The following is a 56248-nucleotide window of genomic DNA, read 5'->3' on the forward strand; positions in this document are numbered from 1 at the left end:
ACAATTGCTCTATTAAATAAGCCACGCTTAACCTCTCGTCCTGTCGACAGGGTGTCGCACATGCAGACTGCACAAAAAGTCATTACGGCCTATCGCCGCAAACGCATTATAGTCTGCCTGCTGGTCGCCCTGGTGACCCTGGGCGCCACCTTAGCCATTCGATTTATTTCGCAGCGTAGCGAAAATGAAGACTATATCCGCACGGCCGCCAGCCAGCGGGTGGCGGCGCTAAATAATATCCTGCGCCCGCTGAGCGCGGAGCGCACCACCCTGCTTCCTCTGGTGGGCAAACGCTGCCCGGATATCCATCTGACCCTGCGCAAAATGGCAGCCTCGTTGCAGACCGTTCGTTCCGTCGTCCTCGTGAAGGACGGTATCGTTTACTGTTCGAGTATTTTCGGGCAACGGCAGGCGGATTTACACCAGCTGCAGCCCTCGCTGCCAGCCCCCCATCCTTTATTGCTCTTCTCAACCGAGAAATCGCTGCTTAAAGGGACGCCGGTATTGATCCAGTGGTACCCCACCCCGGAAAGCGGCCAGGACGGCGTGATGTTGATTGTCAATATCGAGCTGCTGGGGACCTTAATTCTCAACGAAAAATCATCCCTGATAAGCGACGTCAGCCTGCAGGTTGGCGATCGTTATTTTAGCAGCCGCGATGGGCTTCTCGATAAAACGCATACCCCGCAGGGAACGGTGATTTATCGCCTACGCTCTGGCGAGTTTCCGTTTACCATCAACATCAACGGCCCTGGCGCATCGACAATCGCCCTCGAAGAACTGCCCGGCGAGCTGCCGCTGGCGCTGATCTTCAGCCTGCTAATGACCGGCATCGCCTGGCTGGCCACCGCCGGAAGAATGAGCTTCTCGCGGGAGATAAGCCTCGGTATTTCCGCCCGGGAGTTTGCCCTCTGGTGCCAGCCGCTGCAGGATGCGCGCAGCGGCCGCTGCTGCGGGGTGGAGATCCTGCTGCGCTGGAACAACCCTCGCCGCGGAGCGATTTCGCCGGAGGTGTTTATTCCCATCGCCGAAGGGGACAATCTGATCATCCCCCTCACCCGCTACGTCATTGCCGAAACCGCCCGCCGTCTGGATGTTTTTCCCAGCGACCGCCAATTTCATATCGCCATTAACGTCGCTGCCCGCCACTTCGCCAACGGCTTACTGCTGCATGACCTGCATAACTACTGGTTCAGCATGAACCCGGTACAGCAGTTGGTGGTCGAGCTGACCGAACGCGATGTCCTGCAGGATGGCGACCAGCATATGGCCGAAGATCTGCACCTGAAAGGCGTACAGCTGGCGATCGATGACTTTGGCACCGGCAACAGTTCGCTCTCATGGCTGGAAAAACTGCGCCCGGACGTGCTGAAGATTGACCGCTCGTTTACCAGCTCGGTGGGGATAGACAGCGTCAATGCCACGGTGACCGATATCATTATCTCCCTCGCCAACCGGCTGAATATTATTACCGTTGCCGAAGGGGTGGAGACGCTGGAGCAGGAAAATTACCTCAGAAACCACGGCGTCGATGTGCTGCAGGGGTTTTATTATGCGCGGCCGATGCCGGTGGAGGCGTTCCCGGCGTGGCTGGCCAGTCAAGAGGCAACAGAATAACTCGCCGGCCCCCACGGGGACCGGCGCGCAGGACGATTACTCTTCTTCGTCGCTCGGCGGACGGGTGACCACCGCGCGAACCAGATCGACCCGGTAGTCATTCGCTTCCACCACGGTGAAATGCAGCGGCGGCAGCGACACCACGTCGCCAATGCGCGGGATATGGCCATTGGCGGAGATCACCAGACCGGCAACGGTGGCAATATCCTCATCGTCATTGATCAGCGGATCCAGCCCCAGCGCCTGCTGCAGCGCATGCAGGTCGGTCGACCCCTTAATAAGCCAGCCGTCGCCATCGATAACGATCTCCGGCGTCTCATCGGCGTCCGGGAATTCACCGGCGATCGCTTCCAGGACGTCCAGCGGCGTCACCAGCCCCTGCACCACGCCAAATTCATTGGTCACGATGACGAAACTGCCGCGCGCGCGACGCAGGACGCCGAGCAGATTGATCGGGTCCAGCGTTTCAGGCACCACAATCGCCGGAGAGGCGGAGGCCAGCGCCGCGACGTTTTCGCCCGACTCCAGGGCCACCAGCATCTCTTTCGCCCGCACGATGCCAATGATTTCGTCCAGTTCTCCGCGGCAGACCGGGAACAGGCTGTGCGGCGACGAAAGCAGCTGACGGCGAATTTCATCTTCACTCTGCTCAGCGTCCACCCAGCTGATTTCCCCGCGCGGGGTCATGATGCTGCGCAGAGAGCGCTGAGCCAGCGTCAGCACGCCGTTAATCATGTAGCGCTCTTCTTCCGCAAAGGCGCCCTCCGGTACCGGCACCGACGCCGGGCTGTCGGCGTCATGGTTGACGGAGGCCTGTTTACGGCCGCCCATCAGGCGCAGGATCGCATCCGCGGTACGGGCGCGCAGCGGCAGCGTCGACTGGTGACGAACAAAGTTGCGGCGCGCCACCTGGTTAAAGAACTCAATGATGATCGAGAAACCGATCGCCGCGTACAGGTACCCTTTCGGAATATGGAAGCCAAACCCTTCCGCCACCAGGCTCAGGCCGATCATCAACAGGAAGCTCAGACAGAGCACCACCACCGTCGGGTGCTGGTTGACAAAGCGCGTCAACGGCTTCGACGCCAGCAGCATCATAATCATCGCGATCACGACCGCCGCCATCATCACCGGCAGATGGTTCACCATCCCGACCGCGGTGATCACCGCATCCAGAGAGAAGACAGCATCCAGCACCACGATCTGCAGTACCACTACCCAGAAACTGGCATAGCCTTTCCCGTGACCGGCGTCATGCTGGCGGTTTTCCAGCCGTTCATGCAGCTCGGTTGTCGCCTTGAACAGCAAGAAGATCCCGCCGAGCAGCATGATGAGGTCACGCCCTGAAAAGGAGAAATCGGCGATAGTAATCAGCGGCTTAGTCAGCGTCACCATCCAGGAGATCACCGACAGCAGCCCCAGGCGCATCACCAGCGCCAGCGACAGGCCGATCAGTCGCGCTTTATCACGCTGCTTCGGCGGCAGCTTGTCCGCCAGGATGGCAATAAACACCAGGTTATCGATACCGAGCACAATTTCCAGAACGATAAGCGTCAACAGGCCGGCCCAGATTGAGGGATCCATTAACAATTCCATGTGCGACTCCGGTTAGCGGCAACGTCAGTCATCGCCATGTCATGCACGGACGCGACAATAGATGCTGAGAGATAAGCGTGATGCGTGGAGGTGGCAACCAGGTGCCAGAAAGTGAAAAGACGTCGATGACGGTCCATACTGCGGGCTATGCCCTATACTCCTGAGTAATTAAACGGAAGTTAAACATAGCAAAATATAGATCGAAATTGGAAAAGATTTACCTGAATTTGCAATAACTAAGGCTATTTTTTGCGCTGCAAAATTATTACCAGGCGATGCCTGATTAACGGATCTTCATCACATTAATTATTTTTTCACTGTCTAAAATAATTCGCGGTAGTAACTATTTTCTATCTTACACCCTAACTGAATCGATTTTGTCCTCAAGAGTGATTCAGGATGTATCAAAGCAGATGATGCATTCACGATAATAAAGGAGGTAGCAAGTGACGATTGCTATTGTAATAGGCACACATGGTTGGGCTGCAGAACAGCTGCTGAAAACAGCAGAGATGCTGTTGGGCGAGCAGGAAAACGTTGGCTGGATCGATTTCGTTCCGGGTGAAAACGCCGAAACGCTGATCGAGAAATACAATGCCCAGTTGGCAAAACTGGATACCAGTAAAGGCGTGCTGTTTCTCGTCGATACATGGGGAGGCAGCCCGTTCAACGCTGCGAGCCGCATTGTCGTCGATAAAGAGCATTACGAAGTCATCGCCGGCGTCAACATCCCGATGCTGGTGGAAACCTTCATGGCCCGCGATGACGATCCTTCCTTTGATGAGCTGGTGGCCTTAGCGGTAGAGACCGGCAGCGAAGGCGTGAAAGCGCTGAAGGCCAAACCGGTGGAAAAAGCGGCCCCTGCGCCCGCTCCTGCCGCGGCGCCAAAAGCCGCCGCCCCGGCCAAACCGATGGGCCCGAATGACTACATGGTCATTGGCCTTGCGCGTATCGACGACCGCCTGATCCATGGTCAGGTCGCCACCCGCTGGACCAAAGAGACCAACGTCACCCGCATCATCGTCGTCAGCGATGAAGTCGCCGCGGATACCGTGCGCAAAACCCTGTTGACCCAGGTTGCGCCGCCGGGCGTCACCGCCCACGTGGTGGACGTCGCCAAAATGATCCGCGTCTACAACAACCCGATGTACGCCGGACAGCGCGTGATGCTGCTGTTTACTAACCCGACCGACGTTGAGCGCGTCGTCGAGGGCGGCGTGAAAATCACCAGCGTCAACATCGGCGGTATGGCGTTCCGCCAGGGCAAAACCCAGGTTAACAACGCGATTTCGGTCGATGCCAAAGATATTGAGGCGTTTAACAAGCTGAACGCACGCGGTATCGAGCTGGAGGCACGTAAAGTGTCCACCGACCCGAAACTGAAAATGATGGATCTGATCGCCAAGGTTGATAAATAACCCGGACGATCGCGCCCCAGTTTTCACTTTAAGACTTAATCAACAGGAGAAGTACAATGGAGATTACCCTTCTTCAGATTGTGCTGGTGTTCATCGTCGCGTGTATTGCGGGTATGGAGTCGGTGCTTGATGAATTTCAGTTCCACCGTCCACTGGTCGCCTGTACGCTGATCGGCGCCGTTCTCGGCGATATGAAAACCGGTATTATCATCGGCGGTACGCTGGAAATGATCGCCCTGGGCTGGATGAACATCGGTGCGGCGGTTGCCCCTGATGCCGCGCTGGCGTCCATTATTTCCACCGTTCTGGTTATTGCCGGCCATCAGAGCATCGGCGCCGGCATCGCGCTGGCTATCCCGCTGGCGGCTGCAGGCCAGGTGCTGACCATCATCGTGCGTACCATCACCGTAGCCTTCCAGCACGCAGCGGATAAAGCGGCGGAGAATGGCAACCTGACCGCCCTGTCGTGGCTGCACGTCTCATCCCTGTTCCTGCAGGCGATGCGTATCGCTATCCCGGCCGTCATCGTGGCCATTTCCGTCGGTACCAGCGAAGTCCAGGGCCTGCTGAATGCGATTCCTGAAGTGGTTACCAGCGGCCTGAACATCGCCGGCGGCATGATCGTGGTTGTGGGTTACGCGATGGTCATCAATATGATGCGCGCTGGCTACCTGATGCCGTTCTTCTACCTCGGCTTCGTCACCGCCGCCTTCACCAACTTCAACCTGGTGGCCCTGGGCGTGATTGGCGCGGTCATGGCAATCCTCTACATCCAGCTAAGCCCGAAATATAACCGCGTCGCCGGTGCCCCGGCTCAGGCGGCTGGTAACAACGATCTCGATAACGAACTGGACTAACAGGTGAGCGAAATGGTTGATATGACTAAAAATACCACCGAGAAAAAACTCACTCAGAGTGATATTCGTGGCGTGTTCATTCGTTCTAACCTGTTCCAGGGTTCATGGAACTTCGAACGTATGCAGGCGCTGGGCTTCTGCTTCTCTATGGTTCCGGCGATTCGTCGTCTCTACCCGGAGAACAACGATGCGCGTAAGCAGGCGATTAAGCGTCACCTTGAGTTCTTCAATACCCATCCTTACGTTGCCGCGCCGGTACTGGGCGTAACGCTGGCGATGGAAGAGCAGCGCGCCAATGGCGCAGAGATTGACGATGGCGCCATCAACGGCATCAAAGTCGGTCTGATGGGGCCGCTGGCCGGCGTCGGCGACCCGATCTTCTGGGGTACGGTGCGTCCGGTGTTCGCGGCCTTAGGCGCCGGGATCGCGATGAGCGGAAGCCTGCTCGGACCACTGCTGTTCTTTATCCTGTTCAACGCGGTGCGACTACTGACCCGCTACTATGGCGTCGCTTACGGTTACCGCAAAGGCGTGGACATCGTGAAAGATATGGGCGGCGGCTTCCTGCAGAAACTGACTGAGGGGGCGTCAATCCTCGGCCTGTTTGTCATGGGGGCGCTGGTTAACAAGTGGACGCACGTGAACATTCCGATGGTGGTGTCAAAAATCACCGGCTCTGACGGACAGGTTCACGTCACCACGGTGCAGACGATCCTCGACCAGCTGATGCCGGGCCTGGTACCGCTGCTGTTGACCTTCGCCTGTATGTGGCTGCTGCGTAAGAAAGTTAACCCGCTGTGGATCATCGTTGGCTTCTTTGTCATCGGTATCGCGGGCTACGCTGTCGGTCTGCTGGGTCTGTAATTTCCAGGTTGTACGCCGGGGGCTTGCCCCCGGCTTTTTTTTATCAGGAGGAACGCAAAGCAATGACATTCACGGACCTGGTGATCATCCTGTTTATCCTTGCGCTACTGGCCTTCGCGGTGTATGACCAGTTTATTATGCCGAGGCGCAACGGCCCGGTGCTGCTGGCCATCCCCCTGCTTCGCCGCAGCCGCGTTGACGGCATGATCTTTGTCGGCCTCATCGCCATTCTGATCTATAACAACATCACCCAGCACGGCACCGCGATCACCACCTGGCTATTATCTGCGCTGGCGCTGATGGGACTCTATTTATTCTGGATCCGTACGCCGAAAATCATTTTTAAACCGCGCGGCTTTTTCTTCGCCAACGTGTGGATAGAATATCAGCGAATTAAAGAGATGAATTTATCCGAAGACGGCGTACTGGTGATGCAATTAGAGCAACGGCGGCTGCTGATTCGCGTACGAAATATCGACGATCTGGAGAAAATATACAAACTTCTCGTTTCAAATCAATGAGTTAAAAATATAGCCAACGCTATGTTTTTTCAGATTTCGTCTGGGGAATTATATAGCCATGGCTATATTTCCCCCTCTGCCCTTCTGTTTTTCATTAACTATTTATTTACTTATAAATTCAAATGAAAATCGTTATCATTTGGTTATTAAAATAGCCCTCTTCTGTTATTGTTTTATATTCTAAAAATATGTTAAGGTTGCGCCCGTCGTTGGGGAGTAGCCGATTTCCTGCCCGTCAGGAAATGTACGTGTCAACATACTCGTTGCAAAACGTGGCACGTACGGGTTGAAGTGATTCAATCAGGCGAGACCATAGATACATCACTGCTGTACGTATTGCTCAGCCATTGAGCGGCTCCGCGTATATTTACTGGGGGCAGCGATGTGTCATATGGATTATCCCCGGTCAGGACAGGCACATGAATTTATCCGCAACCCTTCTTCTCGCTTTCGGCATGTCTATGGACGCCTTCGCGGCCTCTATCGGCAAAGGCGCCACCCTGCATAAACCCAAATTCTCAGAAGCTGTACGCACCGGGCTGATTTTTGGCGCCATTGAAACCCTAACGCCGCTGGTCGGCTGGGGACTGGGCATGCTAGCCAGCCAGTTTGTGCTCGAGTGGAATCACTGGATTGCTTTTATTCTGCTGGTGTTTCTCGGCGGGCGGATGATTGTCGAAGGGCTTCGCGGCGATAGCGACGAGGCGTGCGAGGCGCCCCGCCGGCATGGCTTCTGGCTGCTGGTCACCACCGCCTTCGCCACCAGCCTTGACGCGATGGCCGTCGGCGTCGGTCTGGCCTTCCTGCAGGTCAGCATTGTGACCACCGCGCTGGCGATCGGCTGCGCCACCTTTATCATGTCGACGCTGGGGATCATGGTGGGTCGCTTTATCGGCCCGCTGCTGGGCAAACGGGCCGAAATTCTCGGCGGTATCGTACTGATTGGCATCGGCAGCGAAATTCTCTGGAGCCATTTCGCCGGTTAAGCTTTACTCCTCACGCTGCCAGCAATGGATCATAAAATCGGTCTGGCAGCCAAAGGTCGCCTGCTGACGCAGCGCGTCATGCACTTCGGCTTTGGCCCGCCACGCGAACGGCGTCATCTGCAGCAGGGCCTGCGCTTCACTTCCCGTCAGGGTCATCGGATAAGCCAGCTGCTGCTGAGCATCCAGGCGGAACCCCGGCATCGCTTCCGTCTTCAGCTCATGCAGGCGGATCTCATCGTAAATCAGCCCTTTCAGCTCCAGCAGATGGCGGGGTCCCGGCGTGGCAGTGATCACCCATCCGCCGGGCCGCACCACCCGCGCCAGCTCACCGGCGTTGCAGGGGGCGTAAATGCGCACCACCGCATCGAAGCTGTTATCGGAGAATGGCAGCCGCTGGCTGGAGGCGACGCAAAAATTCACCTGCGGATAGCGTTTCGCCGCCGCGCGGATTGCCGGCTTCGACACGTCCAGCCCCCAGCTGCGGCTGGCGATGGCGGCAAATGCGTGGGTGTAATAGCCTTCGCCGCAGCCGATATCCAGTAATGCCTGAGGGGCAGCGTGCCGCAGTCGCTCAGCGATAGCGTCCCGCAGCGGCTGATAATGCCCGGCGTCGAGGAACGCCCGGCGGGCCTGCATCATCTCAGCGCTGTCGCCGGGATCGCGCGACCGTTTGAACTGCACCGGTAGCAGATTGACGTACCCCTCTTTCGCCAGATCGAACTGGTGCCGCTGCGGGCAGGAATAGTGATTGTCGCTACGGCTGAGCGGCGCGTGGCAAAGGGGGCAACTGTATGACATGACGGCTCCGGTGTCGCTGAAAGGGCGAAAGTGTAGCGCTATTCGCCCCTGCAGACCACTGTTACAGCGCCGGCGCCAGCGGGTGGCTGTCGTGCATAACGATCAGATTCTCCGCCCCTTGCGGCATGCCGTCCGGCATGACGTTCTCCAGCCGCAGGACATCGCCCATAATCTGGCTGAATACCGGGGCGGAAACGGCCCCGCCGTAATAGGAGCCATTGCTCGGGTCGTTCATCACTACAACCAGCGCGAACTGCGGACGGCTGGCGGGCGCCACGCCGGCGGTATAGGCCACATATTTGTCGATATATTTGCCGTCCGGACCGATTTTCTTCGCCGTCCCCGTTTTTACCGCCACCCGGTAGTCGCGCACCGCTGCTTTGGTACCGCCCCCGCCCGGGAGCGCGACGCTCTCCATCATATGCTCCACGCTGTGAACAATATTCTCCGGCATTACGCGCGTGCCAATCACCGGCGGATCAATGCGGGTGATCGACAACGGTCGTTGTATGCCGAAGCCGCCGATGGTGGCGTAAACGTGCGCCAGCTGGAGCGGGGTAACCATCAAACCATAGCCGAAAGCGAAGGTGGCGCGATCCAGTTGCCCCCAGTAACGACGATGCGGCATTAGCCCGGCGCTTTCGCCGGTCAACCCCAACCCCGTCGGCTCGCCGAAGCCGAAAGCCGTATAGGTGTCAATCAGATGCTGCACCGGCATGGCAAGCGAGAGATGCGATACGCCGGTATCGCTGGATTTCTGCAGGATGCCGGTCAGGCTCAGCTCCGGATAATAGCCGACATCGCGGATACGGTGGCCGTCGAGGACAAACGGATGAGTGTCCACGACGCTGTCCGGCTGGACAATCCCCTGCTGCAGCGCGGTCATGATCACCAGCGGTTTGACGGTCGACCCCGGCTCGAAGGTATCGCTGATGGCCCGGTTGCGAAAATCATCCAGCGTTGCGGCATCGCGATTGTTGGGATTGAAGTCCGGATAGCTGGCCATCGCCAGGATCTCGCCGGTATCGATTTTAATCAGCACCGCCGCCCCGGACTCGGCTTTATTCCAGCGAACAGCGTTGTCGAGGGCATCTTCCGTCACCGTCTGCAGGCGCTCATCGATACTCAGCTGCAGATTATGCGCCGGCACAGGCGGTACTTCGGTAATGTTCTCAATCACATTGCCATGTTTATCTTTCCGCACCAGACGTCGCCCGGGTTTACCGGTCAGCTGGGCGTTGAAGCTTTTCTCCACCCCTTCGATGCCCTGATTATCGACATTGGTAAAGCCCAGCAGATTGGCAGCCACATGGCCTGCCGGATAGAAACGCCGCGATTCATCGCGCAGGTAGACGCCTGGCAGATGCAGTTTATCAATCCACGCCGCCTGCTCGGGATTGATCTGCCGCGCCAGATAGAGAAAGCGGGCGTGGGGATGGCTCTGTACCCGCTGGGCCAGTTCCCCGAGGTTGAGATGCAGCGCTTCGGCCATCGCCTGCCAGCGGGGTCCGTAGCCGACGCCGCCCTTCTCCATGGTGGTCTGCGGGTCGATCCAGATTGCGCTGACCGGAACGCTCACCGCCAGCGGTCGTCCTTCCCGGTCGGTGATCATCCCCCGCTCAACCGCAACGGGCTCTTCGCGCAGAGAACGCATATCCTCTTGTTTTACCAGATTATCGGGGGAAATAATCTGCAGCCAGCCCACGCGGGCCAATAGCAGTCCCAGACAACCGAGTATGGCCACGCAGAGTAACCCGAAGCGAATCGGGGTAAAGCTGGCGGCGGACTTCATTTTTTTATTTAGCACCATAGCTCCGGCATTGTTTTGCAACCAACTGATTTAACAGAAAATTAGCAAAACAGACTGCTACACAATGCTAATAAAGTTGAGTATTTGCAACAAGACGCGACGAGAGGGGGAAAAATGACATGCTTTGCAATAAAAACGCAAAAGCCCCGCGCAGGCGAGGCTTTTATACAAGAAGAGTGGTCTTGTATCAGATAGCAGTTACGTTAACTGCAGCCGGACCTTTCTGGCCGTCCTGAATTTCGAACTCAACGTTCTGGCCTTCAGCCAGAGTTTTGAAGCCGTTACCCTGGATAGCGGAGAAGTGTACGAACACGTCTTTGCTGCCATCAGCCGGAGTAATGAAACCAAAACCTTTAGACTCGTTGAACCACTTAACTTGACCTTTAATCTTTGCCATTTGCAAAATTCCTTAGACTGTTTTCTTCGCCTGCTGGCGTTTACATAGATAAAACTGACACATAACTGCATGAGGCACTAATTTAAGGTTCGGCAGAGAAGCGGTATTCAACGACAACGTGTTTACTCAGGACTTCTTTACTGAAAATGCCACACATAAACAGAACTGTACCTCGTTTAACCCGAAAGGTGTTATCACACACTACGTAAATAATGGCAAGCCATTTTTAAACGTGTCTCGATCGTTCGCACAAATTATAAGGTAATCCTTTGATCGCCTGCACATTTATGCGTGTTTGTCGCCCCTGGCAAGGCGCTATGGCGTTTATCAATAACGCAAGAGCGCAGCCCGGTAACGGCAACTTTTTTACCATAGCTCAACAACTTCGCTTCGTCCAGGTATGTCCGTATACGAACTGCCAGTATACAGGCGACTGGCGGGCCGTGATGAATATTGATGCGCAAAATTCGTTATAACCCCAGACGAAAAATCGCTAAAGCCACGCCAGTGTAGTGATAATAAAACCTGTTAGTCGTCACGCTAAAAATAGTGCTAATTCTGCACCTTAATAATGAAAAAAAGATGACAGCGTCACGTTATCCAACAATAAACGCGGCGGGGATCACTTTATTTATAGCGTGTAAAAAAGGGGATAGTACATTGAGAAAGGAATAATGGAATAAGAATAAGATATTACCGCCCGCTATCATGCAGGTGCGCATCTTATGATGCACACCTGTCGAGGTACTTAGCGCTCTGCCACCAGGCGGATAAACTCGTCCTCCCCTTTCGCCTTACCGGCGACGGTCGGCTCAGCCACGTCCTCTTTTTCCGGCGCACTGGCTTCGCACAGGCGACGTAGCAGCGCATTCTGCCGCTTTTGCTGATCCAACAGCGCCTGCAGCAGTTCTATCTGCTCATTCGCCCGCGAGCTGGCGCGGTTGATGAAGAACCATAACAACAGACCGACAAGCAGCAGCGCCACAGACACGGCCAGCGATGCCAGATTTAAGATCCCAGGATTTAGTAACTCACTCATTTCACCACCTCAAAGAGAAGGCGTCCATTCTACCACCCGCGGCGCAGAAGGAAATCGGTCGTCAGAAAAATGTCTTACCACGGGATAAATTTGTTGATAGTGCAAATGCCGCTGAAAAACTGAACATCCTGGTCGCACATTACGTTAAGCATCTGAGTCCACAGCAACAGGCAGCCTGCTATGATGACTATCAGTAAAACCCACCGTAATTTTTTCACTCCACTCTCCGCATCAGTACTTTATGTCGCCAGGATAACACGGCCTTCTTAAACCGCGGCTAACTGTAATACGAAAGGCAAGTTTAGGAATCATCGACTTGTTTCAAAACGTGTTCGTGTCAAAATCACGGCAAGGATCTTACAAATAATGAGGCATCAATGCGATTAATCATTCGTACTATTGTCGTAGTGGCTATCTTATGGATTGGCGTATTATTAAGCGGCTACGGGGTATTATTCCACAGTGAAGAAAACGTCGGCGGTCTCGGCCTGAAGTGTCAATACCTCACCGCCCGTGGGGTCAGTACCGCACTTTATGTGCATTCCAATAGCGGCGTGATCGGCGTCAGCAGCTGCCCGCTGCTGCGTAAAAGCGCAACCGTCGTCGATAACGGCTAAGATCGAACCGGCGACCGCGACGATAGCGCCGCGGTCGCCGAATGCTTCAGCGCCGTGTCAGAAGGGGTAGTCGTTATATCCCATCTGCTCAGAAATCTTGCGCGCCGCCTGGTGCAGCATCGCCACATATTCATGCAAACGTTCTTCAGAGAAACGTAAGGTCGGGAAAGAGATACTCAGCCCGGCGATGACCACGCCGAAACGGTCGAATACCGGTACCCCGATGCAGCGTAGCCCCTCTTCCTGCTCTTCGTTATCTTCGCCATACCCCTGCTCGCGAACGCCATCCAGCACCTTCAGCAACTCAGCGGTACTGGTGATGGTCCGCTCGGTGCTACGTTTATACTCCACGCCGTCAAGGATCTGCTCCACTTCGCTGCGATCGCGCCACGCCAGCAGAACCTTGCCAATCGCGGTGCTGTACAGCGGGTTGCGACGGCCGATACGCGAGTACATCCGCAGGTTATACATTGAATCAATCTTGTGAATGTAAACAATACTGTCTTCATCCAGCGCGCCGAGATGGATAGTCTCTTTCGTCAGGCGGGAGAGTTCCCGCATCTGAATATCGGCGCTGCGCACCAGATCGACGTTCTGCAGCGCGCGCGCGCCCAGCTCGAACAGTTTGAGCGTGAGGGAGTATTTCTCAGACTCTCCCTCCTGCGCCACATAGCCCAGTGATTTCATGGTCTGTAAAAAGCGATAAACGGTGCTTTTCGACATCATGACGCGCTGGGACAGTTCGGTAATGCCAATTTCACGCTCTTCACCCAGCGCCTGCAGGATGCCGAAAACCTTCAATACCGAAGAGACAGAATCTGGCTGTTTATCCAAATCTGCACCTGCCATTTATCACCTCGTCGTAACTGTTTTATAAAATTTAGAACCGGTTTTTATTATAAATTCGCCGCCTCTGCGCCGCAATCATTCTTCTGCCACTTCGTTACAAATCTGCGACATACTGCGGAATAATCAATGCTAAACTCATCATTCAAAAAACCGTTTCATTTAAGACTTATATTCACCATGGATAAAAATTCATCCGATGGCGTGCCGCTGCCGCAACGCTATGGCGCCATTCTGACCATTGTGCTTGGGCTGACCATGGCCGTGCTCGACGGGGCTATCGCTAACGTCGCGCTGCCAACCATCGCCAGCGATCTTAACGCCTCGCCGGCGGCTTCAATCTGGATCGTTAACGCATACCAAATCGCCATTGTTATCGCCCTGCTGCCGCTCTCTTTCCTCGGCGACATGGTCGGTTATCGCCGTATCTATAAGATAGGCCTGGTGGTGTTTATCTTTACCTCGCTGGCCTGCGCCCTGTCGCGCAGCCTCGAAATGCTGACCTTCGCCCGCGTCGCCCAGGGACTGGGCGGCGCCGCGCTGATGAGCGTAAACACGGCGTTGATCCGCCTGATTTATCCTCAGCGCTTTCTCGGTCGCGGCATGGGTATCAACTCCTTTGTCGTCGCCGTCTCTTCGGCGGCAGGCCCGACGATCGCCGCCGCCATCCTCTCCCTCGCCTCATGGCAATGGCTGTTTTTAATTAACGTGCCTCTCGGCATCGTCGCCTTTGTCCTGGCCATGCGCTTTCTGCCGCCCAACAGCGCGCGCAGCAAAATCGTCCGCTTCGATTTGCCGAGCGCCATCATGAACGCGCTGACCTTCGGGCTGTTGATCACCGCCCTGAGCGGTTTCGCCCAGGGCCAGTCCACGCAGCTGGTGCTGGCGGAGGTCGCCGCTATGCTGGTGGTAGGCTTTTTCTTCGTTCGCCGTCAGCTCACGATGCCCGTCCCGCTGCTGCCGGTCGATCTGCTGCGCATCCCGCTCTTCTCCCTCTCAATCTGCACCTCCATCTGCTCCTTCTGCGCACAGATGCTGGCGATGGTCTCTCTGCCTTTCTTCCTGCAGACGATGATGGGGCGCAGCGAAGTGGAAACCGGCCTGCTGCTGACGCCGTGGCCGCTGGCGACGATGGTGATGGCGCCGCTGGCCGGCTATTTAATCGAGAAATGCCATGCGGGGCTGCTGGGGGCCATTGGGCTGCTGGTTATGGCCTGCGGCCTGTTCGGTCTGGCGCTGCTTCCGGCGTCGCCCACCGATCTGGATATTATCTGGCGTATGGCGCTGTGCGGCGCCGGCTTCGGGCTGTTCCAGTCGCCCAACAACCACACCATTGTCGCCTCGGCCCCGAGCCATCGCAGCGGCGGCGCCAGCGGCATGCTGGGCACCGCTCGCCTGCTCGGCCAGAGCACCGGCGCCGCGCTGGTGGCCCTGCTGTTCAACCTGCTCGGCAACAGCGGCACCCACACCGCCCTGCTGCTGGCCGGCATCCTGGCGACCGTCGCGGCGCTGATTAGCGGTCTGCGCGTCACCCAGCCGCGCGCAGCCTGACGATGAAGGACAAAAAAAATCCGCAGCCTTCGGGCTGCGGATTTTTATTTTCAGCGTCAGATGACGGACTATTTCAGATATTCACCGCTACGCAGGGCTTCAATACGCTTGTCCAGCGGCGGGTGGGTCATAAACAGCTCGCTCATGGATTTCGCTTTACCATTAATGCAGAACGCCATCATGCTGCTGGCTTCCTGCGGCTCATAGCTGGTTTTCAGACGCTGCAGGGCGGCAATCATCTTCTCGCGGCCCACCAGGCGCGCCGAGCCGGCATCAGCATGGAACTCGCGATGACGAGAGAACCACATGGTGATAATGCTGGCCAGAATACCGAACACCAGCTCCAGCACCGTGGCGACGGCGAAGTAGATCAGCGGGTTGCCATTGCTGCTCTCGCCTTCATCTTCCCGGTTGCCGCCGAGGAAGCCGGCCGCAATCTGCGCGATAACGCGGGAGATAAAGATAACGAAGGTGTTTACCACCCCCTGGATCAGCGTCATGGTGACCATATCGCCATTGGCGATGTGGCTGATTTCATGGGCGATGACCGCTTCCGCTTCATCACGGCTCATGTTTTGCAACAGCCCGGTACTGACGGCAACCAGCGAGGCGTCGCGACGCGCGCCGGTAGCGAAGGCGTTGATGTCAGGGGCGTGATAGATAGCCACCTGCGGCATGGCAATGCCCGCCTGCTGCGCCTGCTGCGCAACGGTGTTCATCAGCCAGCGTTCCGTTTCGTTGCGCGGCTGCTCGATCACTTCCCCACCCACAGACTTCAGCGCCATCCATTTCGACATCATCAGCGAAACGATAGAACCACCGAAGCCGAACAGCAGGGCCATAATCAACAGACCGGTCATGCTGCTGGATTGGATCCCCGTGAGGCTTAACACCAGCCCGAACACGACCATCACTGCCAGGTTCGTCAGCAGGAAAAGCGCGATTCGCATCATAATTTTCTTTTTACCTCAATTTAACAAAACGCACTATGCGATTACCCACATCGTATGGGTCAGGCTGCAATTTTCAACCATCAGCCCCCGCTAAGTCACGATAAAAACACAACTTTACATTTTGTAGCATCTTGCTGACAGCGGCAGAGCAGGTTGACATTTTGTTAGATGAGCTGAATGGCGATGACCAGGCGCATAAAAAAACGGGCACCTCTCAGGGTGCCCGTTGGCGACTTATTGGCTGGCCGGCGGTTCCACCGCCGGGCGCGCTTTTTCGAGATGCGCCAGGTCTACCGCGATATGGACCGTTTCATCAAGATACGGATCCGGCTCCTGGTAATCCTTCGGCAGATCGTCCAGTTTTTTCAGCGGCGGTTTGCCTTCGCGTTTCAGGCGATCGTTAATCCGCGCCAGACGAATCGCATCATCCTCTTCGTTCTCTTTTTCACGCTGCGCGTAGTTCAGAGAGACGATGTTACGCTTGTCCTTCATCGCGTTATAACGGGCAATATCCTTCATGATGTACTGGAACTCAGGATCCTGGGCAATACGCTCGTCGTGGCGCTTGAGCAGTTCCGGTCCAAACGGGGCGAGGTCCCCGGACTTCACGTAGGTGGCCGCGTTGATGCTATCCCACGGCAGCGCGTTGTCTTCATACTGCTCGCCGGTTTCGCGATCTTCATTTCCGGTTGGCATCATGATATCCGGCGTTACGCCTTTGCGCTGAGTACTGCCGCCGTTAATGCGGTAGAACTTCTGGATGGTGTACTGAACGGAACCTAACGCCGGCCAGTCCGGACGCAGCATCTGATCGTAGATACGATTCAACGAGCGATACTGCTGTACGGTACCTTTACCGAAGGTCGGCTCGCCAACGATCAGCGCGCGGCCATAATCCTGCATTGCGGCGGCAAAGATCTCAGACGCTGAGGCGCTAAAGCGGTCAACCAGCACCACCAGCGGCCCTTTGTAATAGACTACGCCATCGTTATCGCTGTCTTCGCGCACCTTGCCATTGTTATCCCGCACCTGCACCACCGGGCCGGACGGAATAAACAGCCCCGAGAGCGATACCGCTTCGGTCAGCGCCCCGCCGCCGTTGCTGCGCAGATCGATAACCACGCTGCTGACGTTCTGTTTTTCCAGCTTCTGCAGCTGCACTTTCACATCATCGGTCAGGCCGACGTAAAAGCCCGGGATATCCAGCACGCCGACTTTTTCTTTACCGACGGTTTTCACCGACATCTTCACCGCGCGGTCTTCCAGACGGATACGTTCGCGGGTCAGGGTGACGATACGCGTCTTGGCCCCTTTGCCGGCCGGCAGGATCTCAAGGCGAACCTTGCTGCCTTTCGGCCCTTTAATCAGCGCCACGACGTCATCCAGACGCCAGCCAATGACATCGACCATCGACTTCCCGGTCTGGCCGACGCCGACAATACGGTCGCCGACGCTGATCGCTTTGCTCTTCGCAGCCGGACCACCCGCCACCAGCGAATTAATGACCGTGTAGTCATCATCCATCTGCAGCACAGCGCCGATCCCTTCGAGTGAGAGACTCATCTCGGTGTTGAACTGCTCGGTATTGCGCGGCGACAGATAGTTGGTGTGCGGGTCGATTTCGCGGGCGAAGGCGGTCATCGCCAGCGAGAAGACATCTTCGCTGTTGGTTTGCGCCAGACGACGGATAGCGAACTTATAGCGACGGGTTAAGGTGTCGCGGATCTCTTTATCGTCTTTCCCCGCCAGCTTCAGGCTTAACTGGTCAAATTTCACCTTGGCGTCCCACAGTTTGTTCAGCTCGGCCTCGTCTTTCGGCCACGGCGCTTTGGAGCGGTCAAGGTTGAAATTATCGTTGCCGGTAAAGTCCATCGGACGTTCCAGCACCTTCAGCGCATACTGATAGCGCTCGAAGCGGCGCTGCTGCGCCAGGTTGTAGAGGTCATAGAAGACGTCCAGTTTCCCGGTGCGCAGTTCGTCGCCGATTTGGTCTTTTTTCGCCGCGAACTTCGCCACATCGCTGGCCAGCAGCACATTATGGCTGTAATCCAGCAGGTTCAGATAACGGTCAAAAATCTTTGCCGAGAAGGCGTTGTCGAGATCGAACTGACGGTAGTGAGAGCGGGTAAAGCGCGATGTCACGCGCTCGCTCACCGTCGCGTGCTGCGGCTCTTCTTTCAGCACGGGGATTTGATCTGCCCGGGTTATTTCATCAACAGCGAACGCATGGCCTGCTATTGCCAGCAGGCCCGCAAGCGCGGTGATTTTAAAAAATGTGTTCATGCCTGGCCCGGCCTCCGTTTCAGAACACCAGGTGTTCTGCGCGTACAATCATTGACATACCAGAAGTCAGCTGTACACGAACGCCATCTTTGGTGATTTCCACAACGGTGGCGTCCATTGCGTTATTGCCTGCTTTTACCTTCAGCGCCTGGCCGACGGTCAGAACGGAAACATCCGATACCGGAGTAAGACGCTCTTCACGCGGAGCTTTGGCTGCAACAGGACGCGGTTTACGCTGTTCAGCACCCTCTTTACGACGCGGCTGCTGAGGACGCGGTTTACGCTCGCGGCGAACGCCTTCATCCGGCTGGCCTGCAGCGGCAGCGGCTTCGCGTTTTTTCGCCTGCTGGGCAGCGCGCTGCGCCTGAACGCGAGCTTTCGCTTCTTCCAGCTGCTGACGCGCATGGGCAATGTGCTGCTCTTCCAGTTCGCCGCACGGGTTGCCGTCCAGGTCAACGCGGATAGCGCCGGCTTTTACGCCGTAGAGATAGCGCCAGCTCGAGGTATAGAGACGTAATGCAGCGCGAAGCTGGGTTTTGCTGAGATTCATCTCACCACCCACTCGCTCAACGAGATCCTGAAAAATTCCGATTTTCAGGGGGCGCGCTTCGCCTTCAGCGCTGAAGCACTGAGGGAAACGTTCGGCCAGAAAGGCGATAACTTCTTTACTGCTATTCAACTTAGGTTGATTTTCCATGAAATTTCCTGATTACAACGGACGTAGCCAACAAGCCGCAGGCATGAACAGGCGACATTATAATGACGTCCTCGCTAAATGCTACGTTATCCGTTGATTATCCCACGACACGGGTAAAGATTTTTTGATAATCAGTGGCCGCGATGAGTTTTTCCAGATGCTCGACCAGCGTGCGCAACCCCTGCTCATCTTCAGCAGTGAAGCGGCCGTAAGCCGGACTGTCGATATCCAGCACGCCAATAATCTGGTCGTTCACGCGCAGGGGGAAGACAATTTCCGAATTACTGGCGGCATCGCAGGCGATGTGGCCGTCAAACGCGTGGACGTCCTCGACGCGCTGCACCTGGGCTTGCGCCACCGCCGCGCCGCATACGCCGCGCCCGACCGGGATCCGCACGCAGGCCAGTTTGCCCTGGAACGGCCCCAGCACCAGGGTATCGCCTTCCAGAAGATAGAAACCGGCCCAGTTGACCTCGCCCAGTCGTTCAAACAGCAGCGCGCTGGTATTGGCGATCATCGCCAGGAAACTGGTTTCACCTGCCATTAATGCCTGGAAATCGCGGTTCAAATCCGCGTAAAATTCTGTTTTGCTCATTATATCTTCACTTGGTTGTCTTACTGCCTGATACGTACAGCCTACTAAAATAAGCATTAAATGCGCTTGGGCTCAAGATGAATTCATTCATAGGTTAAGATAGTGGGATACATTCATTCCTGTACGTATTAAATGCCGATAAAAACATCCACCCTTAAGCCTGCGAATAAGATGGTCGTGCATGCCGTGAGCACACCGCTTCCCTATGCGCATTATCAGCGCTGTACGCAGTGTGACATGCTCTTTCGCTTACCAGTGCTTAAACGCAACCAAAGCGCCTGGTGTCCGCGCTGTAACGCGAAGGTGCGCGATGGCCGGGACTGGTCGTTGACCCGTCTGGGCAGCATGGCCCTGGCGATGCTGCTGTTAATGCCCTTTGCCTGGTCCGAACCCCTGCTGCGCCTTCACCTGCTGGGGGTTCGCATTGACGCCAACGTCCTGCATGGAATTTGGCAGATGACCGCGCAGGGCGATCCGCTTACCGCCGCGATGGTGCTGTTTTGCGCGGTGGTCGCCCCGGTGCTGCTGGTGGTTTCGATTAGCTATCTGTGGCTGGGCAACGTGCTGGGGATGAACCTGCGTCCGGTGCTGCTAATGCTCGGTAAGCTCAAGGAGTGGGTCATGCTGGATATCTATCTGGTGGGCATCGGCGTCGCCTCCATCAAGGTGCAGGATTACGCCTTTCTGCAGCCCGGCATCGGCCTCGTGGCATTTATCTCCCTGACGCTGCTGAGCATCCTGACGCTTATCCATATGAACGTCGAAGAGCTGTGGGAGCGATTCTATCCCGAACGGCCGGCGACCCGCGCCGATAACAATCTGCAGGTTTGCACCGGCTGCCACTACACCGGCTACCGCGACGCCCGCGGCCGCTGCCGGCGCTGCCACACGCCGCTGCACCATCGCCGACCGCAGAGCCTGCAGCGCAGCTGGGCGGCGCTGATTGCCTCGCTGATTTTGCTCTTACCGGCCAACCTGCTGCCGATCTCCATCATTTACGTTAACGGCGCGCGCCAGGAAGACACCATCCTCTCCGGGATCATCTCCCTCGCCAGCAGCAATATCGCCATCGCCGGCGTGGTGTTTATCGCCAGTATTTTGGTGCCATTCACCAAAGTTATAGTGTTATTTACCCTGCTGCTCAGCATACAATTCAAATGCGAGCAGGGGCTGCGCACCCGCATCCTGCTGCTGCGGCTGATAACCTGGATTGGCCGCTGGTCGATGCTGGATCTGTTTGTTATCTCACTCACCATGTCGCTAATCAATCGCGATCAGCTCCTCGCCTTTACGATGGGGCCGGCCGCGGTTTACTTCGGTGGCGCGGTAATTTTAACTATTCTTGCAGTTGAATGGCTGGACAGCCGCTTACTTTGGGACGCACATGAGTCAGGAAACGCCCGCTTCGCAGACTGAAGCCAGAATAAAAACCAAACGTCGTATCTCGCCATTCTGGCTGCTGCCGGTCATCGCGCTGCTGATTGCCGCCTGGCTCATCTGGACCAGCTTTGACGACCGTGGATCGACGATCACTATCGATTTCCAGTCTGCTAACGGCATCGTGCCGGGGCGGACGCCTATCCGCTATCAGGGGGTGGAAGTCGGTACCGTCCAGGACATTAGTCTCAGTAAAGACCTGAGTAAAATTGAAGTTTCCGCCAGTATCAAACGCGATATGAAAGAGGCGCTGCGCAAAGATACGCAGTTCTGGCTGGTCACGCCGAAAGCCTCTCTGGCCGGCGTGTCAGGACTGGATGCCCTGGTGGGCGGGAACTACATCGGCATGATGCCGGGCAAGGGCGAACCCGAAGATCACTTCGTCGCCCTCGACACCCAGCCAAAATACCGCATCAACAACGGCGAGCTGATGATCCACCTGCAGGCGCCCGACCTTGGCTCTCTGAGCAGCGGCTCGCTGGTCTACTTCCGTAAGATCCCGGTCGGGCGGGTGTATGACTTCACGCTGAATGACAATAACCAGGGGGTCACCATTGATGTGCTGATCGAGCGCCGGTTTACCAACCTGGTGAAAAAAGGCAGCCGTTTCTGGAACGTCTCCGGGATCAAAGCCGACGTCGGCCTGAGCGGGGCCAAAGTGCAGCTGGAGAACCTTTCCGCGCTGGTGAACGGCGCCATCGCCTTTGACTCCCCTGCCGATTCGCAGGCCGCCTCGCAAAACGATGACTATCATCTGTACGAAGACCTGGCGCACAGCCAGCGCGGGGTGGTGGTGACCCTCGACCTGCCGGACGGCGACGGCCTGAAAGCGGGCTCGACGCCGCTGATGTATCAGGGGCTGGAAGTGGGCCAGTTAAGCAAACTGAATCTTAACCCTGGCGGCAAAGTCACGGGCGAGATGACCGTCGACCCGAGCGTGGTGACCCTGCTGCGGGAGAAAACGCTGATTCAGATGAAGAAGCCGAAGATCTCCCTTGATAACCCCAGCGTCAGCGCCCTGCTCACCGGCAATACCTTTGAGCTGGTGCCCGGCGAAGGCGAACCGCGTAATCACTTCTCCGTCATGCCAGCGGATAAAGCGCTGCTGGAGGAGCCCAATGTCGCCACCGTCACCCTTTCGGCGCCGGAGAGCTACGGGATCGACGGCGGCCAGCCGCTGGTGCTGCACGGGGTGAAAGTCGGCCAGGTGCTGGAGCGCAAGCTGACGGCCAAAGGGGTGACCTTCCAGGTGGCGATTGCCCCGGAATACCGCGATCTGATCCGCGGCGACAGCAAGTTTGTGGTGAACAGTCGTCTGGACGTCAAAGTGGGGCTCGATGGCGTGCAGGTGCTGGGCGCCAGCGCCAGCGAATGGGTGAACGGCGGGATCCGGGTGATCCCGGGTGAAAAAGGCGAAATGCAGAGCAGCTATCCGCTGTATGCCAACCTCGAAAAGGCGCAGGAAAACAGCCTGAGCGAAGTGCCGACCACCACCCTGAGCCTCTCCGCTGAGACGCTGCCTGACGTTCAGGCTGGCTCGGTGGTGCTGTATCGTAAATTCGCCGTCGGCGAGATCATCGCCGTCAAACCGCGCAAAGACGCTTTCGATATCGATCTGCATATCAAGCCGGAGTACCGCTACCTGCTGACCAACAACAGCGTCTTCTGGGCGGAAGGGGGTGCGAAGGTCAAACTTGACGGCAACGGACTCACCGTTCAGGCCTCGCCGCTGGCCCGCGCCATTAAAGGAGCGATCAGTTTCGATAACCTCAACGGCAGCAGCGCCAACGCGCGGCTGAATAATAAACGCATCCTTTACGCTTCTGAAACGGCGGCGCGCGCCGTGGGCGGCCAGATCACCCTGCACGCGTTCGACGCCGGGAAGATGGCGGCCGGGATGCCGATTCGCTATCTCGGCATCGATATCGGTCAGATCCAGTCCCTGGAGCTGATCACCGCCAAAAACGAGGTGCAGGCGAAAGCCGTGCTTTACCCGGAATACGTCGGCACGTTTGCCCGCGCCGGGACTCGCTTCTCGGTGATCACCCCGCAGATCTCCGCGGCAGGCGTGGAGCATCTCGACACCCTGTTCCAGTCCTATATTAACGTTGAGCCCGGACGCGGCCCGGCGCGTCGCGACTTTGAGATCCAGGATACGACGATCAGCGACTCGCGCTATATCGACGGTCTGAATATCGTGGTGGAAGCGCCGGAGGCCGGATCGCTTGGCATCGGTACGCCGGTGCTGTTCCGCGGTCTGGAAGTCGGGACGGTGACCGGTCTGTCGCTGGGATCGATGTCTGACCGGGTCATGGTTAAGATGCGCATCAGCAAGCGCTACCAGTACCTGGTGCGCAATAACTCGGTGTTCTGGCTGGCCTCAGGTTACAGCCTCGACTTCGGCCTGGTTGGCGGCGTGGTGAAAACCGGGACCTTCAATCAGTTTATCCGCGGCGGGATCGCCTTTGCCACGCCGCCGGGTACGCCGCTGGCGCCGAAGGCCCAGGACGGCAAGCACTTCCTGCTGCTGGAGAGCGAGCCGAAAGAGTGGCGGGAGTGGGGCACCGCCCTGCCGCAGTAATCTTCACCTCCCCTTCTCCCGCCCCGGCAAACGCCGGCGGCGGGCAGACGACAAACCGCACGCCCCGGTGTCCTGCACCGGGGCGTTTGTGCTAAACTGCGCACCCTTTTTTTCTGTGGTGCGCTGCCCGTGGCCGAAAATACTGTCTATTTCCCTGAAGCGTTTCTCGCTCAAATGCGCGCGGCGATGCCGGCGCACCTCTCTTTCGACGACTTTATCGCCGCCTGTCAGCGCCCGCTACGCCGTAGTATTCGCGTCAATACGCTGAAAATTAGCGTCGATGATTTCCTCTCTCTGGTCGCGCCCTATGGCTGGCAGCTGACGCCGGTCCCCTGGTGTGAGGAGGGATTCTGGATCGAACGGGACGACGATGCGCTGCCGCTGGGCAGCACTGCCGAACACCTCAGCGGGCTGTTCTATATTCAGGAAGCAAGCTCAATGCTGCCGGTCGCCGCCCTGTTCGCCGACAACCCGCAGCCTGAACGGGTCATGGACGTTGCCGCCGCCCCGGGGTCGAAAACCACCCAGATCGCCGCCCGGATGGGCAATGCGGGCGGCATCCTGGCGAATGAGTTCTCCGCCAGCCGGGTGAAAGTGCTGCATGCCAACATCAGCCGCTGCGGCATCAGCAACGTCGGCCTGACCCATTTCGACGGCCGGGTGTTCGGCGCGGCATTGCCCGAAGCCTTCGACGCCATTCTGCTTGATGCCCCCTGCTCCGGCGAAGGGGTGGTACGCAAAGATGCCGACGCGCTGAGAAACTGGTCGCCGGAGAGCAACCTCGACATCGCCGCCACCCAGCGCGAGCTTATCGACAGCGCTTTCCATGCCCTGCGCCCTGGCGGGACGCTGGTCTATTCGACCTGCACCCTGAACCGCGAAGAAAATCAGTCAGTCATTCACTGGCTGCTGTCCCGTTACCCGCAGGCGGTAGAGATCCAGCCGCTGGGAGCGCTGTTTCCCGGCGCGGCCGATGCCTTAACCGCGGAGGGATTTCTGCATGTCTTCCCGCAGATCTACGATTGTGAAGGCTTCTTTGTCGCTCGCCTGCGCAAGACTGCGGCGATCGATCCGCTCCCGGCGCCGGGCTATAAGGTCGGCAAGTTCCCGTTTATGCCGCTGAAGGGCCGGGAAGCCGCCGCGGCGACCGCCGCCGCCCGCGCTGTCGGGCTGGAATGGGACGCGAGCCACACGCTGTGGCAACGGGATAAAGAGCTGTGGCTGTTTCCGCAGTCTATGGAGCCTCTGTTTGGTCGGGTGCGGTTTTCGCGCATTGGCGTGCGCCTGGCGGAGCTGCACAATAAGGGTTATCGCTGGCAGCATGAGGCGGTTATCGCCTTTGCCGCGCCGCAGCGCGCCTTCGAGCTGACGCTGGAGGAGGCGGAGGCGTGGTATCGCGGACGCGACGTCTATCCGCAAACCCCGCCAGCGCAGGACGAAGCCATTGTGACCTTCCAGGGCGTGCCGCTGGGCCTGGCCAAGCGCGTCGGCTCCCGTCTGAAGAACAGTTATCCGCGCGAGCTGGTACGCGATGGGAAACTTTTTGCCGGCAAGGTGTGACACCGCGCAAAAAATACGCACTTTTTGACTGGCGGTTTTCCCCCCATTGACTACGCTGAAAAATGACGGCCGCAACTGGTCGTACCACAACTCAGCTGAAAAATGGGGTGAAGCGATGAGTAAAACCAATGTCCGCATCGGCGCGTTTGAGATAGACGATGCCGAACTGCATGGTGAACATCAGGGTGAGCGAACGTTAAGCATTCCCTGCAAATCCGATCCAGATTTATGTATGCAGCTTGACGCCTGGGATGCCGATACCAGCGTTCCCGCGATTCTCAATGGTGAACATTCCGTCCTCTACCGTAAACATTACGACCGCCAGTCCGACGCCTGGGTCATGCGCCTTGCCTGACACCAATGAACCCGTCGCCTGAGACGGGTTATTTATTTCCCCGTCCCGCCGTCATCCCCTACACTAAAGAGTATGTGCCCCCGGACATGAGGCCAGGATGTTTGCCTTAGTGTTGTTTATTTGCTATCTGGATGGCGGCTGCGAGGACATTGTGGTTGACGTCTACCGCGAGGAAACGCAGTGCCTGGTGGCGATGGAAGATCAGCGGATCCGCCACGGCGGCTGCTACCCGATAGAAGATTTTATTGACGGCTTCTGGCAACCCGCCAGCGAATACAGTGACTTTTAGCCTGCCGACTGCAGCGCCACCAGGGTCAGCGTGCCGCCGAACACGGCGCCGGTGTCAATATAGTGTTGATTGTCGTAGTCACAACGCGCGCGAAGCGGCGTATGGCCAAACCAGAAATGGTCAGCCCCGGCGATAGCGCCATGACGCCCTGCCAGATGTTCACTCAGACGATGGCGGCTCCACAGGACCCGCTGGGGATCCACCGGCTGCTGCCAGCGATAGACCGGCGCCGGATAATCGGCATGGGCGATCACATGCCGCGCCTTTGCGCACTCCACTTCAATAATCAACGGCAGCCGCTGACAGCGCGCCAGCAGCCGATCGACGTCAGCCCGCTGCCGCACGTTGCTCCGGGCGTACCAGTCGCCGCCGTTCATCTGCCAGAGCGTCATATCTCCGCTCTCCAGCGCCTCCAGCGCCATCTGCTCATGATTCCCGCGCACGGCCCTGAACCAGCGGCTGCGCAACAGGCCGAGACAGTCAGCGCTTTGCGGCCCGCGATCGATCAGATCGCCAACCGAGATCAGCAGATCGGCCCAGGGATCAAAGCGCAGCCGGCGCAGGCGCTCCATCAGCAGCGCAAAGCAGCCATGCAGATCGCCCATCAGCCAGATATTACGCCAGTCGCTGCCATTAATACGCTGATACATATAATTACCTCTCTGCCGTAATTATAGGTAATTCCAGCTTACAGCCGCTGTTTTTTATTTACACCTCAATCGATTTTAAACAAACGGCAAATATAGTCGGCCAGAGCATTAATCTTATCAGTGCCTCGCTTTAAAATAGCAGGAAATAACAACGAGGTGTTTATCGTGACAGACAATAGCCTGCATTCATCCAGCGTGCTTACGCCGCGCTCGCATCTCATTGCCGATCTGGTGATGGGCAGATTAACACCCGCACCTATCTGGCGGCAGAAAAATTACCGCTTTAAGTTTCTGCTGCGCACGGCGTTATTTTATAGCCCTACCAAAGCGATGCTGGAGGCGCTGAGCGCTCGTGACGATTTTAACCAGCTGCTGACGGCGCAGGCGACGCTGCCGGGGAAAGTGCACCGTCAATATCTGACGCGCGATCTCAACGCCTGGCAGCGGGCGATGGCGGTCATAAGCCATTATCGCTATGTCGATACCCTGCGCGGGTCGCGGCTGGCGCATGCCATGACCGCGGTGTGCGAGGTCCCGTTGCTGACGCTCAATGGAAAAGATGAACGCCAGTTTACCCTCTCGGCCTCTTCGGCCGGGAAGGCCGAGCGTGAGGGTGAAACCACCCTATGGCTGCGCGACAGCGACCATACCCTGCTGGCCAGCGCGACCTTCAGCGTGACCCGGGAGGGCGACGCCTGGCAGCTGGTCATCGGCGGTTTACAGGGACCGCGACGCCACGTTTCTCATGAGGTGATCAAGCAGGCGACCCGCGCCTGCTACGGTCTGTTCCCGAAGCGCCTGCTGCTGGAGTTTATCTGGCTGCTGGCCGCTCGCAGCCATATCGCGGCGATTTACGGCGTCAGCGATAACGGCCATGTGTTCCGCGCCCTGCGCTATCGCCTGAGCAAGGGGCGCCATTTCCACGCCAGCTATGACGAGTTCTGGCAATCCATCGACGGCAAGCCGGAAAGCCTCTGGCGCTGGCAGCTACCGCTGCGTCTGGAAAGAAAACCGCTGGAGAGCATCGCCAGTAAAAAACGGGCCGAATACCGGCGTCGATTCCAGCTGCTGGATCAGCTGGCGGAGCAGGTGGCAATATTGACGCAGCCGCTGCCGGGCATGTAAATTTCGCGACCAGCGAACCCGCCCCGTTACGCGGCGTTTGCTTATTATGTTCTTATTTCGCTACTATCATGGTCCCGCAGGCCATTGGATAGTCGTTAGCATGATGAGTAAAACCGAAATTTTTCTGCTGATTATTCTGGCGGTCGTGCTGCTGGGCAGCATATGGTTTATTTTCAGCGATGAAATTTGGCTTTTACTCTGCTATCTGGAGAGTCAGATATTTCCCACCTTCAGCGTTCCGGAATAATACTGTTTGCCCGAAACTACACCTCTGAATATTATTTCCCGCCACGTAGTGGGGCGCGGACGACTAATCGCATGAATTGCCAAATCAATAAGGTTTTGTTTATTCTATTTATCATACAAATAGGTATACTAGCAGACTTCCGATGTTGGCCCGCCAGTTAACCTGCACGCCGGGCCTGTTTAGGTGCAGGTTTTTTCTTTTCCTCTCCCCTCGCTTACGGTTCCGCCTTCCTCATATCGTTCTTCCGCAGGATGCAATTTGTGTGTAAATGAATTGTGTATGCTAAAAACGGTGTGCTATAACGGGACATCCAGAGGCCAGCCTGGTGATTGACTGACAGGATGTCGCTGGTCATCGCGAAAGCAGACAGATTAAGATAAAAAGAGACCGAATACGATTCCTGTATTCGGTCCAGGGAAATGGCTCTTGGGAGAGAGCCGTGCGCTAAAAGTTGGCATTAATGCAGGCTAAGTCGCCTTGCACTATAAGAATAGTTTAACGCGTCAGCTTTTCCAGTCTGCGGCCAATGTGGCCGAATAATTCCTGGAAAAGAGGGCGCTGTTAGCGAAAAAACCGCCACTGCCGTTGTCCGGCAAGGGCGGTTTTTTTTATGTCATTACAGCGAGATAGCGCGAAAATCTAGCAGAGCTTCTGCGCGCGCTCGATAAACGGCGCGAGGCTCATTTTTTGCCCCGGGTGCTGCGGATCGTCGATCTGGATCACCGAGATCGGCTGGGCGGTGGTTTTGCCGGCTTTGACCTGCTGCTCAGCCACCTCATTGAGCGGATACTGGACCAGGGTGCTCGGGTTGATAGCGTAGAGGGCATTGCCCGGACGACAGGTCAACATCACCTCTTCACGGTTGAACGCCCAGCTCTCCTTTCCTACCTCAAAGCGGCTCACGGTGATAATTTGCGGCGCCGCCAGAGCAGCGCCGGAGCTTGCCAGTAACAACATGGTCAGAACAATTTTTTTCATGATTTTGCCAGTTAATTCAATAAGGTTCCCAGGTGGCAAACAGGCTGACGGCCAGCAGCGCCAGCGCGCCCAGCCCTATCTCGGCCTGCGTGGTTCGCAGGATCAGGCTTTCCGCCCGCGAACCGCTTGCCGACATGCGCGGTACCAGAACATACCTGTTCACTAACGCAATTACCACCATCCCGGCCACCAGCGCACATTTGATCAACAGCAGGCGTCCCCAGGGCGATGCGCCAATCAATCCTCCCTGGATCAACAGCGCATTGATCGCCCCGCTGGCAAGGGTGCCGGCGACGGCCAGATGCCCGTAGCGTGAAAAGCGCGCCATGGTATAGACTGCGGCCTGCCGCCAGCGCCCCTGCGCCAGGCGCAGGCAATAGATAAAGGGCAACAGGCCGCCGAACCAGCTGGCGACGCAGAAGAGGTGGACAGCATGATTAGTCCGCTGCAGGGCGCCGAGTAAACCATCATGCATGGCGGCATGCCCTACCCCAGCGGAAAGCAGCAGCTGGGCCGCCAGCAGGGCCACCAGCTGGCGAGCGCCGTGGCGGGGACGGATCCACACCACGGCGAGGGCGATCCACGCCAGCAGGATCTGCCAGATCCACACCCCGCCGAAGCGGGTACCCGCCACCGCCTGCCAGACGGCGGGTTGCCAGACATCCGCCCAGCCCTCGCCCATCATCCCCCCCTGCAGCAGATACAGCGCCAGGGTAGAGAGCGCGCCGATCAGCAGCAGCGGGCGCAACAGCGGATAGAAGCGCAGCATCAGTACGCGTCGCAGCGGCACCGGCGCCCACCAGGCGCCATACAGCACGCAGCCAAAAGCCAGCATCAGGGCGATAAAATGCCCAAAACGCAGGGTAATATAGAGCCCGGTCAGCATCGCTTACTTCACGCTAAAGGTGTATTGCCCTTTGGTTTTATGGCCATCCACTGAAACTACATGCCATGCCACAGTGTATTCTCCCGGCCGCAGGGTTTCCGCCACAGGCACGGTGACCTGGGTGGGGTTGTCGGCGCTGCGGGTCAGTTTGCCGGTGGCCACCGCATGCTGCTGCGGACCGGTGACGGACACCCCGCTGAACGCGGGTTCAATGCCTTCGGAGAAACTGAGCGTCAGCGTCTGCGGAGAAGCCGCCAGCTGCGCGCCGGCGGCGGGGATCTGCTGCTGCAGGTGAGCGTGGGCGAGCGCGCCCGTCGCGGTTAATAGCCCGGCAAACGCAACGGAGAGGCGCATCGCGCGTCCAGCAAGAAGTCGCATATTCGTCATTCCCTTTTGTTATGTCTGTAGCACAGAGAATAACCCTGTATAATGGCAGAGTCGAGCCGGGCGTCAGGCCCTGACCGGGTTTACAAGCAGAGTGGAGTGTATGATGGAAAGAAATCTGGCCAAAATTTCGCAAGATGAGATGGATAAAGTCAACGTCGATCTCGCCGCCGCCGGCGTCGCCTTCAAAGAGCGGTATAATATGCCGGTGGTCGCTGATTTGGTCGAGCGTGAACAGCCCGCCCATCTGCGCGACTGGTTCCGCGAACGACTGATCGCCCATCGGCTGGCCTCCGTCTCGCTGTCCCGCCTGCCCTGGGAGCCGAAACAGAAATAATGCCTACTTCCCCCCTCGCCGTCGGTTGGCAAGCCTGGCCAATTGCTTTACGCTTATTGTTTTGCTCTGGAGCGAGCCATGCTGCGCGTCATTGATACCGAAACCTGCGGACTGCAGGGGGGCATCGTTGAAGTCGCCTCGGTCGACATTGTCGACGGGCAGATCACCAATCCCATGAGTCATCTGGTGCGTCCTGACCGCCCCATCAGCCCGCAGGCGATGGCTATCCACCGGATTACCGAAGAGATGGTCGCCGATAAGCCATGGATTGAGGAGATTATTCCGCACTATCATGGCAGCCCGTGGTATGTCGCGCATAACGCCAGCTTCGATCGTCGGGTGTTACCGGAGATGCATGGCGAGTGGATCTGTACCATGAAGCTGGCCCGCCGGCTGTGGCCGGGGATCAAATACAGCAATATGGGGCTCTATAAATCACGTAAGCTGAACGTGGCCACGCCGCCGGGGCTGCATCACCACCGGGCGCTGTATGACTGCTATATCACCGCTGCGCTGCTGCTGGATATCATCAACGTTTCCGGCTGGACGCCTGACGAAATGGCCGATATCACCGGTCGGCCGGCGCTGCTCACCACCTTTACCTTCGGCAAATACCGCGGTAAAGCCGTCGCCGAGATTGCTGAAAACGATCCAGGCTATCTGCGCTGGTTATTCAACAATCTCGACCGCATGAGCCCCGAGCTGCGCCTCACGCTCAAGCATTACCTCGGGGAATAGCCCCTACACTGCCGCTTTCCCCGGCAGTGTCCCCTGCGCCAGGGCGATGAAAAAGGCGTACTCCAGCGCCACTCCCTCATAGCTTTTAAAGCGCCCGGATTTTCCGCCATGGCCGGAGTCCATATCGGTGCAGAGCAGCAGCAGGTTATCGTCGGTTTTCAGTTCACGCAGTTTCGCCACCCACTTCGCCGGCTCCCAGTATTGCACCTGGGAATCGTGCAGCCCGGTGGTCACCAGCATATGCGGATACGCCTGCGCCTTCACGCCGTCGTAGGGGCTGTAGCTTTTCATGTAGTGGTAATAGGTTTCATCCTGCGGGTTCCCCCACTCTTCAAATTCGCCGGTCGTCAGCGGAATGGTCTCATCCAGCATGGTGGTCACCACGTCGACGAACGGCACCTGAGCTATTACGCCGTGGAACAGCTCTGGACGCTCGTTAACGGCCACCCCCATCAGCATCCCGCCGGCGCTGCCGCCCATGCCATAGCAGAGCCGCGGGTCGCCGTACCCCTGGGCCAGCAGCGCGTCGCAGACGTCCAGATAGTCGTTGAAGGTATTTTTCTTACACAGGAATTTTCCATCCTCATACCACTGCTGGCCCAGCTCGCCGCCGCCGCGAACGTGGGCGATAGCGTAGACAAAGCCCCGGTTGAGCAGGCTCAACCGGCTGGCGCTGAAATCGGCATCGATACTGTCGCCATACGAGCCATAGCCATAGACCAGCAGCGGATTGCTCCCTTTACGAAAATGGTCGCGATGGTAGACCAGAGAGACCGGGACTTCGACGCCATCGCGGGCGGTTACCCACAGGTGCTCGCTCTGATAGCAGCGGGTGTCCAGCCCCTTCACCTCCTGCTGCTTGATCACCCGTCGTTCGCCGGTATCCATATCCAGCTCAAACAGGGTGTCGGGCGTGGTCATCGAGGAGTAGCCGTAGCGCAGGCGCGACGTTTCAGGCTCCGGGTAATAGGCAAGCCAGGTGACATAGGCCGGATCGTCGAAGGCGATCCCTACCACCTCCCGGGTCCTGCGGTTAATCTGCCGCAAACTGGTCAGGCCGCGCTGACGCTCCTCGACGACCAGCCAGTCGGTAAACAGGGTAAATCCTTCGAGCATCACGTCGTGACGCGGCGGGATCAGCGTGGTCCACTGCTCTTCATCGCGCAGCACGGTACGGTAGAGGCCAAAATTCTTCCCCTCCCGGTTGGATCGCAGATAAAAAGCGTGCTGATAGTGATCGAGGCTATATTCATGATCTTTACGCCGCGGCAGGAAGCAGACCGGCTCGGCGTCTGGCAATTCGGCGTTGAGCAGCAGCACTTCGCTGGTGGTGGCGCTGGAGAGATAGATCACCACGAACTGCTGGGATGTGGTTTTATGCACGCTGACGTAGAAGGTCTCATCTTTTTCCTCATAGACCAGCGCGTCGCTCTGCGCCGGCGTCCCGACGGTGTGGCGCCAGACCTGATAAGGAAGCAGCGTGGTGGGATGTTTACGCACATACCACACAAAGCGTGAATCGTTGCTCCAGGCAAAGCCGGAGGTGACATTTTCCAGGGTCTCCGGATACCACTCGCCGTTGCTGAGGTCGCAAAAGCGCAGGCCGTACTGGCGGCGGGAGAGATAATCTTCCGCCACCGCCATCAGCTGGTTGTTGGGCGCAATGCCCAGCCCGCCCAGGGTGTAAAACTCGCTTTTCGCCGCCCGCTGGTTGGCATCAAGCAGGATCTCCCACTCGTCCCACTCCTCTTTCAGCACCGACTGGCGCTGGTAGATAGCGTATTCGCAGCCCGGTTCGTACACCTGACGATAGCGAAAGCCGTTTTTGCTGTAGGGAGCCGAGACTTCCCGCTGCGGAATGCGGTCGATAATCTCTTTCAGCAGACGCTCCTGCAGGCTGAGCTGCGAATCCATCACTTGCTTGCCGTAAGCGTTTTCCGCGTGCAGATATTCCAGCACATCAGGCCGCGCGCGTTCATCGTCGCGCAGCCAGTAATAGTTATCGATGCGTGTATCGCCATGCAAGGTCATGGCGTGAGGGATCCGTTTGGCTTTAGGTGGCATGTTATTCTTCTGCTGCTTTTTCGTGACACAAGAGCATTCAGGCCGCAGGGTGGCGCCTGAATGATGACGTGTCTATAAGGGTGGCAAAAGACGCGGGCGATGCAAGCGAAACGTGATAATTTAAACGCTTAGCGCCTGTTTTTGTGACTGGATATCCTGTTCGATGTCGGCCCGGACATCTTTTGGCAACGCCAGGGCCTCACCCAGGGCGTTGAGATAGCTGCGCTCCATAAAGTGGTCGATATCGATCACCGCGCAGCTGACGTAGTAGATCTCCAGCGCCTCCTGCGGGTCAACGATGCCCTCGGCGAGACGCTGCGGATCCAGCGGCTGAGCCAGCGCCTGGTCAATCAGCACCCGCGCCTGAACGTCAATATTGGCTTCCCGAAGCTGGGCTTCAATCCTCGCCCGCTCGTGATCGTCGATATGCCCATCGCTTTTGGCGGCAAACACCAGGGCGGTGATCAGCCGCACGCTGCGCGGATCGACATCCGCCGGCGCCGCAGCCGTCTCTGGTGTCGGGGCGGGCGTGTTCTGAGCGCGCATTTTCTGCTGATACTTGTTCCACAACACGGTACCCGCCACTGCCCCACCGCCAGCCAGCAGCGCGCTGGTGCCATATTTCGCCAGCAGCTTGCGTGACGATTTGCTGGCCACCAACAGCCCTGCCAGCCCGCCGATGGCGCCGGGCAGCAGGGCGCTCCCTTTTGACGATTCGCCGGACGGCGACGCGCCCTGCTGTCCGAGCAGCGACTGCAGTTGATTTAGCCAGTTAGCCATGGTTTTCCTCTCAGGTGACAAACACTGTTATCAGCCTAAACGACGCGATGTCAGGAAATGTTAGATATGGCTAAAGATGCGCAAAGGTGCGCGCGGCGGCGGTACCGGGTCCAACCCACCAACCCACCAACCCACCAACCGACCAACCGACCAACCGACCAACCGACCAACCGACCAACCGACCAACCGACCAACCGACCAACCGACCAGCCAGCCAGCCAGCCATCAGGCCGCTTTGGCTTTCCGCGTTTTGGCAGCCGGCGCGGCGGCATCTTCCGCCGGGGAAGCCTCTGCGTCCGTTGACGGCGCGGGCGCATCGTGCGCAGTCGCATCCTGCTCCGGCAGTTTGCCGGCGCGCAGGATATGCTGCAGCGCCTCTTTACGCTCCGCCAGCCACATCGCCATGGTATCGCGCTGGGCATCGTCCATTTCCAGCGGCGATGCTACCAGCCAGTCATTCAGCACCTCTGCCAGATCGAGCATTTTGTCGTAAGCGTCGGCCTCTTTTTTGCTGGCAAAAGACATTTTTTCCTCACCTTCGCGGATCACCACATATTTAATTTCAACCGCCATGCTGCAGCCTCTCAATACTGTATTTTTATACAGTATAGCAAATTTCCCTTCCGGACTCAACTCACGCGCGTAAAGACAGACGCAAACGTTTTCGTTTATAATCAACCGCATCTTTTTTTACTGCGGAAGAGAGTTATGACTGTATTAGGCACCGCGCTGCGCCCGGCAGCCACCAAAGTTATGCTGTTAGGCTCCGGCGAGCTGGGTAAAGAAGTCGCCATTGAATGTCAGCGTCTGGGCATTGAAACTATCGCCGTCGACCGCTACCCCGATGCCCCGGCGATGCAGGTCGCCCACCGCGCCCACGTCATCAATATGCTGCACGGCGAGAGCCTGCGCGCGCTGATCGAACAGGAAAAACCTGATTACATCGTGCCGGAGATCGAAGCTATCGCCACCGATATCCTGGTCGAACTGGAGCAGGCCGGGCAGAAAGTGGTCCCCACGGCGCGGGCAGCGAAGCTCACCATGAACCGCGAAGGCATTCGCCGTCTGGCGGCGGAAGAGCTGCAGCTCCCCACCTCCAGCTACCGTTTCGCCGACAGTGAAGACGCCTTCCGCGCGGCGGTCGCGGAGATCGGCTTGCCGTGCATCGTCAAACCGGTGATGAGCTCTTCCGGTAAGGGCCAGAGCTTTATCCGCTCGGCTGACCAGCTCAGCGAAGCCTGGCGCTACGCCCAGCAGGGCGGCCGCGCCGGCGCCGGGCGGGTGATCGTCGAAGGGGTGGTGAATTTCGACTTTGAAATCACCCTGCTCACCGTCAGCGCCGTCGATGGCGTGCATTTCTGCGCCCCGGTCGGCCATCGTCAGGAAGATGGCGATTATCGTGAATCCTGGCAGCCGCAGCAGATGAGCGACCTGGCCCTTGAGCGCGCTCAGGATATCGCCCGTAAGGTGGTGCTGGCGCTGGGGGGGCATGGCCTGTTCGGCGTGGAGCTGTTCGTTTGCGGCGACGAGGTGATCTTCAGCGAAGTCTCCCCGCGCCCGCACGACACCGGAATGGTGACGCTTATTTCGCAGGATCTCTCGGAATTCGCCCTGCACGTTCGCGCCTTTCTTGGGCTGCCCGTCGGCGCCATCCGCCAGTATGGCCCAGCCGCTTCCGCGGTGATCCTTCCGCAGCTGACCAGCCAGAACGTCAGCTTCGGCCAGCTGCAGTCGGCCGTCGGAGCGGGCCTGCAGCTGCGTCTGTTCGGCAAGCCGGAGATTGACGGCACCCGTCGTCTGGGGGTGACCCTCGCCGTCGCCGATTCAGTGGAAGAGGCCGTAGCGCGGGCTAAAACCGCCGCCGCGGCGGTTATCGTCGAAGGGTAAAAACAAAAAACCCGGTCGCGTTGCCGCTGACCGGGTTGTTGACCTTGAGGCGCGGTTTACTTCGCGCCTTCTACCGCTTCACGCGCCAGGGTGGTGATGCGATCGTAGTCGCCAGCTTCCAGGGCGTCGGCCGGCACCAGCCAGGATCCACCGATGCACAGCACGCTGTTCAGCGCCAGGTAATCACGGTAGTTGGCTGGGGAGATACCGCCGGTCGGGCAGAAACGAATGTGACCGAACGGACCAGCAATCGCCTGCAGCGCTTTCACGCCGCCGTTGGCTTCCGCCGGGAAGAATTTAAACTCTTTCAGACCGTACTGCATGCCCAGCATCAGCTCGGAGACGGTGCTGATCCCCGGGATCAGCGGAATAGTGCCGTCTTCGGTCGCCGCTTTCAGCAGAGATTCGGTCAGTCCCGGGCTGATAGCGAACTGCGCGCCGGCTTCTGTTACCGCTTTCAGCTGCTCGACGTTGGTAACCGTGCCCGCGCCGACAATCGCGTCCGGCACTTCTTTAGCAATCGCGCGGATCGCCTCCAGGGCGCACTCGGTGCGCAGAGTCACTTCCAGGACGCGCACGCCGCCCGCGACCAGCGCTTTCGCCATCGGTACCGCGTGTTCCAGCTTTTTCACTACGATAACCGGGACAACCGGACCGGAGGTGAGGATTGCTTCTGCTGTTGTTTTCCAGTTTTTCATCAGGATTTTCTCTCGCCAGATCTAGAAATTAAATCGTCTTAAAAAGTGATGCAGGTTGCGCCCTGCTCCGCGCCAGAGAGCTTCTCACGCAGCGCCCCAAACATCTCCCGACCGGTTCCTACGCGCGACGCGCTGAGGTCAGGGATATGCGGCTGACGCGCCGCCAGTTCGGCATCGTCCACCAGCAGCGTCAGTTCCCCCGTCTGCCCGTTCACGCGAATAAGATCGCCATCGCGCACTTTCGCCAGCAACCCACCATCATAGGCTTCAGGCGTGACATGGATGGCTGACGGGACTTTACCGGAGGCGCCAGAGAGTCGGCCATCGGTCACCAGCGCTATTTTGAAACGGCGGTCCAATAATACACCAAGTGGCGGCATAAGTTTATGTAATTCTGGCATCCCGTTCGCTTTTGGCCCCTGATGACGGACCACCACCACGCAGTCTTTGTCCAGCAGACCCGCTTCAAAGGCCGGCAACACGTCGTGCTGGCTCTCGAACACCACCGCCGGCGCTTCAATCACCTGGTTCTCTACCGGGACTGCCGAGGTTTTCATGACCGCACGGCCGAGGTTACCGCTCAGCACCTTGGTGCCGCCGTGACGGGAGAACGGTTTCTCGAAAGTCGCGATGACCTGATCGTCAAGCGGCGCCGTCGCGCCTTCCCGCCAGTCCAGCTCGCCGTTGTTGAGCCACGGCTCGAGGGTGTAGCGCGACAGGCCGAAGCCGGCGACGGTGTGAACGTCCTCATGCAGCAGGCCGCCTTTCAGCAGCTCGCGCACCAGAACCGGAACGCCGCCCGCCGCCTGGAAATGGTTGATATCCGCCGGGCCGTTGGGGTAGAGGCGCGCCAGCAGCGGCACCACGTCTGACAGGTCAGAGAAATCATCCCAGTTAATGATGATGCCCGCCGCGCGGGCCATCGCCACCAGGTGCATGGTGTGGTTGGTGGAGCCGCCGGTCGCCAGCAGCGCCACAATGCCGTTAACCACCACTTTTTCGTCAAACATTTTGCCCAACGGCATCCACTCGTTGCCATTGCCGGTCATGCGGGTGACCTGGCGCGCGGCGGCGGCGGTCAGCGCTTCCCGCAGCGGGGCATCCGGATGGACGAAGGACGATCCCGGCAGCTGCATGCCCATAAACTCCACCACCATCTGGTTGGTGTTTGCCGTACCGTAGAACGTACAGGTCCCCGGAGCGTGGTAAGAAGCGGCTTCGGACTCCAGCAGCGCCATGCGGTCAACTTTGCCCTCTGCGTACAGCTGGCGAATGCGAACCTTCTCTTTATTAGGCAGGCCGCTGGCCATCGGACCGGAGGGAATAAAGACCGACGGCAGGTGGCCGAATGAGAGCGCCGCCATGGTCAGTCCGGGCACAATTTTATCGCACACGCCGAGATACAGCGCGCCATCGAACATGTTATGCGACAGGCCGATGGCCGCGGACATGGCGATCACTTCGCGACTCAGGAGAGAGAGCTCCATGCCGTCCTGTCCCTGGGTCACGCCGTCGCACATCGCCGGCACGCCGCCGGCCACCTGGCCGACCGCATTGGCGCTGTGCAGCGCTTTGCGAATGATATCCGGGTAGTGTTCGTAGGGCTGATGCGCGGACAACATATCGTTATAGGAGGTGATGATGGCGATGTTGTTGCGCAACATGCTTTTCAGGGAGGCTTTGTCGTCGGCCTGACAGGCCGCGAAACCGTGAGCCAGATTGCCGCAGGCCAGTTGCGCACGATGCACGGTGTCGGTTTTGGCCTGGTTAATCCTTGCGAGGTAAGCCGCGCGGGTATCACGCGACCGTTCGATAATGCGATTTGTTACCCGTAACATTGTCGAATTCATAAAGGCTCCTCAAAATTTTATCTGTCCGGCCGCTGCGAGATGACGTGTTTTGGTGCCCGAAGCCACCAACACCAGCGCTCAGGGGCAAAATGTCTGTAGGCAGTGTAATAAAAAAAGCCCCGTGGGTGAATCCTCACGGGGCTTAAAAGATTAAAAAGCGTGCGACTTTCTGCGTCAGATCATGTTACCGGTAAAATACCCCTGACGGATAAGACCGCGAGCTTACTCGAACTCGTTCCACGAGCGGCCATCGCGGGTGATCATGGCCACCGAGGCCACGGGTCCCCAGGTCCCGGCCTGATACGGTTTCGGCGCATCGCGGTCGGCTGCCCAGGCTTCGGTGATGGAGTCCACCCACTTCCACGCCTCTTCCACTTCATCACGGCGGACGAACAGCGCCTGGATACCGCGCATGGTCTCCAGCAGCAGACGTTCATAGGCATCGGCCAGATGCGTCTGATTGAAGGTTTCGGAGTAGCTCAGATCCAGCTTGGTGATCTGCAGGTTATGCTTGTGGTCGAGGCCCGGCACTTTGTTCAGGACCTGGATATCCACCCCTTCGTCCGGCTGCAGGCGAATAGTCAGCTTGTTCTGCGGCAGCTCCTGCCAGGTCTCTTTAAACAGGTTCAGCTCCGGCGTTTTGAAATAAACCACCACTTCGGAACATTTGGTCGGCAGACGTTTGCCGGTGCGCAGATAGAACGGTACGCCAGCCCAGCGCCAGTTATCGATATCAACGCGGATCGCCACGAAGGTTTCGGTGTTGCTGGTTTTATTCGCCCCCTCTTCTTCGAGGTAGCCTGGCACTTTTTTGCCCTGGGCAAAGCCGGCGGTGTACTGGCCGCGAACGGTTTTCTCGCGCACGTTGGAGCGGTCAATACGGCGCAGGGATTTCAGCACCTTGACCTTTTCATCACGGATGCTGTCGGCGCTGAGATCGGACGGCGGCGACATGGCAATCATGCACAGGATCTGCAGCAGGTGGTTCTGGATCATGTCGCGCATCTGTCCGGCCTGGTCGAAGTACCCCCAGCGCCCTTCAATGCCTACCTCTTCCGCGACGGTGATTTCCACATGATCGATGGTACGGCAGTCCCAGTTATTGACGAACAAGGAGTTGGCAAAGCGCAGCGCCAGCAGGTTGAGGACCGTCTCTTTTCCGAGGTAGTGGTCGATACGGTAGACCTGGCACTCTTCAAAAAACTCGCCGACCTGATCGTTGATTTCCCGCGAGGTTTCCAGCGAGGTGCCCAGCGGTTTTTCCATGACCACGCGCGCAGGCTTGGCATTGAGCTTCGCTTCGCCCAGACCTTTACAGATGGCGCCAAAGGTGCTCGGCGGCATGGCGAAATAGTTGATGGTGACGCGATTCTTTTGGTCCAGCATGTCGCCCAGGCGGCTGAATCCGCTGGTGTCATTGACGTCAAGATTACAGAACTCCAGGCGTCCGCTCAGGGAATCCCACAAACCTTCATCAATTTTTTCCTTCATGAAGGTTTCCAGCGCTTCGCGCACCACTTTGGTGTAAGCCGCTTTATCCCAGTCGGCACGGCCGACGCCAATGATCCGGGTGTCGGCGTGGATCTGGCCCGCCTTTTCAAGCTGATACAGGGAAGGCAACAATTTACGCCGCGCCAGGTCGCCCTTCGCGCCGAAAATGACCAGGTCGCATGCCTGGGCCGTTTGCGTTACCGCCATGTCATTCTCCTCAGTTGATAGTCTGGTGCTTTTGCCAGGCTATATTTGTAATTTTCTTACACTGCACTGTACTGTGTTTACGTATTTCCCGAAAGCCTTCCCCTCCGTTTGCGGCGGGAAAACCGCACAGGGTGAAAACATTCGGCGATGATTTGGGCATCTGGCTGATATTGCTCGTTGTTTGTACCTGTTTCAGGTCAGTAAAATACGACTCTGATCATGTAATGAAAAAAAACAACATTTTTTCCCGTCATTCCTCACCGCTTGCGCTTGCGGAGGGGTATATTCTTGCTAAAACGCCCGATGATTTCACCCATTAATGAAATCGTTTCCATTGATGAGCGCCCTGTTACTAATGAACATGCTGGAAAAAATCCAGTCCCGACTGGAACACCTTAGCAAATCTGAACGCAAAGTGGCGGAAGTGATCCTTGCCACCCCCGCGCAGGCCATTCATTCGAGCATCGCCGCCCTCGCCCTTGAGGCCGGGGTGAGCGAACCGACCGTCAATCGCTTTTGCCGCAGTCTCGAAACCCGCGGCTTTCCTGACTTCAAACTGCATCTCGCCCAGAGCCTTGCGCACGGCACACTCTATGTTAACCGCAATGTTGATGAAGACGACAGCGTTGAGTCATACACGGGAAAAATATTTGAATCGGCCATGGCGAGTTTAGATCAGGTCCATCATTCTCTCGACATGTCGGCAGTGAATCGCGCGGTGGATCTCCTGACTCAGGCCAAAAAAATCGCCTTTTTCGGCCTGGGCTCTTCGGCGGCGGTCGCTCATGACGCGATGAACAAATTTTTCCGCTTTAACGTGCCGGTCATCTATTCCGACGACATTGTCCTGCAACGCATGAGCTGTATGAATTGCGATGACGATGATGTGGTGGTGATTATCTCGCATACCGGAAGGACCAAGAGCCTGGTGGAGCTGGCGCAGCTGGCCCGTGAAAACGATGCCATGGTGATCGCCCTCACCTCTCCCGGCTCTCCGCTGGCCCGGGAAGCCACGCTGGCCATTACCCTGGATGTGCCGGAAGATACTGACATCTATATGCCAATGGTCTCGCGTCTGGCCCAGTTGACCGTCATTGACGTGCTGGCGACTGGCTTTACCCTGCGCCGGGGAGCAAAATTCAGAGATAACTTGAAGAGGGTCAAGGAAGCGCTGAAGGAATCGCGTTTTGATAAAGAACCGTTCGTACCCAGTGATAATCAATAAAAGTTGATAACAAGCAGTACCCCATTACACCTTCGATAACGATCCGGCTGTGCGACGTTGCAGGCTGGCGCTACCGAATCCATGTTCACGCAACACCAAAGTTGTATCAGTCAACGGAGTATTACATGTCCAGAAGGCTTCGCAGAACCAAAATCGTTACTACCTTAGGCCCGGCAACTGACCGCGATAACAACCTGGAAAAAGTTATCGCCGCGGGCGCAAACGTAGTGCGTATGAACTTCTCTCACGGCACCCCGGAAGATCATCAGCTCCGTGCCGATAAAGTGCGTGAGATTGCGGCAAAACTGGGCCGTCACGTAGCCATCCTCGGCGACCTCCAGGGACCAAAAATTCGCGTATCGACCTTTAAAGAAGGCAAAATTTTCCTCAACGTCGGCGACAAATTCCTGCTCGACGCCAACCTCGGCAAGGGCGAAGGCGACAAAGAGAAAGTCGGAATCGACTATAAAGGCCTGCCGGCGGACGTCGTGCCTGGCGATATCCTGCTGCTCGACGATGGTCGCGTGCAGCTGAAAGTCCTCGAAGTTCAGGGGATGAAAGTGTTCACCGAAGTGACCGTCGGCGGCCCGTTGTCCAACAACAAAGGGATTAACAAGCTGGGCGGCGGCCTGTCTGCCGAAGCGCTGACTGACAAAGACAAGGCCGATATCGTCACCGCCGCTAAAATTGGCGTCGATTATCTCGCCGTCTCCTTCCCGCGCTGCGGCGAAGACCTGAACTACGCCCGTCGCCTGGCGCGCGATGCCGGTTGCGATGCGAAAATCGTCGCCAAAGTCGAGCGTGCGGAAGCCGTCTGCGACCAGGACGCCATGGACGACGTGATCCTCGCCTCCGATGTAGTGATGGTTGCCCGCGGTGACCTCGGGGTCGAAATCGGCGATCCGGAGCTGGTGGGCATCCAGAAAGCGCTGATTCGTCGTGCGCGTCAGCTGAACCGTTCCGTCATCACCGCCACCCAGATGATGGAGTCGATGATCACCAACCCGATGCCGACCCGTGCGGAAGTCATGGACGTGGCCAACGCCGTGCTGGATGGTACCGATGCGGTGATGCTCTCCGCGGAAACCGCTGCCGGTCAGTACCCGTCGGAAACCGTGGCCGCGATGGCGCGCGTCTGTCTGGGCGCCGAAAAAATCCCGAGCCTCAACGTCTCCAAACACCGTCTGGACGTCCAGTTCGACAACGTGGAAGAAGCGATTGCCATGTCGGCGATGTATGCCGCCAACCACCTGAAAGGCATCACGGCCATCATCACCATGACCGAATCGGGCCGTACCGCGCTGATGACCTCGCGCATCAGCTCCGGTCTGCCGATTTTCGCCCTGTCCCGCCACGAGCGCACCCTGAACCTGACCGCCCTCTACCGCGGGGTGACGCCGGTGTTCTTCGACAGCCAGAATGACGGGGTGGCCGCTGCGCACGATGCCGTCAATCTGCTGCGGGACAAAGGCTACCTGGTCTCCGGCGATCTGGTGGTCGTTACCCAAGGTGACGTGATGAGCACCATCGGCAGCACCAACACCACGCGTATCCTCACCGTCGAGTAAGCCTCGGTCTCTACCTGCCAGCGCTACGGCTGGCAGGTATTTTTTTGCCCAACGCCCGGCAGGCTACACCATCCAGCTCAGCAATAGCGTCGCAGCGATCACCGTCGACGCCCCACCGATACGCGTCGCAATCTGTGCAAACGGCATCAATCCCATGCGGTTTGAGGCCGAGAGAATGGCGACATCCCCCGTTCCGCCCAGCCCGCTGTGGCAGCTGGTAACGATGGCGGCTTCCACAGGATACATATTAAGACGTGAAGCGATAAAGAACCCGCTCAGCGCCATGGCAATGACAATGGAGCCGCACACCACGACGTAGCCAACGGAGAAGACCGAGACCACGCTCTCCAGCGGTACATACAGCATGCCCAGGCCGATCATCAGCGGCCACACCAGCGCGGCGGAGACGAACTTGTAGCAACTGTGCGCCCCCAGCTCCATCGCCGCCGGGATAACTTTTGTATATTTGCAGAATACCGCCGCCAGAATCATCAGAACCGGCCCCGGAATATGCACCACCTTCTCCAGCAGACCGCCGATGATGAAAAAGGCGCAAATCATCAGCAACCCGGCGCCCATGAGCTGAAAATCGGTGGGCTGCGTACTCTGATTCTGCGCAAAGACGCTATTATCTTCATGGCTGCGGATCAGCATCCCGTTGCCGGACAGCGCCGGGCGACGAGCGCCCATGCGGGCCAGAAAGCCGGCGCAGATAATGGCGAAGATGTTACCCACCACCGCCGCCGGCGCCAGTTGAGCCACGTAGACATCTGGCGCCTGTCCGAGGATCGCCGAATAAGCCAGCGACAACGGCAGGATCCCTTCGCCGATGCCGCCACCGATAATCGGCACAATGATAAAGAAGAAGGTGTGATACATACTGTAGCCGAATAAGCTGCCCACCAGCAGGCCGGTTACGATTGCCGCGCCGGTTCCGACCACCAACGGGACAAACATGCGCACCATCCCCTGGATCAGAATCGTGCGGTTCATGCCAAGGATACTGCCGACCACCAGGCAGGCGATGACGAAATAGAGGAGATTGGCCTCCTTCATCAGCAAATGCACGGTATCGAGCGTATGCGCTTCAAATACGCCAAAGTAGACCAGCACTGAGGGCGTCATCAGACACAAAATCGCCGGACCGCCAATATCTTTTAACACCGGCACCATGCGGCCAATTTTCGCCAGTGCGAACCCCAGGGTCATGATGACCGCCAGTCCGCCAATCATGTTTTTTGGCAACAACCCCGCGCCAGCGGAAAGCGCCACTATCGCGGCGATACCTATAAACAGCGTTAACGGCACGGCGCCGACTTCGATATTGGCGAAAAGTCGAGTCGCTTGCCCGTTCGGCAACGTTTTATCTATCGGGTGGTTGAGTGAATTATTTTTCATATTTTTACCTGAATAATAAGGAGGTCACGTAGGGTCAGGATGCAATATTAAAATCGCGCAGCACTATGAACTAAAAAGCACTAAACGCCGTATCAACTAAATACACTGAAACGGTAGCACAGGACTTTAAAACTAAAAACGACAACCGTATTAACGCTGCCGGCTTTGTGACTGAGCCATAAAGTTTATTTTAAGTAATTTAATTTATTATCGCGAAGCTAAAGTTATCGCCAGCTAAAATAATGAACTCTGTTAATACAACGCTATGATTTAATAATCTTTTCTCTATTTGTAAGTAAAGTAGCCAAGGCGAAATTATTTAAAGCCAGATGACTGTGATGGCTATCACCTTTTAAATATTAGGGGATCGTTAGATTGGCAGCACAACAACCCGATAATATATGTCAGGACATTTTATGCCTTCACTGCTCTTGCAATCTCTTTTCCCGTTGGTATTTATCATGCTGCTCGGATGGCTTAGCGGTAAACTCGGCTATACCCGCCGTGAGGACGCCTCCGTTCTTGCCACGGTGGTTATCCGCTTTGCCCTTCCTTTTCATCTTTTTATCGGCGCATTACATACCAGCCCGGATAAAATAAAAAACTTCACCTTTATGGCGGTGCTGGTTATTGGTCTGATGGGGTCGTATTTTCTTACGCTACTGATCTCGCGCTACGTTTTTCGTCATGATATTAAAACCAGCGCGATTCAGTCGCTGGTTTGCGCCTTCCCCGATATGGCCTACTTTGGCGCCCCCGTGCTGGCGGTGCTGATAGGTCCGGAGGGCTTTCTCGGGGTGCTTATCGGAAACCTGGTGACCAGCGTGTTGATGATCCCTCTGACCATCATCCTGATCCGCATGGGAGACCAGCCCGGAGACGCTGAGGCTCCCCAGCTCCACGCCAAGCAGTTGATCCTGCAAAACCTACTTAACGCCGTGCGAAATCCCATTGTCTGGATCCCCATTTCCGGGGTGCTGCTCAGCCTGGCCGGGATCCAGCTACCGCCTCTGCTCAGCGTCCCCGTCGAAATGGTGGGTAAAATCGCCGGCGGTCTGTCACTGTTCGCCCTTGGGCTGCTGTTTTACGGTGAACGTCCGACAGTCAATATTCAAACCTGCACCAACATTAGTATTAAAAACCTGATCCAGCCGGCCATGATGGCGCTGGCCGGGCTGGCCTTTGGGCTCAGTCATTCCCTGATGCAACAGGTTATTATCATTGGCGCCACGCCTTCCGCTATCGCGGCGGGGATGTTTGCCCTGCGCAGCGATACCTATATTGAACCCGCCTCATCTTCTATTTTGCTGGGCACCGCCATCGGCGTGGTCACCGAAGGCGTCATGATTTATCTCATTTCGTAATCACAGAAATAAAACACCAAGACATCAGGCAATGTTTTAATTTGATATTCAGGAGTCATGTAATGTTAGCCACAGAAACCTTATACACCCCCTATAACGGTGCTGTCCTGCTGGAAAACCCGTTATTAAATAAAGGCCTCGCGTTTACGGAAAGCGAACGCACAGCGTTTAATCTTCAGGGACTGTTACCGCACAATGTGGAAACCATTGAGGAACAAACCGAGCGCGCATGGGGTCAGTTTTGTCAGTTCAAAAAAAGCATTTCGCGCCATATTTATCTCAGAAATATTCAGGACACAAACGAGACGTTATTCTATAACCTGCTGCGCAGCCATATGAAAGAGACGCTGCCCATTATTTATACCCCGACGGTGGGTGAAGCGTGCGAACACTTTTCAGAAATATATCGCCGGGGACGCGGCCTGTTCATCTCCTGGCCCAACCGTCACCATATTGACGAGATGCTGCAGGGGTTTTCCCGCAACGATATCAAAGTCATCGTGGTAACCGATGGCGAGCGTATTCTGGGGCTGGGCGACCAGGGGATCGGCGGTATGGGGATCCCCATTGGCAAACTCTCGTTATATACCGCCTGCGGGGGCATTCACCCGGCATCAACGCTGCCCATTATGTTAGATGTCGGGACCAACAATCCGCAGCATCTGGAGGATCCGCTATATATGGGCTGGCGACATCCGCGCATCAGCGATGAGCAGTACCTGGAGTTTATGGACATGTTTGTTCATGCCATTCAGCAGCGCTGGCCGAATGTCTTGCTCCAGTTTGAAGATTTTGCCCAAAAGAATGCCACGCGACTGCTCAACCGCTATCGACACCAGCTGTGTTGTTTTAACGATGATATTCAGGGAACCGCCGCCGTGACCTCGGGAACCCTGATCGCCGCCGCTGCCGCCGCCGGGACGTCGCTCCGCGACCAGCGGGTGGTTTTCCTTGGCGGCGGTTCGGCCGGATGCGGCATTGCGGAAAAAATCATTGCGCTGATGGTGGATGATGGGCTCTCAGAAACGGAAGCACGTCGCCGCATCTTTATGGTTGACCGCTTTGGTCTGCTGACTGATGAGATGCCTAATCTGCTCAATTTTCAGCGCGAGCTGGTCACCCCCCGAGCCAGTATCGCCCACTGGGATACCGAGGCGGCCCAGCTGTCGCTGATGGATGTCGTACGCAACGTCCACCCTACCGTGCTGATCGGCGTGTCAGGCCAGCCGGGGCTGTTTAGCGAAGAGATAGTGAAAGAGATGCATCGGCACTGCCCGCGTCCGATTATTATGCCGCTCTCTAACCCCACCTCCCGAGCCGAGGCCCAGCCGAAGGATCTGCTGGAGTGGACCCGGGGTAGCGCGCTCATCGCCACCGGCAGCCCGTTCGACCCTGTCTTCTATGACGGCAAAACCTACGACATTGCCCAGTGCAACAACGCCTATATTTTCCCCGGTCTGGGGCTGGGGATCCTTGCCAGTAAAGCCGAGCGCGTCACCGAAGCAATGCTTATCACCTGCAGTAAAACGCTGGCCGCCCACTCGCCTCTGGCGACCCGCGAAACCGGCGGTTTACTGCCGCCGGTAGAAGAGATCGAGATGATCTCACGGGCTATTGCCGCAGAGGTCGCCCGCGCGGCTCAACTGGACGGCGTAGCGCCGCAGATTGACGAGGCGCAGCTGGCGGCGAATATCGATAAAACCTTCTGGCGAGCGCGCTACACCGCGTATAAACGTTCGTCATTGTGATCGCTCATCTCGCGGGAAGCCGGCTGGCTTCCCGCCACTCGGGGGAACCACCCATGTTCAATGTGCTGATTGTCGATGATGATCCTATGGTGGCCGAACTGAACCGGTTGTTTATCAGCCAGGTAGCTGATTTTCACTGCTGCGGAGTCGCGACGACGATCGCCGATGCCAACGCGATGCTGAGCCATCTGGCGCCGATCGATCTGCTGCTGCTGGATGTCTATATGCAACAGGAGAGCGGCCTGGACCTGCTGCCGGCGCTTCGCGCTGATGGGCGGAATATTGATGTCATCATGATGACGTCCGCCGCCGATGCGCTCACCGTGCAGACGGCGCTGCGCTATGGCGTGGTTGATTACCTGATTAAACCGTTTCAGTTTCCGCGCTTTGAGCAAGCCCTGCGAACCTGGCGCAATAAACGCGATGCGAAGCAAGCGAAATCCTGCTACGCCCAGGCGGATATCGACACCCTGCTACGCCGCGGGGTTCAACAACAGGACGGCCCCCGCCGCTTGCCGAAAGGGCTGACGCCGCAAACGCTTCGCCTGGTGTGCCGGTGGATAATCGCTCATCAGGCGCGAGATTTTTCAACCAATGAGCTGGCGGCGGCACTGCATATCTCCAGAGTTTCATGCCGCAAATACCTGATTTGGCTGGAACAGATCAACGTGCTATTCACCAGCAATCACTACGGTATCACCGGCCGACCGGAGTATCGTTACCGGCTTGCGGCTGAGAACATGATGTTGCTGACGCAATATAGCCAGTGAGCCGGGAATGCCCACTGGCGCGCCTGCAGACTACTTCTTAGGGTACAGCTCTTTGCGTTTGTAGGGCTCGATTTCACCCGGCTTGCGCGTCTTCAGCAGCTTCAGGATCCAAGTGTACTGCTCGGTGTGCGGCGTAACAAACACCTCCACCTCTTCGTTCATCCGCCGGGCGATCGTTGTATCGTCAGCGTCCAGCAGATCGTCCATCGGCGGGCGCACCAGCACCGTCAGGCGATGCGTTTTGCCATCGTAGACCGGGAACAGCGGAACGACGCGGGCGCGGCATACCTTCATTAAACGGCCAATCGCCGGCAGCGTGGCCTTATAGGTCGCGAAGAAATCCACAAACTCGCTGTGCTCGGCGCCGTGATCCTGATCGGGGAGATAGTAGCCCCAGTAACCCTGGCGCACCGACTGAATAAACGGTTTGATCCCGTCGTTGCGCGCGTGCATCCTTCCGCCAAAACGACGACGTACGGTATTCCACACGTAATCGAAGACCGGGTTACCCTGGTTGTGGAACATCGCCGCCATCTTCTGCCCGCCGGAGGCCATCAGCATCGCCGGGATATCCACGCCCCAAGCGTGCGGGACGAGGAAAATCACCTTTTCATTATTGCGCTGCAGCTCGTCGATGATCGCTTTACCCTGCCAGTCGACGCGGGCGAGAATTTTCTGCGGATCGCGCAGGCCCAGCTCGGCCATCATCACCATCGCCTGCGGCGCCGAGGCGTACATGGCGTCGATGATCGCTTCCCGCTCGTGCTCGCTTTTATCCGGGAAGCAATACAGCAAATTAATCTGCGCCCGGCGGCGCGAGCTTTTCGCCAGACGCCCGACCAGACGACCGAGTTTGCCGAGAAGCGGATCGCGAAAGGAAGGCGGCGTCAGCGCAATACCGGCGAAGGCAAAGACCCCCAGCCAGGCGCCCCAGTAGCGCGGCAGTAAAAAAGATTTTTCAAACTTAGGGATAAACTCAATATTATTTTTTTTCGTTTCCATGCCCAATCCGCAGATCGACTGCTTAATCAAGATAATGGGATAGTGTAGCGAGACGTTGGGTATCCTACAAAATAAAAAGCCGGCGCCCTGGGGCACCGGCTTTCCACTGACCGGTGGTTAGTCAAACCGCAGCTGCGGAACGACCTCTTTGACCTGCGCCAGATAATCGGTACGGTCGGAACCGCTCAGCCCTTCGGTACGCGGCAGTTTCGCCGTCAGCGGGTTGACCGCCTGCTGGTTGATCCACACTTCGTAGTGCAGGTGCGGCCCGGTAGAGCGTCCGGTATTCCCCGACAGCGCAATACGATCCCCGCGCTTCACTTTCTGCCCCGGCTTCACCAGCAGCTTACGCAGGTGCATGTAGCGAGTGGTATAGGTACGGCCGTGGCGGATGGCCACGTAATACCCGGCGGCGCCGCTACGCTTGGCCACCACCACTTCGCCATCACCCACCGCCAGCACCGGCGTTCCCTGCGGCATCGCGAAATCGACGCCACGGTGCGGCGCGACGCGCCCGGTGACCGGGTTCAGACGACGCGGGTTAAAGTTAGAGGAGACGCGGAACTGACGCGCCGTCGGGAAGCGCATAAAGCCTTTCGCCAGCCCCGTCCCGTTGCGGTCGTAGAATTTTCCGTCTTCGGCACGAATGGCAAAGTAGTCCTTTCCGTCAGAACGCAGGCGCACGCCAAGCAGCTGGCTTTGCTCGCGTTTGCCGTCAAGCATTTCGCGCGACATCAATACCGAGAACTCATCGCCTTTCTTCAGCTTACGGAAATCCATCTGCCACTGCATGGCCTTGATCACCGCGCTGATTTCCGTGCTGGTCAGCCCGGCATCGCGCGCGCTGGAGACAAAGCTGGCGCCGACGGTGCCTTTCAGCACGCTGTTGACCCAGTCGCCTTTCTGCAGCTCGCTGCTCATTTTAAAGCCGTTAGCCACGCGGGTGTAGGTGCGGGTTTCGCGGCGGGACATCTCCCAGGTCAGACTCTGCAGATCGCCGTCGGCGGTCAGGGTCCAGGAGAGCTGCTGGCCAATCTTCAGATTACGCAACTCTTTATCGGCGGAGGAGAGCTGGGCGATATCACCCATATCGATACCGTACTGGTTCAGGATGCTGCTGAGGGTATCGCCGGTCGACACCACGTATTCGTGCCCGCCGGCATCGCTATCGGCTTTTTCGTCGAGTTCATCCTGAGGAATGGCTTCTTCTTCCTGCGGGGCCTGGTCGATCGGCTCGGAGGCTTCCGGCAGCAGGGAGCGGATCTCGCTTTTTTCCAGTTCAATGGTTCTGACGATGGGGGCGGATTCCGGGTGGTAAATGTAGGGTCGCCAGACGGCGACCGCTAAGGTAAGAACGCTAAGCGACCCCAGCATGACGCGATGAGGTCGTGGCAGATTGTTAAATGCCTGAGTGACAGCGCGGGCTATCTGTTGCACGTATTCACTTCCTCGTTAATCTCCTTTCAGGCAGCCCGAATACTGATTCGCCAGCTGAGTGAGAAATTGCGGGTAACTCGCTTTACCCAGCTTAATTCCGCTACCCAGTGGATCCAGGGTCCCCATGCGCACAGACGTGCCCCGGGCAACAGCTTCGATAACCGCTGGCCTGAACTGTGGCTCAGCAAAAACGCAAGTGGCTTTCTGCTCAACCAGTTGTGTTCTGATTTCGTGTAAACGCTGCGCACCGGGCTGTATTTCAGGGTTGACGGTAAAATGCCCCAGCGAGGTCAAACCGTAGTGTTTTTCAAAGTAACCGTAGGCGTCATGAAAAACGAAATAGCCCTTTCCTTTCAGCGGTGCCAGCTCATTGCTAACCTGCTTGTCGGTCGCCGCCAGCGCGGCCTCGAACTGCTGCAGGTTGCTGTCGAGTTTGGCTCGACTCTGCGGCATAAGTTCCAATAATTTATCGTGGATTGCAACCGCCGAAAGCCGCGCTATCTCTGGGGATAACCACAGATGCATATTGTAGATACCGTGATGGTGATCGCCGTCACTTATTTCCGCTGCGCCATGGTCATGACCATGATGATCGTCATCGTCGTCAGCGCCGGTCATCAGCAGCGGTTTGACCCCATCCAGCTCTGCGATAGTCACCTTTTTATTCGCCGCAATGCTTTGCGTCGACTTATCCATAAAGGCTTCCATTTCCGGACCGATCCACACCACTAAGTCTGCGTTCTGTAAGCGTTTTACATCGGAAGGACGGAGAGAATAATCATGCTCGGAGGCGCCATCGGGCAGCAGCACCTGGGTGTCGGTAACCCCATCGGCGATAGCCGCCGCGATAAAGCCCAGCGGTTTCATGGAAGTCACCACGGCGGCACTGGCCTGCGGTACCTGTGCGAACAAAAAAACAGCGCCAAGTCCAGCGCAAAGAAGCGTATTTTTATGTAACATAATGCGTCTAGTCATCGAAACGAGTGAGTGTGATGTGATATTATAACATTCACTAGCTTGTGCAACCCCTAAATGATTATGACAAACCTTGTAACGCTGGAAAATGTCTCGGTGGCCTTTGGCCAACGCCGCGTGCTGTCTGACATCTCGCTGGCTCTCACGCCAGGCAAAATATTGACCCTGCTGGGCCCCAACGGCGCCGGCAAATCGACGCTTGTGCGGGTGGTTCTGGGGCTGGTAGCACCGACAGAGGGTGTTATCAAGCGCGAAGAACGCCTGCGGATCGGCTATGTGCCGCAGAAACTGCATCTCGACGCCACGCTGCCGCTGACCGTCAGCCGCTTCCTGCGTTTGCGTCCGGGCACCCGCAAAGACGACATCCTGCCGGCGCTGAAGCGCGTGCAGGCCGGGCATCTGATCGACGCTCCGATGCAAAAACTTTCCGGCGGAGAAACCCAGCGCGTGCTGCTGGCCCGCGCCCTGCTCAATCGCCCGCAGCTGCTGGTGCTGGATGAACCGACCCAGGGCGTCGACGTTAATGGCCAGGTTGCGCTCTACGATCTTATCGACCAGCTGCGCCATGAGCTGGACTGCGCGGTGCTGATGGTCTCCCACGACCTGCATCTGGTCATGGCCAAAACCGACGAGGTATTGTGCCTGAACCAGCATATCTGCTGCTCCGGCGCACCAGAGGTCGTCTCAATGCATCCGGAGTTTATCTCCATGTTCGGCCCACGCGGCGCGGAACAGCTGGGGATCTACCGCCATCACCATAATCACCGCCACGATCTTCAGGGGCGAATTGTACTGCGTCGGGGAAACAGCCGCTAATGATTGAACTTTTGTTACCTGGCTGGCTGGCCGGGATGATGCTGGCCTGCGCCGCTGGCCCGCTGGGCTCCTTTGTGGTCTGGCGCCGTATGTCCTATTTCGGCGACACGCTGGCGCATGCCTCGCTGCTCGGCGTCGCTTTCGGTTTACTGCTGAACGTCAATCCGTTTTATGCGGTGATCGCCGTCACCCTGCTGCTGGCCGGCGGGCTGGTATGGCTGGAAAAACGGCCGCATCTGGCGATCGATACCCTGCTGGGCATCATGGCGCACAGCGCGCTCTCCCTGGGGCTGGTGGTGGTCAGTCTGATGTCTAACGTCCGCGTCGATCTGATGGCGTACCTGTTCGGCGATCTGCTGGCGGTCACCCCGCAGGACCTGATCGCCATTGCCATTGGCGTGGTGATTGTGATTGGCATTCTGCTCTGGCAGTGGCGGAATCTGCTGGCGATGACCATCAGTCCGGACCTGGCGTTTGTCGATGGCGTGAAGCTGCAGCGGGTCAAGCTGCTGTTGATGCTGGTCACCGCCCTGACTATCGGCGTGGCGATGAAGTTCGTCGGGGCGCTGATCATCACTTCCCTGCTGATTATCCCGGCCGCCACCGCCCGCCGTTTTGCCCGCACGCCGGAGCAGATGGCCGCCGTGGCGGTGGGCGTGGGCATGCTGGCCGTCACCGGCGGGTTAACCTTCTCGGCTTTCTACGACACGCCGGCCGGTCCATCGGTGGTGCTGTGCGCCGCGGTGCTGTTTATTCTCAGCATGACGAAAAAAGCCGCCAGCTAAAAATGAAAAACCCGGTCGCGCTGCTGACCGGGTCTCCCGATGAACGACACATCCGTAGCGAACTACGGCATCTCCGGCGGCGTAATCCCGAAATGATTCCAGGCGCGCACCGTCGCCATTCTTCCCCGCGGCGTACGCTGCAGAAAACCCTGCTGAATTAAGTAGGGCTCCAGCACATCTTCAATGGTTTCCCGCTCTTCGCCAATCGCGGCGGCGAGGTTATCCAGCCCCACCGGTCCGCCGAAGAACTTATCTATCACCGCCAGCAGCAGCTTGCGGTCCATATAGTCGAACCCTTCCGCATCGACGTTGAGCATATCCAGCGCCTGGGCGGCAATGTCGGCGGAGATAGTGCCGTCGTGGCGCACTTCCGCGAAGTCACGCACCCTACGCAGCAGACGGTTGGCAATACGCGGCGTGCCGCGTGAACGGCGGGCCACTTCCAGCGCGCCCTCGTCGCTCATCTCCAGCCCCATATGGCGGGCGCTGCGGCTGACAATATGCTGCAGATCGGGGATCTGATAGAACTCCAGACGCTGCACGATGCCAAAGCGGTCGCGCAGCGGCGAAGTCAATGAACCGGCCCGGGTGGTGGCGCCGATCAGGGTAAACGGCGGCAGGTCGATTTTAATCGAGCGCGCCGCCGGACCTTCGCCAATCATGATATCCAGCTGGTAATCTTCCATTGCCGGATAGAGCACCTCTTCCACCACCGGCGAGAGGCGATGGATCTCATCGATAAACAGCACATCGTGCGGTTCAAGGTTGGTGAGCATCGCGGCGAGATCGCCCGCTTTCTCCAGCACCGGGCCGGAGGTGGTACGCAGATTCACCCCCATTTCATTGGCGACGATATTGGCCAGGGTGGTTTTCCCCAACCCTGGCGGGCCAAAAATCAGCAGGTGATCGAGGGCGTCGCCGCGCAGCTTCGCCGCCTGGATAAAGATCTCCATCTGCGAACGCACCTGCGGCTGGCCGACATACTCTGCCAGCAATTTTGGGCGGATGGCGCGGTCAGCGGCCTCTTCGAAGCCGCTGCTGTCTGCCGATACCAGCCGGTCTGCTTCAATCATCCCTTACCTCACAACGCGGCGCGCAGCGCTTCGCGGATTAGCGTTTCACTGTTGGCGTCCGGACGCGCGATCTTGCTGACCATCCGGCTGGCCTCCTGCGGTTTATAGCCCAGCGCGACCAGCGCGGCAACCGCTTCCTGCTCGGCATCGTCCGCCGTCGGGCCTGCCGGTGAGGTCAGTACCAGATCGGCGGCCGGGGTGAACAGATCGCCGTGCAGTCCTTTGAAGCGGTCTTTCATCTCAACGATCAGGCGTTCAGCGGTTTTTTTGCCAATCCCCGGCAGCTTCACCAGCGAGGCGACCTCTTCCCGCTCAACGGCGTTGACGAACTGCTGCGCCGACATGCCGGAGAGGATCGCCAGCGCCAGCTTTGGCCCTACGCCGTTGGTTTTGATCAGTTCTTTAAACAGGGTACGCTCCTGTTTGTTGTTAAACCCATACAGCAGCTGGGCATCTTCACGCACCACAAAGTGGGTGAAGACAATCGCCTCCTGCCCGGCCTCCGGCAGCTCATAGAAGCAGGTCATTGGCATGTGCACTTCATAGCCGACGCCCGCCGTTTCCAGCAACACCAGCGGGGGTTGTTTTTCGAGAATGATGCCTCTGAGTCTGCCTATCACGTGGGGCTCCTGCGTTATGGTCTAAGTATCTGGCGGTATCATAAAAAAAGGCTGGATAGATATCCAGCCTGATTTGCGATTATCGTAAGCGCCCTCGCGCCAGATTGAGCCGGGTCTCGCTGATCTGCGCGGCATTCTGGCTGACATGGCAATGGGTGATGGCGATCGCCAGCGCATCCGCCGCATCCGCCTGCGGATTGGCAGGCAGCTTGAGCAGGGTGCGCACCATGTGCTGGACCTGACTCTTTTCAGCGCTGCCGATGCCGACAACCGTCTGCTTAACCTGGCGGGCGGCATATTCAAACACCGGTAACGACTGATTGGTCGCCGCCACGATCGCCACCCCGCGCGCCTGCCCGAGCTTTAACGCCGAGTCGGCATTCTTGGCCATAAAGACCTGCTCAATGGCGAAAAAGTCAGGCTGGAACTGGGTGATGATCTCCGTCACTCCGGCGTAGATCAGCTTCAGCCGCGACGGCAAATCGTCCACTTTGGTGCGGATACAGCCGCTGCCAAGGTAGCTCAGCTGCCGGCCAACCTGACGAATCACGCCATAACCGGTAACGCGCGACCCCGGGTCAATGCCGAGAATAATAGCCATCACGCGCCTCCGGTTAACCGTGGATGCGACTGCATCACAGGGTGGCTGCGACCTCGTCGGAGATCTCGCCGTTATGGTACACTTCCTGCACGTCGTCGCAGTCTTCGAGCATATCGATCAGACGCAGCAGCTTCGGCGCCGTCTCGGCATCCATATCCGCTTTGGTGGACGGGATCATCGAGACTTCGGCAGCGTCGGCTTTCAGGCCAGCGGCTTCCAGCGCGTCGCGCACGGCGCCCATCTCTTCCCAGGCGGTGTAGACGTCGATCGCGCCGTCGTCATAGGTCACCACGTCTTCAGCGCCAGCTTCCAGCGCCGCTTCCATGATGGTGTCTTCATCGCCTTTCTCGAAGGAGATGACGCCTTTTTTGCTGAACAGGTAGGAGACGGAACCGTCGGTGCCGAGGTTACCACCGGTTTTAGTGAAGGCGTGACGCACTTCCGCAACGGTACGGTTACGGTTGTCGGACAGACATTCCACCATCACCGCGGTGCCGCCAGGGCCATAGCCTTCATAAATGATGGTTTCCATGTTCGCGTCTTCATCGCCGCCGACGCCGCGCGCGATGGCGCGGTTCAGGGTGTCGCGGGTCATGTTGTTAGACAGCGCTTTATCCACCGCCGCACGCAGACGCGGGTTGGACGCCGGATCGCCGCCGCCCAGACGCGCTGCGGTAACCAGTTCGCGAATGATTTTCGTAAAGATTTTACCGCGCTTGGCATCCTGTGCCGCTTTGCGGTGTTTGGTGTTGGCCCATTTACTATGACCTGCCATAAAAAACTCTCCAAAAAGCGCGCCCTTTCAGGCGGCGTTAATTACAAATTCTTCAATCGCCTGCCGGTTGCTCCACGACTTGGTTAGCGCAGCGGCTTCCGT

At 57.6% G+C, this 56248-nt stretch carries 55 protein-coding genes and 2 pseudogenes (1 of these 57 cut by a window edge); 25 read left to right on the forward strand and 32 right to left on the reverse strand.

Going from position 1 to position 56248, the window contains the following annotated elements; all coding sequences use genetic code 11:
- The first annotated feature begins 60 nt into the window (after positions 1–60).
- Complete coding sequence (locus ACOI7Z_RS08220) at positions 61–1617, forward strand: EAL domain-containing protein (RefSeq protein ID WP_137916236.1); 1557 nt, start codon at positions 61–63, stop codon at positions 1615–1617.
- A 36-nt stretch (positions 1618–1653) separates the two neighbouring features.
- On the opposite strand, the gene yoaE is transcribed toward ACOI7Z_RS08220, so the two are convergent.
- Positions 1654–3213: a CNNM family cation transport protein YoaE gene (gene yoaE / locus ACOI7Z_RS08225; protein ID WP_023290217.1), complete on the reverse strand. Its 1560-nt coding sequence runs from the start codon at positions 3211–3213 to the stop codon at positions 1654–1656.
- Positions 3214–3659: 446 nt separating this feature from the next.
- On the opposite strand from yoaE, the gene manX reads away from it, so the two are divergent.
- From manX to mntP, 5 genes are all read left to right on the forward strand, one after another.
- Complete coding sequence (gene manX, locus ACOI7Z_RS08230; RefSeq protein WP_004203357.1) at positions 3660–4631, forward strand: PTS mannose transporter subunit IIAB; 972 nt, start codon at positions 3660–3662, stop codon at positions 4629–4631.
- A 56-nt stretch (positions 4632–4687) separates the two neighbouring features.
- A complete protein-coding gene (locus ACOI7Z_RS08235; protein WP_004203359.1) occupies positions 4688–5488 on the forward strand; it encodes a PTS mannose/fructose/sorbose transporter subunit IIC in 801 nt (266 codons plus the stop codon).
- Between the two features lie 12 nt (positions 5489–5500).
- Positions 5501–6352, forward strand: coding sequence for a PTS mannose transporter subunit IID (locus tag ACOI7Z_RS08240; RefSeq protein WP_004145526.1), 852 nt, complete (start codon positions 5501–5503; stop codon positions 6350–6352).
- Positions 6353–6414: 62 nt separating this feature from the next.
- Positions 6415–6873 (forward strand): DUF986 family protein, encoded by a 459-nt coding sequence (locus ACOI7Z_RS08245; RefSeq protein WP_137916235.1) that lies wholly within the window; start codon positions 6415–6417, stop codon positions 6871–6873.
- A gap of 419 nt (positions 6874–7292) precedes the next feature.
- Positions 7293–7859, forward strand: a complete 567-nt coding sequence (gene mntP / locus ACOI7Z_RS08250; RefSeq protein ID WP_023290219.1) for a manganese efflux pump MntP — start codon at positions 7293–7295, stop codon at positions 7857–7859.
- Between the two features lie 3 nt (positions 7860–7862).
- Here mntP and rlmA read toward each other — a convergent pair whose 3' ends face one another.
- The 6 genes and pseudogenes from rlmA to mgrB all read right to left on the reverse strand — a co-directional run bounded on the left by rlmA (position 7863) and on the right by mgrB (position 12121).
- The gene (gene rlmA, locus ACOI7Z_RS08255; protein WP_023290220.1) at positions 7863–8657 is read right to left on the reverse strand and encodes a 23S rRNA (guanine(745)-N(1))-methyltransferase; all 795 of its coding nucleotides are present in this window, start codon (positions 8655–8657) and stop codon (positions 7863–7865) included.
- Positions 8658–8718: 61 nt separating this feature from the next.
- Positions 8719–10467 (reverse strand): peptidoglycan glycosyltransferase FtsI, encoded by a 1749-nt coding sequence (gene ftsI / locus ACOI7Z_RS08260; protein ID WP_032428912.1) that lies wholly within the window; start codon positions 10465–10467, stop codon positions 8719–8721.
- Positions 10468–10654: 187 nt separating this feature from the next.
- Entirely contained in the window at positions 10655–10864 is a 210-nt protein-coding gene (gene cspE / locus ACOI7Z_RS08265) for a transcription antiterminator/RNA stability regulator CspE (RefSeq protein WP_001062678.1), read from the reverse strand.
- An 85-nt stretch (positions 10865–10949) separates the two neighbouring features.
- Positions 10950–11021: pseudogene (locus tag ACOI7Z_RS08270) on the reverse strand (DUF2627 domain-containing protein); the annotation flags it as partial.
- A gap of 591 nt (positions 11022–11612) precedes the next feature.
- On the reverse strand, positions 11613–11903 hold the full coding sequence (locus ACOI7Z_RS08275; RefSeq protein WP_087827140.1) for a YebO family protein: 291 nt from the start codon (positions 11901–11903) through the stop codon (positions 11613–11615).
- Between the two features lie 74 nt (positions 11904–11977).
- On the reverse strand, positions 11978–12121 hold the full coding sequence (mgrB, locus tag ACOI7Z_RS08280) for a PhoP/PhoQ regulator MgrB (protein ID WP_002911375.1): 144 nt from the start codon (positions 12119–12121) through the stop codon (positions 11978–11980).
- A gap of 159 nt (positions 12122–12280) precedes the next feature.
- On the opposite strand from mgrB, the gene ACOI7Z_RS08285 reads away from it, so the two are divergent.
- Positions 12281–12520, forward strand: coding sequence for a YobH family protein (locus ACOI7Z_RS08285; protein WP_023290223.1), 240 nt, complete (start codon positions 12281–12283; stop codon positions 12518–12520).
- 57 nt (positions 12521–12577) lie between these two features.
- Here ACOI7Z_RS08285 and kdgR read toward each other — a convergent pair whose 3' ends face one another.
- Positions 12578–13369 (reverse strand): DNA-binding transcriptional regulator KdgR, encoded by a 792-nt coding sequence (gene kdgR / locus ACOI7Z_RS08290; protein ID WP_004203369.1) that lies wholly within the window; start codon positions 13367–13369, stop codon positions 12578–12580.
- A gap of 177 nt (positions 13370–13546) precedes the next feature.
- Between kdgR and ACOI7Z_RS08295 the strand changes: the two genes are divergently transcribed.
- A complete protein-coding gene (locus ACOI7Z_RS08295; protein ID WP_044523967.1) occupies positions 13547–14917 on the forward strand; it encodes an MFS transporter in 1371 nt (456 codons plus the stop codon).
- 68 nt (positions 14918–14985) lie between these two features.
- Here the strand turns inward: ACOI7Z_RS08295 and htpX are convergent, their stop codons facing one another.
- From htpX to ACOI7Z_RS08315, 4 genes and pseudogenes are all read right to left on the reverse strand, one after another.
- Positions 14986–15870, reverse strand: a complete 885-nt coding sequence (gene htpX / locus ACOI7Z_RS08300) for a protease HtpX (protein ID WP_023290225.1) — start codon at positions 15868–15870, stop codon at positions 14986–14988.
- 234 nt (positions 15871–16104) lie between these two features.
- Positions 16105–18153, reverse strand: coding sequence for a carboxy terminal-processing peptidase (prc, locus tag ACOI7Z_RS08305; RefSeq protein WP_032453364.1), 2049 nt, complete (start codon positions 18151–18153; stop codon positions 16105–16107).
- A gap of 19 nt (positions 18154–18172) precedes the next feature.
- Positions 18173–18850, reverse strand: coding sequence for an RNA chaperone ProQ (gene proQ, locus ACOI7Z_RS08310; RefSeq protein ID WP_023290227.1), 678 nt, complete (start codon positions 18848–18850; stop codon positions 18173–18175).
- A gap of 81 nt (positions 18851–18931) precedes the next feature.
- A pseudogene (locus ACOI7Z_RS08315) lies at positions 18932–19445 on the reverse strand (GAF domain-containing protein).
- Positions 19446–19577: 132 nt separating this feature from the next.
- Between ACOI7Z_RS08315 and yebS the strand changes: the two are divergent.
- From yebS to ACOI7Z_RS08340, 5 genes are all read left to right on the forward strand, one after another.
- Positions 19578–20861: a membrane integrity lipid transport subunit YebS gene (gene yebS, locus ACOI7Z_RS08320; RefSeq protein ID WP_032428915.1), complete on the forward strand. Its 1284-nt coding sequence runs from the start codon at positions 19578–19580 to the stop codon at positions 20859–20861.
- Complete coding sequence (locus ACOI7Z_RS08325) at positions 20830–23463, forward strand: PqiB family protein (protein WP_065881173.1); 2634 nt, start codon at positions 20830–20832, stop codon at positions 23461–23463. Before yebS ends, ACOI7Z_RS08325 begins: the two co-directional genes overlap by 32 nt.
- 129 nt (positions 23464–23592) lie before the next feature.
- Positions 23593–25023, forward strand: a complete 1431-nt coding sequence (gene rsmF, locus ACOI7Z_RS08330; RefSeq protein WP_137916233.1) for a 16S rRNA (cytosine(1407)-C(5))-methyltransferase RsmF — start codon at positions 23593–23595, stop codon at positions 25021–25023.
- Between the two features lie 115 nt (positions 25024–25138).
- A complete protein-coding gene (locus ACOI7Z_RS08335; protein WP_002911393.1) occupies positions 25139–25378 on the forward strand; it encodes a YebV family protein in 240 nt (79 codons plus the stop codon).
- Between the two features lie 97 nt (positions 25379–25475).
- Positions 25476–25667 carry a YebW family protein gene (locus tag ACOI7Z_RS08340; protein WP_002911395.1) on the forward strand — a complete coding sequence of 64 codons (192 nt, stop codon included), beginning with the start codon at positions 25476–25478 and terminating at the stop codon, positions 25665–25667.
- Here the strand turns inward: ACOI7Z_RS08340 and pphA are convergent.
- Positions 25664–26317, reverse strand: a complete 654-nt coding sequence (gene pphA / locus ACOI7Z_RS08345) for a protein-serine/threonine phosphatase (protein WP_023290232.1) — start codon at positions 26315–26317, stop codon at positions 25664–25666. The genes ACOI7Z_RS08340 and pphA overlap by 4 nt on opposite strands.
- Before the next feature lie 156 nt (positions 26318–26473).
- Between pphA and ACOI7Z_RS08350 the strand changes: the two genes are divergently transcribed.
- Complete coding sequence (locus tag ACOI7Z_RS08350; RefSeq protein ID WP_072413392.1) at positions 26474–27442, forward strand: VirK/YbjX family protein; 969 nt, start codon at positions 26474–26476, stop codon at positions 27440–27442.
- Positions 27443–27545: 103 nt separating this feature from the next.
- On the forward strand, positions 27546–27689 hold the full coding sequence (locus ACOI7Z_RS08355; RefSeq protein WP_032425946.1) for an Ecr family regulatory small membrane protein: 144 nt from the start codon (positions 27546–27548) through the stop codon (positions 27687–27689).
- A gap of 639 nt (positions 27690–28328) precedes the next feature.
- Here the strand turns inward: ACOI7Z_RS08355 and ACOI7Z_RS08360 are convergent.
- Genes ACOI7Z_RS08360 through yobA form a run of 3 tightly spaced genes read right to left on the reverse strand, consistent with a single transcriptional unit; the run spans position 28329 to position 29931 of the window.
- Complete coding sequence (locus ACOI7Z_RS08360; RefSeq protein ID WP_002911404.1) at positions 28329–28667, reverse strand: YebY family protein; 339 nt, start codon at positions 28665–28667, stop codon at positions 28329–28331.
- Positions 28668–28683: 16 nt separating this feature from the next.
- Positions 28684–29553, reverse strand: coding sequence for a copper homeostasis membrane protein CopD (copD, locus tag ACOI7Z_RS08365; RefSeq protein WP_048297809.1), 870 nt, complete (start codon positions 29551–29553; stop codon positions 28684–28686).
- 3 nt (positions 29554–29556) lie between these two features.
- A complete protein-coding gene (gene yobA / locus ACOI7Z_RS08370) occupies positions 29557–29931 on the reverse strand; it encodes a CopC domain-containing protein YobA (RefSeq protein ID WP_032453372.1) in 375 nt (124 codons plus the stop codon).
- A gap of 112 nt (positions 29932–30043) precedes the next feature.
- Here yobA and ACOI7Z_RS08375 point away from each other — a divergent pair, with 112 nt between their 5' ends.
- Entirely contained in the window at positions 30044–30274 is a 231-nt protein-coding gene (locus ACOI7Z_RS08375) for a DNA polymerase III subunit theta (protein WP_002911406.1), read from the forward strand.
- A 78-nt stretch (positions 30275–30352) separates the two neighbouring features.
- Positions 30353–31012, forward strand: coding sequence for an exodeoxyribonuclease X (gene exoX / locus ACOI7Z_RS08380; RefSeq protein ID WP_023290237.1), 660 nt, complete (start codon positions 30353–30355; stop codon positions 31010–31012).
- A 3-nt stretch (positions 31013–31015) separates the two neighbouring features.
- Here exoX and ptrB read toward each other — a convergent pair whose 3' ends face one another.
- The 3 genes from ptrB to ACOI7Z_RS08395 all read right to left on the reverse strand — a co-directional run bounded on the left by ptrB (position 31016) and on the right by ACOI7Z_RS08395 (position 34429).
- Complete coding sequence (gene ptrB, locus ACOI7Z_RS08385) at positions 31016–33076, reverse strand: oligopeptidase B (RefSeq protein WP_420702146.1); 2061 nt, start codon at positions 33074–33076, stop codon at positions 31016–31018.
- Positions 33077–33196: 120 nt separating this feature from the next.
- The gene (locus ACOI7Z_RS08390; RefSeq protein ID WP_048336014.1) at positions 33197–33856 is read right to left on the reverse strand and encodes a tellurite resistance TerB family protein; all 660 of its coding nucleotides are present in this window, start codon (positions 33854–33856) and stop codon (positions 33197–33199) included.
- 225 nt (positions 33857–34081) lie between these two features.
- Complete coding sequence (locus ACOI7Z_RS08395; RefSeq protein WP_032453376.1) at positions 34082–34429, reverse strand: YebG family protein; 348 nt, start codon at positions 34427–34429, stop codon at positions 34082–34084.
- A 135-nt stretch (positions 34430–34564) separates the two neighbouring features.
- Here ACOI7Z_RS08395 and purT point away from each other — a divergent pair, with 135 nt between their 5' ends.
- Entirely contained in the window at positions 34565–35743 is a 1179-nt protein-coding gene (gene purT / locus ACOI7Z_RS08400) for a formate-dependent phosphoribosylglycinamide formyltransferase (RefSeq protein WP_087849342.1), read from the forward strand.
- Between the two features lie 56 nt (positions 35744–35799).
- Here the strand turns inward: purT and ACOI7Z_RS08405 are convergent, their stop codons facing one another.
- The 4 genes from ACOI7Z_RS08405 to ACOI7Z_RS08420 all read right to left on the reverse strand — a co-directional run bounded on the left by ACOI7Z_RS08405 (position 35800) and on the right by ACOI7Z_RS08420 (position 40149).
- Complete coding sequence (locus ACOI7Z_RS08405) at positions 35800–36441, reverse strand: bifunctional 4-hydroxy-2-oxoglutarate aldolase/2-dehydro-3-deoxy-phosphogluconate aldolase (RefSeq protein ID WP_002911423.1); 642 nt, start codon at positions 36439–36441, stop codon at positions 35800–35802.
- 38 nt (positions 36442–36479) lie between these two features.
- Entirely contained in the window at positions 36480–38291 is a 1812-nt protein-coding gene (gene edd / locus ACOI7Z_RS08410; RefSeq protein WP_023290242.1) for a phosphogluconate dehydratase, read from the reverse strand.
- A gap of 222 nt (positions 38292–38513) precedes the next feature.
- Positions 38514–39989 (reverse strand): glucose-6-phosphate dehydrogenase, encoded by a 1476-nt coding sequence (gene zwf / locus ACOI7Z_RS08415; protein ID WP_044523979.1) that lies wholly within the window; start codon positions 39987–39989, stop codon positions 38514–38516.
- Between the two features lie 10 nt (positions 39990–39999).
- Entirely contained in the window at positions 40000–40149 is a 150-nt protein-coding gene (locus ACOI7Z_RS08420; protein ID WP_032453387.1) for a hypothetical protein, read from the reverse strand.
- A 159-nt stretch (positions 40150–40308) separates the two neighbouring features.
- On the opposite strand from ACOI7Z_RS08420, the gene ACOI7Z_RS08425 reads away from it, so the two are divergent.
- Positions 40309–41214 (forward strand): MurR/RpiR family transcriptional regulator, encoded by a 906-nt coding sequence (locus ACOI7Z_RS08425; protein WP_072096624.1) that lies wholly within the window; start codon positions 40309–40311, stop codon positions 41212–41214.
- A gap of 125 nt (positions 41215–41339) precedes the next feature.
- A complete protein-coding gene (gene pyk, locus ACOI7Z_RS08430; RefSeq protein ID WP_002911440.1) occupies positions 41340–42782 on the forward strand; it encodes a pyruvate kinase in 1443 nt (480 codons plus the stop codon).
- Between the two features lie 63 nt (positions 42783–42845).
- Here pyk and ACOI7Z_RS08435 read toward each other — a convergent pair whose 3' ends face one another.
- Positions 42846–44180 (reverse strand): 2-hydroxycarboxylate transporter family protein, encoded by a 1335-nt coding sequence (locus ACOI7Z_RS08435; protein ID WP_049013980.1) that lies wholly within the window; start codon positions 44178–44180, stop codon positions 42846–42848.
- A 416-nt stretch (positions 44181–44596) separates the two neighbouring features.
- Between ACOI7Z_RS08435 and ACOI7Z_RS08440 the strand changes: the two genes are divergently transcribed.
- The 3 genes from ACOI7Z_RS08440 (at position 44597) to dcuR (ending at position 48062) form a co-directional block, all read left to right on the forward strand.
- Positions 44597–45544: an AEC family transporter gene (locus ACOI7Z_RS08440; RefSeq protein ID WP_087849344.1), complete on the forward strand. Its 948-nt coding sequence runs from the start codon at positions 44597–44599 to the stop codon at positions 45542–45544.
- Between the two features lie 62 nt (positions 45545–45606).
- Entirely contained in the window at positions 45607–47292 is a 1686-nt protein-coding gene (locus ACOI7Z_RS08445; protein ID WP_065881155.1) for an NAD-dependent malic enzyme, read from the forward strand.
- A 53-nt stretch (positions 47293–47345) separates the two neighbouring features.
- Positions 47346–48062 (forward strand): two-component system response regulator DcuR, encoded by a 717-nt coding sequence (gene dcuR / locus ACOI7Z_RS08450; protein ID WP_087849345.1) that lies wholly within the window; start codon positions 47346–47348, stop codon positions 48060–48062.
- 30 nt (positions 48063–48092) lie between these two features.
- Here the strand turns inward: dcuR and lpxM are convergent, their stop codons facing one another.
- From lpxM to znuA, 3 genes are all read right to left on the reverse strand, one after another.
- Entirely contained in the window at positions 48093–49064 is a 972-nt protein-coding gene (gene lpxM, locus ACOI7Z_RS08455) for a lauroyl-Kdo(2)-lipid IV(A) myristoyltransferase (protein ID WP_044523984.1), read from the reverse strand.
- Between the two features lie 117 nt (positions 49065–49181).
- On the reverse strand, positions 49182–50501 hold the full coding sequence (gene mepM, locus ACOI7Z_RS08460) for a murein DD-endopeptidase MepM (RefSeq protein ID WP_023290249.1): 1320 nt from the start codon (positions 50499–50501) through the stop codon (positions 49182–49184).
- 15 nt (positions 50502–50516) lie between these two features.
- Positions 50517–51461: a zinc ABC transporter substrate-binding protein ZnuA gene (gene znuA / locus ACOI7Z_RS08465; protein ID WP_087849346.1), complete on the reverse strand. Its 945-nt coding sequence runs from the start codon at positions 51459–51461 to the stop codon at positions 50517–50519.
- Positions 51462–51572: 111 nt separating this feature from the next.
- On the opposite strand from znuA, the gene znuC reads away from it, so the two are divergent.
- Both znuC and znuB read left to right on the forward strand, forming a co-directional pair.
- Positions 51573–52292: a zinc ABC transporter ATP-binding protein ZnuC gene (gene znuC, locus ACOI7Z_RS08470; RefSeq protein ID WP_228958578.1), complete on the forward strand. Its 720-nt coding sequence runs from the start codon at positions 51573–51575 to the stop codon at positions 52290–52292.
- The gene (gene znuB, locus ACOI7Z_RS08475) at positions 52292–53077 is read left to right on the forward strand and encodes a zinc ABC transporter permease subunit ZnuB (protein ID WP_004212745.1); all 786 of its coding nucleotides are present in this window, start codon (positions 52292–52294) and stop codon (positions 53075–53077) included. Before znuC ends, znuB begins: the two co-directional genes overlap by 1 nt.
- A 62-nt stretch (positions 53078–53139) precedes the next feature.
- Here znuB and ruvB read toward each other — a convergent pair whose 3' ends face one another.
- The 5 genes from ruvB to nudB all read right to left on the reverse strand — a co-directional run.
- On the reverse strand, positions 53140–54150 hold the full coding sequence (gene ruvB, locus ACOI7Z_RS08480; protein ID WP_004148860.1) for a Holliday junction branch migration DNA helicase RuvB: 1011 nt from the start codon (positions 54148–54150) through the stop codon (positions 53140–53142).
- Between the two features lie 8 nt (positions 54151–54158).
- Positions 54159–54770: a Holliday junction branch migration protein RuvA gene (gene ruvA / locus ACOI7Z_RS08485; protein WP_002911454.1), complete on the reverse strand. Its 612-nt coding sequence runs from the start codon at positions 54768–54770 to the stop codon at positions 54159–54161.
- 79 nt (positions 54771–54849) lie between these two features.
- A complete protein-coding gene (gene ruvC / locus ACOI7Z_RS08490; RefSeq protein WP_004203412.1) occupies positions 54850–55371 on the reverse strand; it encodes a crossover junction endodeoxyribonuclease RuvC in 522 nt (173 codons plus the stop codon).
- Positions 55372–55405: 34 nt separating this feature from the next.
- Complete coding sequence (locus ACOI7Z_RS08495) at positions 55406–56146, reverse strand: YebC/PmpR family DNA-binding transcriptional regulator (protein WP_002911459.1); 741 nt, start codon at positions 56144–56146, stop codon at positions 55406–55408.
- A gap of 27 nt (positions 56147–56173) precedes the next feature.
- Positions 56174–56248 carry the 3' end of a dihydroneopterin triphosphate diphosphatase gene (nudB, locus tag ACOI7Z_RS08500; protein WP_002911477.1) on the reverse strand. It continues 369 nt past the right edge of the window, so only the last 75 of its 444 coding nucleotides appear in the window; the start codon falls outside the window, past its right edge — the gene reads right to left on this strand; the stop codon is at positions 56174–56176.

The sequence above is a fragment of the Klebsiella sp. C283 genome (assembly GCF_048822555.1).
Lineage (GTDB): Bacteria > Pseudomonadota > Gammaproteobacteria > Enterobacterales > Enterobacteriaceae > Klebsiella > Klebsiella quasipneumoniae.

Excerpts from the sequence above, each read along its gene's own strand:
- ACOI7Z_RS08220 (WP_137916236.1), top strand. The coding sequence starts at position 61 with ATGCAGACTGCACAAAAAGTCATTACGGCCTATCGCCGCAAACGCATT.
- yoaE (WP_023290217.1), bottom strand. The coding sequence starts at position 3,213 with ATGGAATTGTTAATGGATCCCTCAATCTGGGCCGGCCTGTTGACGCTT.
- ACOI7Z_RS08235 (WP_004203359.1), top strand. The coding sequence starts at position 4,688 with ATGGAGATTACCCTTCTTCAGATTGTGCTGGTGTTCATCGTCGCGTGT.
- ACOI7Z_RS08240 (WP_004145526.1), top strand. The coding sequence starts at position 5,501 with ATGGTTGATATGACTAAAAATACCACCGAGAAAAAACTCACTCAGAGT.
- ACOI7Z_RS08245 (WP_137916235.1), top strand. The coding sequence starts at position 6,415 with ATGACATTCACGGACCTGGTGATCATCCTGTTTATCCTTGCGCTACTG.
- mntP (WP_023290219.1), top strand. The coding sequence starts at position 7,293 with ATGAATTTATCCGCAACCCTTCTTCTCGCTTTCGGCATGTCTATGGAC.
- rlmA (WP_023290220.1), bottom strand. The coding sequence starts at position 8,657 with ATGTCATACAGTTGCCCCCTTTGCCACGCGCCGCTCAGCCGTAGCGAC.
- ftsI (WP_032428912.1), bottom strand. The coding sequence starts at position 10,467 with ATGGTGCTAAATAAAAAAATGAAGTCCGCCGCCAGCTTTACCCCGATT.
- cspE (WP_001062678.1), bottom strand. The coding sequence starts at position 10,864 with ATGGCAAAGATTAAAGGTCAAGTTAAGTGGTTCAACGAGTCTAAAGGT.
- ACOI7Z_RS08275 (WP_087827140.1), bottom strand. The coding sequence starts at position 11,903 with ATGAGTGAGTTACTAAATCCTGGGATCTTAAATCTGGCATCGCTGGCC.
- ACOI7Z_RS08285 (WP_023290223.1), top strand. The coding sequence starts at position 12,281 with ATGCGATTAATCATTCGTACTATTGTCGTAGTGGCTATCTTATGGATT.
- kdgR (WP_004203369.1), bottom strand. The coding sequence starts at position 13,369 with ATGGCAGGTGCAGATTTGGATAAACAGCCAGATTCTGTCTCTTCGGTA.
- ACOI7Z_RS08295 (WP_044523967.1), top strand. The coding sequence starts at position 13,547 with ATGGATAAAAATTCATCCGATGGCGTGCCGCTGCCGCAACGCTATGGC.
- htpX (WP_023290225.1), bottom strand. The coding sequence starts at position 15,870 with ATGATGCGAATCGCGCTTTTCCTGCTGACGAACCTGGCAGTGATGGTC.
- prc (WP_032453364.1), bottom strand. The coding sequence starts at position 18,153 with ATGAACACATTTTTTAAAATCACCGCGCTTGCGGGCCTGCTGGCAATA.
- proQ (WP_023290227.1), bottom strand. The coding sequence starts at position 18,850 with ATGGAAAATCAACCTAAGTTGAATAGCAGTAAAGAAGTTATCGCCTTT.
- yebS (WP_032428915.1), top strand. The coding sequence starts at position 19,578 with ATGCCGATAAAAACATCCACCCTTAAGCCTGCGAATAAGATGGTCGTG.
- ACOI7Z_RS08325 (WP_065881173.1), top strand. The coding sequence starts at position 20,830 with ATGAGTCAGGAAACGCCCGCTTCGCAGACTGAAGCCAGAATAAAAACC.
- ACOI7Z_RS08335 (WP_002911393.1), top strand. The coding sequence starts at position 25,139 with ATGAGTAAAACCAATGTCCGCATCGGCGCGTTTGAGATAGACGATGCC.
- ACOI7Z_RS08340 (WP_002911395.1), top strand. The coding sequence starts at position 25,476 with ATGTTTGCCTTAGTGTTGTTTATTTGCTATCTGGATGGCGGCTGCGAG.
- pphA (WP_023290232.1), bottom strand. The coding sequence starts at position 26,317 with ATGTATCAGCGTATTAATGGCAGCGACTGGCGTAATATCTGGCTGATG.
- ACOI7Z_RS08355 (WP_032425946.1), top strand. The coding sequence starts at position 27,546 with ATGAGTAAAACCGAAATTTTTCTGCTGATTATTCTGGCGGTCGTGCTG.
- ACOI7Z_RS08360 (WP_002911404.1), bottom strand. The coding sequence starts at position 28,667 with ATGAAAAAAATTGTTCTGACCATGTTGTTACTGGCAAGCTCCGGCGCT.
- copD (WP_048297809.1), bottom strand. The coding sequence starts at position 29,553 with ATGCTGACCGGGCTCTATATTACCCTGCGTTTTGGGCATTTTATCGCC.
- yobA (WP_032453372.1), bottom strand. The coding sequence starts at position 29,931 with ATGCGACTTCTTGCTGGACGCGCGATGCGCCTCTCCGTTGCGTTTGCC.
- ACOI7Z_RS08375 (WP_002911406.1), top strand. The coding sequence starts at position 30,044 with ATGGAAAGAAATCTGGCCAAAATTTCGCAAGATGAGATGGATAAAGTC.
- exoX (WP_023290237.1), top strand. The coding sequence starts at position 30,353 with ATGCTGCGCGTCATTGATACCGAAACCTGCGGACTGCAGGGGGGCATC.
- ptrB (WP_420702146.1), bottom strand. The coding sequence starts at position 33,076 with ATGCCACCTAAAGCCAAACGGATCCCTCACGCCATGACCTTGCATGGC.
- ACOI7Z_RS08390 (WP_048336014.1), bottom strand. The coding sequence starts at position 33,856 with ATGGCTAACTGGCTAAATCAACTGCAGTCGCTGCTCGGACAGCAGGGC.
- ACOI7Z_RS08395 (WP_032453376.1), bottom strand. The coding sequence starts at position 34,429 with ATGGCGGTTGAAATTAAATATGTGGTGATCCGCGAAGGTGAGGAAAAA.
- purT (WP_087849342.1), top strand. The coding sequence starts at position 34,565 with ATGACTGTATTAGGCACCGCGCTGCGCCCGGCAGCCACCAAAGTTATG.
- ACOI7Z_RS08405 (WP_002911423.1), bottom strand. The coding sequence starts at position 36,441 with ATGAAAAACTGGAAAACAACAGCAGAAGCAATCCTCACCTCCGGTCCG.
- edd (WP_023290242.1), bottom strand. The coding sequence starts at position 38,291 with ATGAATTCGACAATGTTACGGGTAACAAATCGCATTATCGAACGGTCG.
- zwf (WP_044523979.1), bottom strand. The coding sequence starts at position 39,989 with ATGGCGGTAACGCAAACGGCCCAGGCATGCGACCTGGTCATTTTCGGC.
- ACOI7Z_RS08420 (WP_032453387.1), bottom strand. The coding sequence starts at position 40,149 with ATGCCCAAATCATCGCCGAATGTTTTCACCCTGTGCGGTTTTCCCGCC.
- ACOI7Z_RS08425 (WP_072096624.1), top strand. The coding sequence starts at position 40,309 with ATGAAATCGTTTCCATTGATGAGCGCCCTGTTACTAATGAACATGCTG.
- pyk (WP_002911440.1), top strand. The coding sequence starts at position 41,340 with ATGTCCAGAAGGCTTCGCAGAACCAAAATCGTTACTACCTTAGGCCCG.
- ACOI7Z_RS08435 (WP_049013980.1), bottom strand. The coding sequence starts at position 44,180 with ATGAAAAATAATTCACTCAACCACCCGATAGATAAAACGTTGCCGAAC.
- ACOI7Z_RS08440 (WP_087849344.1), top strand. The coding sequence starts at position 44,597 with ATGCCTTCACTGCTCTTGCAATCTCTTTTCCCGTTGGTATTTATCATG.
- ACOI7Z_RS08445 (WP_065881155.1), top strand. The coding sequence starts at position 45,607 with ATGTTAGCCACAGAAACCTTATACACCCCCTATAACGGTGCTGTCCTG.
- dcuR (WP_087849345.1), top strand. The coding sequence starts at position 47,346 with ATGTTCAATGTGCTGATTGTCGATGATGATCCTATGGTGGCCGAACTG.
- lpxM (WP_044523984.1), bottom strand. The coding sequence starts at position 49,064 with ATGGAAACGAAAAAAAATAATATTGAGTTTATCCCTAAGTTTGAAAAA.
- znuA (WP_087849346.1), bottom strand. The coding sequence starts at position 51,461 with ATGTTACATAAAAATACGCTTCTTTGCGCTGGACTTGGCGCTGTTTTT.
- znuB (WP_004212745.1), top strand. The coding sequence starts at position 52,292 with ATGATTGAACTTTTGTTACCTGGCTGGCTGGCCGGGATGATGCTGGCC.
- ruvB (WP_004148860.1), bottom strand. The coding sequence starts at position 54,150 with ATGATTGAAGCAGACCGGCTGGTATCGGCAGACAGCAGCGGCTTCGAA.
- ruvC (WP_004203412.1), bottom strand. The coding sequence starts at position 55,371 with ATGGCTATTATTCTCGGCATTGACCCGGGGTCGCGCGTTACCGGTTAT.
- ACOI7Z_RS08495 (WP_002911459.1), bottom strand. The coding sequence starts at position 56,146 with ATGGCAGGTCATAGTAAATGGGCCAACACCAAACACCGCAAAGCGGCA.